The 57,671-nt window shown below is 47.0% G+C and carries 54 protein-coding genes (1 of these 54 running past the window's edge); 26 read left to right on the plus strand and 28 right to left on the minus strand.

Annotated elements, in window-relative coordinates; translation table 11 throughout:
* Positions 1-100 precede the first annotated feature (100 nt).
* Positions 101-1,171: an alkaline phosphatase D family protein gene (locus tag ACM64D_RS04000; protein ID WP_415061891.1), complete on the minus strand. Its 1,071-nt coding sequence runs from the start codon at positions 1,169-1,171 to the stop codon at positions 101-103.
* Between the two features lie 108 nt (positions 1,172-1,279).
* Here ACM64D_RS04000 and ACM64D_RS04005 point away from each other — a divergent pair, with 108 nt between their 5' ends.
* A complete protein-coding gene (locus ACM64D_RS04005) occupies positions 1,280-1,858 on the plus strand; it encodes a hypothetical protein (RefSeq protein ID WP_415061892.1) in 579 nt (192 codons plus the stop codon).
* Between the two features lie 37 nt (positions 1,859-1,895).
* Here ACM64D_RS04005 and ACM64D_RS04010 read toward each other — a convergent pair whose 3' ends face one another.
* The 3 genes from ACM64D_RS04010 to ACM64D_RS04020 form a co-directional block, all read right to left on the minus strand.
* Positions 1,896-3,062 carry a bifunctional 2-methylcitrate synthase/citrate synthase gene (locus ACM64D_RS04010; RefSeq protein WP_415061893.1) on the minus strand — a complete coding sequence of 389 codons (1,167 nt, stop codon included), beginning with the start codon at positions 3,060-3,062 and terminating at the stop codon, positions 1,896-1,898.
* Between the two features lie 233 nt (positions 3,063-3,295).
* Entirely contained in the window at positions 3,296-3,811 is a 516-nt protein-coding gene (locus ACM64D_RS04015; RefSeq protein WP_415061894.1) for a hypothetical protein, read from the minus strand.
* Positions 3,808-4,557 (minus strand): hypothetical protein, encoded by a 750-nt coding sequence (locus ACM64D_RS04020; RefSeq protein ID WP_415061895.1) that lies wholly within the window; start codon positions 4,555-4,557, stop codon positions 3,808-3,810. The genes ACM64D_RS04015 and ACM64D_RS04020 overlap by 4 nt, the downstream gene beginning before the upstream one ends.
* Positions 4,558-4,768: 211 nt before the next feature.
* Here ACM64D_RS04020 and ACM64D_RS04025 point away from each other — a divergent pair, with 211 nt between their 5' ends.
* A complete protein-coding gene (locus ACM64D_RS04025; protein ID WP_415061896.1) occupies positions 4,769-5,692 on the plus strand; it encodes a universal stress protein in 924 nt (307 codons plus the stop codon).
* Here the strand turns inward: ACM64D_RS04025 and ACM64D_RS04030 are convergent.
* The 5 genes from ACM64D_RS04030 to ACM64D_RS04050 all read right to left on the minus strand — a co-directional run bounded on the left by ACM64D_RS04030 (position 5,689) and on the right by ACM64D_RS04050 (position 10,742).
* Positions 5,689-6,708, minus strand: coding sequence for a lipoate--protein ligase (locus ACM64D_RS04030; RefSeq protein WP_415061897.1), 1,020 nt, complete (start codon positions 6,706-6,708; stop codon positions 5,689-5,691). The two genes, ACM64D_RS04025 and ACM64D_RS04030, sit on opposite strands and share 4 nt — an antisense overlap.
* 84 nt (positions 6,709-6,792) lie before the next feature.
* Complete coding sequence (prpB, locus tag ACM64D_RS04035; protein ID WP_415061898.1) at positions 6,793-7,695, minus strand: methylisocitrate lyase; 903 nt, start codon at positions 7,693-7,695, stop codon at positions 6,793-6,795.
* 140 nt (positions 7,696-7,835) lie between these two features.
* Positions 7,836-9,344: an MmgE/PrpD family protein gene (locus ACM64D_RS04040; RefSeq protein WP_415061899.1), complete on the minus strand. Its 1,509-nt coding sequence runs from the start codon at positions 9,342-9,344 to the stop codon at positions 7,836-7,838.
* Between the two features lie 94 nt (positions 9,345-9,438).
* A complete protein-coding gene (locus tag ACM64D_RS04045; protein WP_415061900.1) occupies positions 9,439-9,972 on the minus strand; it encodes a DOMON-like domain-containing protein in 534 nt (177 codons plus the stop codon).
* Positions 9,969-10,742, minus strand: a complete 774-nt coding sequence (locus ACM64D_RS04050; RefSeq protein WP_415061901.1) for an acyl-[acyl-carrier-protein] thioesterase — start codon at positions 10,740-10,742, stop codon at positions 9,969-9,971. Before ACM64D_RS04050 ends, ACM64D_RS04045 begins: the two co-directional genes overlap by 4 nt.
* A 198-nt stretch (positions 10,743-10,940) precedes the next feature.
* Between ACM64D_RS04050 and ACM64D_RS04055 the strand changes: the two genes are divergently transcribed.
* Both ACM64D_RS04055 and ACM64D_RS04060 read left to right on the plus strand, forming a co-directional pair.
* Positions 10,941-11,219 (plus strand): helix-turn-helix domain-containing protein, encoded by a 279-nt coding sequence (locus ACM64D_RS04055; RefSeq protein WP_415061902.1) that lies wholly within the window; start codon positions 10,941-10,943, stop codon positions 11,217-11,219.
* A 132-nt stretch (positions 11,220-11,351) separates the two neighbouring features.
* Entirely contained in the window at positions 11,352-12,002 is a 651-nt protein-coding gene (locus tag ACM64D_RS04060; protein WP_415061903.1) for a hypothetical protein, read from the plus strand.
* Positions 12,003-12,005: 3 nt separating this feature from the next.
* Here ACM64D_RS04060 and ACM64D_RS04065 read toward each other — a convergent pair whose 3' ends face one another.
* The 5 genes from ACM64D_RS04065 to ACM64D_RS04085 all read right to left on the minus strand — a co-directional run bounded on the left by ACM64D_RS04065 (position 12,006) and on the right by ACM64D_RS04085 (position 21,406).
* Complete coding sequence (locus ACM64D_RS04065) at positions 12,006-14,819, minus strand: POTRA domain-containing protein (RefSeq protein ID WP_415061904.1); 2,814 nt, start codon at positions 14,817-14,819, stop codon at positions 12,006-12,008.
* Positions 14,819-18,787 carry a translocation/assembly module TamB domain-containing protein gene (locus ACM64D_RS04070; RefSeq protein WP_415061905.1) on the minus strand — a complete coding sequence of 1,323 codons (3,969 nt, stop codon included), beginning with the start codon at positions 18,785-18,787 and terminating at the stop codon, positions 14,819-14,821. Before ACM64D_RS04070 ends, ACM64D_RS04065 begins: the two co-directional genes overlap by 1 nt.
* Positions 18,784-19,836, minus strand: coding sequence for a hypothetical protein (locus ACM64D_RS04075; RefSeq protein ID WP_415061906.1), 1,053 nt, complete (start codon positions 19,834-19,836; stop codon positions 18,784-18,786). The genes ACM64D_RS04070 and ACM64D_RS04075 overlap by 4 nt, the downstream gene beginning before the upstream one ends.
* Before the next feature lie 77 nt (positions 19,837-19,913).
* Entirely contained in the window at positions 19,914-20,480 is a 567-nt protein-coding gene (gene efp, locus ACM64D_RS04080) for an elongation factor P (RefSeq protein ID WP_415061907.1), read from the minus strand.
* Positions 20,481-20,536: 56 nt separating this feature from the next.
* The gene (locus ACM64D_RS04085; protein WP_415061908.1) at positions 20,537-21,406 is read right to left on the minus strand and encodes a tetratricopeptide repeat protein; all 870 of its coding nucleotides are present in this window, start codon (positions 21,404-21,406) and stop codon (positions 20,537-20,539) included.
* Positions 21,407-21,481: 75 nt separating this feature from the next.
* On the opposite strand from ACM64D_RS04085, the gene ruvC reads away from it, so the two are divergent.
* From ruvC to lpxC, 5 genes are read left to right on the plus strand one after another with little or no spacing between them, the layout of a single operon-like run.
* Entirely contained in the window at positions 21,482-21,988 is a 507-nt protein-coding gene (gene ruvC / locus ACM64D_RS04090; RefSeq protein WP_415061909.1) for a crossover junction endodeoxyribonuclease RuvC, read from the plus strand.
* The gene (gene ruvA, locus ACM64D_RS04095; RefSeq protein WP_415061910.1) at positions 21,985-22,566 is read left to right on the plus strand and encodes a Holliday junction branch migration protein RuvA; all 582 of its coding nucleotides are present in this window, start codon (positions 21,985-21,987) and stop codon (positions 22,564-22,566) included. The genes ruvC and ruvA overlap by 4 nt, the downstream gene beginning before the upstream one ends.
* Positions 22,563-23,555 (plus strand): Holliday junction branch migration DNA helicase RuvB, encoded by a 993-nt coding sequence (gene ruvB, locus ACM64D_RS04100; RefSeq protein ID WP_415061911.1) that lies wholly within the window; start codon positions 22,563-22,565, stop codon positions 23,553-23,555. The genes ruvA and ruvB overlap by 4 nt, the downstream gene beginning before the upstream one ends.
* Positions 23,556-23,557: 2 nt before the next feature.
* Positions 23,558-24,562 carry an asparaginase gene (locus ACM64D_RS04105; protein WP_415061912.1) on the plus strand — a complete coding sequence of 335 codons (1,005 nt, stop codon included), beginning with the start codon at positions 23,558-23,560 and terminating at the stop codon, positions 24,560-24,562.
* A gap of 22 nt (positions 24,563-24,584) precedes the next feature.
* Positions 24,585-25,493 (plus strand): UDP-3-O-acyl-N-acetylglucosamine deacetylase, encoded by a 909-nt coding sequence (gene lpxC, locus ACM64D_RS04110; RefSeq protein ID WP_415061913.1) that lies wholly within the window; start codon positions 24,585-24,587, stop codon positions 25,491-25,493.
* Between the two features lies 1 nt (position 25,494).
* Here the strand turns inward: lpxC and ACM64D_RS04115 are convergent, their stop codons facing one another.
* Positions 25,495-27,159, minus strand: a complete 1,665-nt coding sequence (locus tag ACM64D_RS04115; protein ID WP_415061914.1) for a hypothetical protein — start codon at positions 27,157-27,159, stop codon at positions 25,495-25,497.
* Positions 27,160-27,492: 333 nt separating this feature from the next.
* On the opposite strand from ACM64D_RS04115, the gene ACM64D_RS04120 reads away from it, so the two are divergent.
* The 3 genes from ACM64D_RS04120 (at position 27,493) to ACM64D_RS04130 (ending at position 30,657) form a co-directional block, all read left to right on the plus strand.
* Positions 27,493-28,149, plus strand: a complete 657-nt coding sequence (locus ACM64D_RS04120; protein WP_415061915.1) for a hypothetical protein — start codon at positions 27,493-27,495, stop codon at positions 28,147-28,149.
* A 207-nt stretch (positions 28,150-28,356) separates the two neighbouring features.
* Entirely contained in the window at positions 28,357-29,463 is a 1,107-nt protein-coding gene (gene ald, locus ACM64D_RS04125; protein WP_415061916.1) for an alanine dehydrogenase, read from the plus strand.
* A 171-nt stretch (positions 29,464-29,634) separates the two neighbouring features.
* The gene (locus ACM64D_RS04130) at positions 29,635-30,657 is read left to right on the plus strand and encodes a PHB depolymerase family esterase (protein WP_415061917.1); all 1,023 of its coding nucleotides are present in this window, start codon (positions 29,635-29,637) and stop codon (positions 30,655-30,657) included.
* A gap of 5 nt (positions 30,658-30,662) precedes the next feature.
* Here ACM64D_RS04130 and ACM64D_RS04135 read toward each other — a convergent pair whose 3' ends face one another.
* The gene (locus ACM64D_RS04135; RefSeq protein ID WP_415061918.1) at positions 30,663-31,403 is read right to left on the minus strand and encodes a ComEC/Rec2 family competence protein; all 741 of its coding nucleotides are present in this window, start codon (positions 31,401-31,403) and stop codon (positions 30,663-30,665) included.
* On the minus strand, positions 31,400-32,230 hold the full coding sequence (locus tag ACM64D_RS04140; protein ID WP_415061919.1) for a ComEC/Rec2 family competence protein: 831 nt from the start codon (positions 32,228-32,230) through the stop codon (positions 31,400-31,402). Before ACM64D_RS04140 ends, ACM64D_RS04135 begins: the two co-directional genes overlap by 4 nt.
* Before the next feature lie 387 nt (positions 32,231-32,617).
* Between ACM64D_RS04140 and ACM64D_RS04145 the strand changes: the two genes are divergently transcribed.
* Genes ACM64D_RS04145 through ACM64D_RS04155 form a run of 3 tightly spaced genes read left to right on the plus strand, consistent with a single transcriptional unit; the run spans position 32,618 to position 35,747 of the window.
* A complete protein-coding gene (locus tag ACM64D_RS04145) occupies positions 32,618-33,145 on the plus strand; it encodes a tetratricopeptide repeat protein (RefSeq protein WP_415061920.1) in 528 nt (175 codons plus the stop codon).
* 26 nt (positions 33,146-33,171) lie between these two features.
* Positions 33,172-34,758, plus strand: a complete 1,587-nt coding sequence (locus ACM64D_RS04150) for a LysM peptidoglycan-binding domain-containing protein (RefSeq protein WP_415061921.1) — start codon at positions 33,172-33,174, stop codon at positions 34,756-34,758.
* Between the two features lie 41 nt (positions 34,759-34,799).
* The gene (locus ACM64D_RS04155) at positions 34,800-35,747 is read left to right on the plus strand and encodes a DNA-processing protein DprA (RefSeq protein ID WP_415061922.1); all 948 of its coding nucleotides are present in this window, start codon (positions 34,800-34,802) and stop codon (positions 35,745-35,747) included.
* 174 nt (positions 35,748-35,921) lie between these two features.
* On the opposite strand, the gene lptF is transcribed toward ACM64D_RS04155, so the two are convergent.
* Positions 35,922-37,025, minus strand: a complete 1,104-nt coding sequence (lptF, locus tag ACM64D_RS04160) for an LPS export ABC transporter permease LptF (RefSeq protein WP_415061923.1) — start codon at positions 37,023-37,025, stop codon at positions 35,922-35,924.
* Positions 37,026-37,140: 115 nt separating this feature from the next.
* Between lptF and ACM64D_RS04165 the strand changes: the two genes are divergently transcribed.
* The 3 genes from ACM64D_RS04165 to ACM64D_RS04175 all read left to right on the plus strand — a co-directional run bounded on the left by ACM64D_RS04165 (position 37,141) and on the right by ACM64D_RS04175 (position 39,374).
* On the plus strand, positions 37,141-38,172 hold the full coding sequence (locus ACM64D_RS04165) for a hypothetical protein (protein ID WP_415061924.1): 1,032 nt from the start codon (positions 37,141-37,143) through the stop codon (positions 38,170-38,172).
* Positions 38,173-38,241: 69 nt separating this feature from the next.
* The gene (trxA, locus tag ACM64D_RS04170) at positions 38,242-38,568 is read left to right on the plus strand and encodes a thioredoxin (protein WP_415061925.1); all 327 of its coding nucleotides are present in this window, start codon (positions 38,242-38,244) and stop codon (positions 38,566-38,568) included.
* 128 nt (positions 38,569-38,696) lie between these two features.
* Complete coding sequence (locus ACM64D_RS04175; protein WP_415061926.1) at positions 38,697-39,374, plus strand: hypothetical protein; 678 nt, start codon at positions 38,697-38,699, stop codon at positions 39,372-39,374.
* Between the two features lie 37 nt (positions 39,375-39,411).
* On the opposite strand, the gene ACM64D_RS04180 is transcribed toward ACM64D_RS04175, so the two are convergent.
* From ACM64D_RS04180 to mreC, 7 genes are all read right to left on the minus strand, one after another.
* A complete protein-coding gene (locus ACM64D_RS04180) occupies positions 39,412-40,062 on the minus strand; it encodes an iron-containing redox enzyme family protein (RefSeq protein ID WP_415061927.1) in 651 nt (216 codons plus the stop codon).
* 32 nt (positions 40,063-40,094) lie between these two features.
* On the minus strand, positions 40,095-40,775 hold the full coding sequence (locus ACM64D_RS04185) for a hypothetical protein (protein WP_415061928.1): 681 nt from the start codon (positions 40,773-40,775) through the stop codon (positions 40,095-40,097).
* Between the two features lie 194 nt (positions 40,776-40,969).
* Positions 40,970-41,689, minus strand: a complete 720-nt coding sequence (locus tag ACM64D_RS04190; protein WP_415061929.1) for a lytic transglycosylase domain-containing protein — start codon at positions 41,687-41,689, stop codon at positions 40,970-40,972.
* Positions 41,690-41,893: 204 nt separating this feature from the next.
* Positions 41,894-43,018, minus strand: a complete 1,125-nt coding sequence (gene rodA / locus ACM64D_RS04195; protein ID WP_415061930.1) for a rod shape-determining protein RodA — start codon at positions 43,016-43,018, stop codon at positions 41,894-41,896.
* A gap of 2 nt (positions 43,019-43,020) precedes the next feature.
* A complete protein-coding gene (mrdA, locus tag ACM64D_RS04200; protein ID WP_415061931.1) occupies positions 43,021-45,006 on the minus strand; it encodes a penicillin-binding protein 2 in 1,986 nt (661 codons plus the stop codon).
* Entirely contained in the window at positions 45,003-45,539 is a 537-nt protein-coding gene (locus ACM64D_RS04205) for a hypothetical protein (protein ID WP_415061932.1), read from the minus strand. Before ACM64D_RS04205 ends, mrdA begins: the two co-directional genes overlap by 4 nt.
* A complete protein-coding gene (mreC, locus tag ACM64D_RS04210) occupies positions 45,536-46,441 on the minus strand; it encodes a rod shape-determining protein MreC (RefSeq protein ID WP_415061933.1) in 906 nt (301 codons plus the stop codon). Before mreC ends, ACM64D_RS04205 begins: the two co-directional genes overlap by 4 nt.
* Before the next feature lie 203 nt (positions 46,442-46,644).
* Between mreC and ACM64D_RS04215 the strand changes: the two genes are divergently transcribed.
* From ACM64D_RS04215 to ACM64D_RS04225, 3 genes are all read left to right on the plus strand, one after another.
* Positions 46,645-47,682, plus strand: coding sequence for a SurA N-terminal domain-containing protein (locus ACM64D_RS04215; protein ID WP_415061934.1), 1,038 nt, complete (start codon positions 46,645-46,647; stop codon positions 47,680-47,682).
* Positions 47,682-48,296: a hypothetical protein gene (locus ACM64D_RS04220; RefSeq protein ID WP_415061935.1), complete on the plus strand. Its 615-nt coding sequence runs from the start codon at positions 47,682-47,684 to the stop codon at positions 48,294-48,296. Before ACM64D_RS04215 ends, ACM64D_RS04220 begins: the two co-directional genes overlap by 1 nt.
* Positions 48,297-48,442: 146 nt before the next feature.
* Positions 48,443-49,522 (plus strand): endonuclease/exonuclease/phosphatase family protein, encoded by a 1,080-nt coding sequence (locus ACM64D_RS04225; RefSeq protein WP_415061936.1) that lies wholly within the window; start codon positions 48,443-48,445, stop codon positions 49,520-49,522.
* Between the two features lie 3 nt (positions 49,523-49,525).
* Here the strand turns inward: ACM64D_RS04225 and ACM64D_RS04230 are convergent, their stop codons facing one another.
* Complete coding sequence (locus tag ACM64D_RS04230) at positions 49,526-49,930, minus strand: cytidine deaminase (RefSeq protein WP_415061937.1); 405 nt, start codon at positions 49,928-49,930, stop codon at positions 49,526-49,528.
* Positions 49,927-50,487, minus strand: coding sequence for a Maf family protein (locus ACM64D_RS04235; RefSeq protein WP_415061938.1), 561 nt, complete (start codon positions 50,485-50,487; stop codon positions 49,927-49,929). The genes ACM64D_RS04230 and ACM64D_RS04235 overlap by 4 nt, the downstream gene beginning before the upstream one ends.
* Positions 50,488-50,601: 114 nt before the next feature.
* Between ACM64D_RS04235 and folE2 the strand changes: the two genes are divergently transcribed.
* The 5 genes from folE2 (at position 50,602) to ACM64D_RS04260 (ending at position 57,246) form a co-directional block, all read left to right on the plus strand.
* Entirely contained in the window at positions 50,602-51,513 is a 912-nt protein-coding gene (gene folE2, locus ACM64D_RS04240; protein ID WP_415061939.1) for a GTP cyclohydrolase FolE2, read from the plus strand.
* A gap of 111 nt (positions 51,514-51,624) precedes the next feature.
* Entirely contained in the window at positions 51,625-52,128 is a 504-nt protein-coding gene (locus ACM64D_RS04245; protein ID WP_415061940.1) for a Fur family transcriptional regulator, read from the plus strand.
* Positions 52,129-52,206: 78 nt separating this feature from the next.
* Entirely contained in the window at positions 52,207-53,481 is a 1,275-nt protein-coding gene (locus ACM64D_RS04250; RefSeq protein WP_415061941.1) for a hypothetical protein, read from the plus strand.
* 93 nt (positions 53,482-53,574) lie between these two features.
* The gene (gene uvrA / locus ACM64D_RS04255) at positions 53,575-56,175 is read left to right on the plus strand and encodes an excinuclease ABC subunit UvrA (protein ID WP_415061942.1); all 2,601 of its coding nucleotides are present in this window, start codon (positions 53,575-53,577) and stop codon (positions 56,173-56,175) included.
* Positions 56,176-56,214: 39 nt separating this feature from the next.
* Positions 56,215-57,246: a DUF475 domain-containing protein gene (locus ACM64D_RS04260; RefSeq protein ID WP_415061943.1), complete on the plus strand. Its 1,032-nt coding sequence runs from the start codon at positions 56,215-56,217 to the stop codon at positions 57,244-57,246.
* On the opposite strand, the gene ACM64D_RS04265 is transcribed toward ACM64D_RS04260, so the two are convergent.
* On the minus strand, positions 57,188-57,671 hold the 3' portion of the coding sequence (locus ACM64D_RS04265; RefSeq protein ID WP_415061944.1) for a DMT family transporter. Its footprint extends 410 nt past the window's final position; only the last 484 of its 894 coding nucleotides appear in the window; the start codon falls outside the window, past its right edge; its stop codon occupies positions 57,188-57,190. The genes ACM64D_RS04260 and ACM64D_RS04265 overlap by 59 nt on opposite strands.

Genomic DNA, 57,671 nt, shown 5'->3' on the forward strand with positions numbered 1-57,671 from the left:
TCATTCCTGAATACAAGAAACAAGGTCAGAGGTCCGAACCTCGCCCAAATCAGAGCGAGGTCTTAGGTTCGTATACACAGTCAGAGGGATCAGTTTTGGATCACTTCAGTTTAATGTCGACAGAATTTGCCACGTCATTGTTAAAACCGCGAACTTGGACGTGAATCATTTTCTTGGCCCAATCAATCGTTGCGAGGCCGAAATTTTCTTTGCTGTAGATGGGGCCAAGATAGTGGCTGTCTGTATCTGTATAGGAATTGGCGCGATTGATAGAACTCGCGGTAATATCATAGAGAGGACCATAACCTTTAAGGTCCACCTTGGCGATCGTAGCCAGATGGCGATCCCCGCTGAGGACGATCACATTTTTTGCTCGGGTCTTTTTTATCAAATCAAAAAAACGCTGGCGCTCGCGAGGAAAGTTGTCCCATTTTTCGTACTTAGGCTCATTGGCGACAAGTTGAATGCTGCTGACCACGAAGCGAACGTCCGCGGGGCGCTTCAGTTGTTCTTCCAGCCATTGCCACTGGGATTCTCCTAAGATGGTGCCTTCGTTCTGAGGTTCGTAGTCATAGGCTTTTCCCTCGTAGCCAGGACGCTCTTTCAAGGGACTGCGATAGTAGCGTGTATCCAGCATGATGATCTGGACGGATTTCTTCTTAGGCCCAATGATCTTTGCGTGATAGATCCCACCTTGCTCTAGGGGGATGCTGTTGCGTACGTAAGTCCAATAGTTGAGGAAGTCGCGGCGGGCACTATCTTTTCCTGACCAATCAGCTCCACCATCTCGTTGTCCGAAATCGTGATCGTCCCAGGTTGCCATAAAAGGGATTTTTTCGCGAACAGCTCGATAGTCTGCAATCAAATCCAATTTACGATACTGATCTGCGATGGGTTGTTGGGACGGATGACTGGCATAGACGTTGTCCCCCATAAATAAAAAAAGATCGGGTTGAGCCGCGGCGATATCTTTCCAAAGGGGCTCCGGTTGATCTTGATTGGCGCAAGAGCTAAAGGCGACTTTTGTTAACGTGGCCGAATAGTCGATGCCTCGAGAGGGGAAGGTGGACACATAGGTTGTAACCGGAAGCCCTGTTTTCGGAGTCTCGGCATTTTTCGGAGTTTGGGCGCAAGCCACGAGCAGCAATGCTAATAACAAGGTTTTCTTCATAGAGCCTCTCTTTAAAATCTTTCTTATTTCATTCGACCTCAATGGCTTTGGCAAACTTTTTCGATCTCATTTTGAAACACGGCACGGGCCTTGTATTAAAGGAAAGTTATGAATAAGAAAATGCAGTGGTTTACCAGAATAAGTGCAGTTTGTTTTGTGGGGTTGGCGATTTTAGCGACTGAACTCTCATTAGTGGGACTTCAGCACCGCAATCTCACAACGAGACAGCCAATAAGCGGCGTCCCTGTTCAAAGGCTCGGCAAGCGATTTGAGTTTCAAAGGAACATGCAAGCCGCAAAAAAGTGGGCCGAGAGGTTGGATACGCAAGCCTTGGATCTTTTGCAGGTTTCGTCGATGGGACGCTTTGAAAGATGGAGCAAGGACATTGATGTGGATGGGATGAAGAGACATTATACTCAAGACATGATGGCTCATTTAAAAGCCATGACCACGGTGTTTAAAATGCGTCGGGAAAATGGTGGTTTTAAGAAGCTTCGTGAATTTGAATTTCAAAGCATGATCAGAAAGAGCGACTATTTACTCGCTCTTCCGGCCACGAAATCCAGTTTTGAATTTGTCAGTTCAGATCAGCGCCAAGCTCAAGTGATCCATGAGTTGGTAGCTCAGTACAACAAAGAGCGGGTGCTCTTTGATCAGAAGGTTATCACGGTTGCCAAGAATAAATAAAAAAAAGGGGCTTTTAAAAAGCCCCTTTTTCATTCATCTATTTGCGCTCGCTGATTGGAGTCACTTTTCTTTGTGCGGAACCTACGTACTCGCTCAAAGGACGGATGATACGGTTGTTCGCCGCTTGTTCCATGATGTGTGCAGACCAGCCCGTTGTACGAGCCATCACGAAGATCGGAGTAAAGAAGTCGATCTCAAAACCCATCATATAGTAAGCAGGGCCAGCAGGGAAATCGAGGTTCGGATAGATTTTTTTCTTATCTACCATAACTTTTTCCAATGAATTGTACATCTGCATCCATTTTTGATCGCCGATCACATCAGCCATCACCTGCGCATACTTTTTCATGGTTGGAACGCGAGAGTCCCCTGACTTGTAAACACGGTGACCAAAGCCCATGACTTTTTTCTTTTGCGCCAAAGCATCAATCATCCATTGTTCTGCTTTCGCCGGGTCTGCGATTTCCATCATCATGTGCATGACTTGTTCATTCGCTCCACCGTGAAGAGGTCCCTTCAGGGCGCCGATACCTGCGACAGTGGCAGAGTAAAGATCCGATTGAGTGGAAGTCACAACACGCGCTGTGAACGTCGAAGCGTTGAAGCTGTGTTCTGCATAAAGGATCAAAGAAACATCAAAAGCCTTTACAACTTCTTTTTGTGGCACTTTTCCAAAACACATGTGGAAGAAGTTTTCTGCGATAGATAGATCCGCCTTCGGAGGAATGAAATCCAAACCTTTTTTGAAGCGGTAGTCAGCAGCGACCATTGTTGGAATTTTTGCCAACAACTGAATCGCTTTATCCATATCTGTTGCAGGGGAGGAATCCCAAATTCGAGCATCTTCACAGCCTTGGAAAGAAACGGCCGTGCGGATGGAATCCATAGGATGACATTTTTGTGGAAGAGCTTTGATGACATTCAACAATGTCGTTGAAATCTCACGATAGCCACGCTCTTTTTTCGTGAAGTCCGCAAGCTGAGAAGCATTGGGAAGTTCGCCATTGTATAGAAGGTAAGCCACTTCTTCAAATGAGCAGTTTTCTGCCAAATCCTGAACAGGGTAACCGCGATAGATCAATGAATTCGTGTCCGGATTCACCTTAGAGACAGAGGACGTATCAATAACGGCTCCCTCAAGACCTTTTTTAACGTTCATCTTCTCCGGTTCTGGAACGTAATCTGGATTGATATACTCTGCCATCTGTCCTCCTCTTAAGGTACGCCGTACCTTTTTGCATTGCGATGCGTAATATGTCTATAAAGTAATGGCTCAAGCTAGCCTGGCCCCCCGGAGGCGGTCAACTTTTTAAGCGAATCCCGCTTTGCGCCACCACCTGAAACAAGCGGTTCTGACTGACAAAGCCAAGTTGCCCACTCAGCTTAGGCTGCAAGATAAGAGTTTCGTCGACCCCGAGGGATTACGTAGGGAATTTATTAATGAGATTTGGGAGCTGTGGCTGGAACTCTGCTATTTACGTCGTACATGCCAATGGCCTCTACAAGACGGTAAGTTTTGTTATATCGAATAAGAGTTCCTGATTTTACATCCTTATAGATGGTTATCTCGGTCTGAGAATGGCCATCACCTTTTGGAACAACCTCTTCTTTAAATTCAACTTTTTGGAAGCGAGTTTTTGCTCCCTCTAGAGTGATTTCATTCTCACCCTCCGCAGGTATCCATATATATCCCATAAGGGTTTTGGAATCTTTACTAAAGTTTGCGGAAATTCTTTGGGCCTGGGTTTCTTGATCGTAGTAATTCAATGTATAATAGCCATCTTTTTCACTTCGATCATTTGAATAACCCAAAATATCGGTAAACTCTTTCTCGGACGTTTTTCCAACAGCCAAAGAGCGCAAATTTTCTAACGACACTCTATTTGTCTTTTGGACGGAGGGGGACGCGCAGCCAACAATTAACGAAAGAGAGATAAGCATAAATAATTTCATTTTTTATTCCCTTTCAGTTTGAGTTTTTCTCCATACTTTTTACTAAACCAACCATAGGCATTGGGGGTTATCGTTTTTAGTTTATCAGGGGAAAAGATAAAATACTCCATATTATTCGCATAATCCTCTTCTGGAGAAATTTTACCGTCTTCTTCCACGTAACCTGTTTTACGGCCATAGTAGTATAGATTTCCGTCGGTCTCCATTTCCAACGCCCAGCCAGCAGCTCGACGATAGTCCTGCCGCTCTCGTTCTGGTAAATCCACATAGACCTGATGAATTAGCTCATGCGCCATAATACGCTGGGTGCCTATCTTACTAGAAAAGGCCGTATCGTATAATACAATCATCCTACCTCCATTGCTTGCTGGATTAGGGTGATCCTTCGATTTCCTCATACGGTAGATACCTGTTATATTATTACTCAAGAGTTCTTCAGGGAGCCCCTCCAGAGCCTCGATCACTTGCTCTTTATCTGCATCACTCCATCTATTTACTGCTTCAACGTTGTGAGGCCAATGTGGTGGGCGTCCATCTCGCACCATTTTTAAGAAGTAGTCAGCCCCCAGTGATCTCTTCCGGCAGTGAGCCGTAACTTGAGTCGCTCGAATGAAGGTTCCATCTGATCGGGTGTAGCTATTCCTAAAATGGGATCTGACATGATACTCATCCGCAGAGCAAGTAACAGCATGAGCCGATGCAGGGAGGTAGTGTAGGGAAATCAAAAAAAGGTACTTAAGTGACATAAACAACTTTCTATCAACATATCGTCAAAAATACAAAAGCAGAAGTCGCTAGTGGTCACTTGACGCAATACGAATTAAAAGAACTGTCAAAATCGCCAGCTAAATACTTTCGCTCTATTTCTTTGCGCTATTTGTAGTCTAGCAAAAGCCTCCTATTCTCATTGCTGGCGTGGGCTCTCTTCGAGAAGCTCATTTGTGGCAAGGGGGTTTCATGGCACAAAAAAACTTTCTGTTGTTGGACGATGCAGGAAATACGACGGAGAAAGGGCGCCGCAGATCGCGTCTGTTGCGAAAGTTGGCTGGTGACTATGCAGAGCAATGGAATAGCGACGTCGAATATCTGTATATCGAAGAAATGAACTTTCGAGCCAACTCACAAAAAAAGATTAAACAACTGGCGGATAAAAGAAAAGAACACGAGCTTCAATTAGCCGAGGAGCTGTCGGCCTTGCCTGTTCACGTGCATATTGATGTGGTCGCAGGAGCTCCCTTAGAGGTGATTTTAGAACGCATGGAAAGTTCTCCTCGTCCTGAAATGATTGTCATGGGTACGCAAGGGCTGCGCGGACTCAAAAAACTTTTTCTAGGAAGTGTTTCCGAGGAGGTTCTTAGAAACGCGGAGGTTCCGGTAATGGTTTTAGGTCCCGAGGCCCAGGAATTGGAGTTTAAAACCAACTTTAAAAAGAAAATGCCCATTTTGGTTTTAACGGATCTGAGGGTGTCCAGCCGACGTGCTGAAAAAACCGCGATACAATTCGCCAAGAAGTTGGGTGTGAAGGTTTTGCTTTTCCATTCTGTCGGGGATCAGATTCGTCGCATGCAGGAAAACGTCTATATGACGGGTTACGTCCCATTTTCTTTTGATAAGGTGATTGAAGAGATGAAGGCCGACGCGAAAAAATCCATGGATAAACGAAAAGCCGAGTTCGAGCGCCAGGGAGTTTCGGTTGTTGCGGATCTGATACTCGAGTCTGAGTATCTGGAGGACTCTTTGAAGAAAGAAGCCCGCAAAGGCTTCCAGCTCATTGTCATGGGAACGCACAGTCGCAATAAAGTTGTAAAGGCGTTTTTAGGGAGTACGGCTCGTAAAGCCATTCTTTCCTCACCCGTTCCTGTGGTCGTCGTGCGCTCTTAGATCTCAATCTGTCGACAAAGCCACTCTTCCAGTTCGCTGAGTCCGACAGCAATGTCAGAATATCTTTCACGCAGTGACGAGAAAACACTCTTTACGGTTTCGCTGCGATAGGTTTTGCCACGCAACTGATTGGTCATATCGTCAATCACTTGAGGATAAAGGCAGTCGGTGAAGATCTTAAGATCTTTGATAAGCCCCTCTTCGACTTGAAACTGAAAATCAAAGAAGCCCAGCGACAAATATTCATCCATCTTGTGATTGAACTCGAGAGTGTTGCCATAAAGCCAGTCCCAGGAACTCAAAGAGTCATACTGGGCTTTCAGCTCAGGGATTTGCTGAAGACTGGTCATCGTCAAAGATTCAATCTCGGCCTTCACATGATAAAACTTTTCAAAAGAAGCTACCATAGATTCGACGATATTGTCGTGCTGAATGCTTGCGACCACTTCGTTAAGGTTGGCCACGCGAGCGCGCACGGACTCTTTGCCCTTTGCTTGAAGCTTCTTCGGGTTGGGAGTCAAATAGTTGCCAAGGCGAGTAAGATCCGCATGCAAGAGCAAAGTCCCGTGATGGAAGGCGCGATCTTTTTTTTCACGATAGGCGCTGCCGCTAAATTTGCGGGGGCCATCGTGAAAGGGAATCAAAAGATCATTGCGTCCTGAAGCTTCGCCGGTGATGCCAAAACTTTTGAGTGCATCAAAAATAATCTGGACGTTGTTATCGCGTTTATAGGACTCTTTCGGAGACAAGAAAGTGAAGTTGGTGTTGCCCAAGTCATGAAAAACAGCGCCACCGCCGGTCGTGCGTCGAGCCAGATGCACCTGATCTGTTTTCATCTTCGCGAGATTGCACTCAGACCACGGATTTTGATTTCGTCCAATCACGACGGTTTCTTCATTTCTCCACAAAAATAAAACCTGTTGAGAAGGATCGAGATTATGAAAGATCCACTCTTCTGTTGCCAGATTGAGATGGGGATTGAAACTGTCAGAGAGAAAGACTTTAAGTTTTGCCACGGGGATATTCTATCCTTTTGAAAATCAAAAAAGACTCATTTACGGATTCACAAAAGAAGAGGGGAGGCCTGAAGCCTCCCGATCTTATTCGCGTACTTTAAAGTTAAAGATGCTCGAATCGAACGTGTTGTACTCATCATAACGAGTGAGCGCATACAAGTCCTTACGGTGTTGCATCTTATCCAAAAGTCCTTCTTGAGTGCCTTTGGCCTTGATCTCTGTCAAACCACTGACGGTGGCCCCCATCGCAAGACGGAAGGTGGTCACGGGATAGATCACGATGTTGTAACCCAGGTTTGAAAGCTCTTCATAAGTATAAAGGCGTCCTTTACCGAATTCAGTCATGTTCGCCAAAAGGGGAACATTCACGGCCTTACGGAAAGTTTCAAATTCTTTTTCGTTTTCCAACGCTTCAGTGAAAATGCAATCCGCACCGGCGTCGATATAGGCTTTCGCGCGATCAATCGCTTTATCTAAACCTTCCACCGCACGGGCATCCGTCCGAGCGATTAAAAGGAAGTTCTCATCTAATTTCTTTCCGCGAGCTGCCGCAGCGACTTTGCGAGTTGCTTCCTCGCGAGTCACAAGTCCCTTGCCATCCAAGTGCCCACAACGCTTCGGATTGATTTGGTCTTCAATATGGCAGCCTGCAAGTCCCATCTCGATCATCTCTTGAACCGTGCGAGTCGCACTCATCGGTTCACCGAAGCCGGTGTCAATATCAATGATCGTCGGAAGTTTCGTCGTGCGTGAAATTTGACGGCCGCGCAAAGCGACTTCCGTCAAAGACGTCAAACCGATGTCGGGATACCCCAAATCATTGGAAAGCACAGAACCGGAAATATAAACACCGTCAAAACCTTGTTTTTCAATCGCCATACTGACAAGCGGGGACCAAGAGCCCGGGAACTGAAGAAGTTTGCCGGTCTTTAAAGCGTCACGAAAGTTTTTGCGTTTTTGTGCGGGAGTGAGTTCGGGGAATAACATATATATCTCTCCGTTTTAGTTTGGGCGGCGGGGACGCAGAATCCCCACTCTTCATCCCCCGACGGCACGATGGCCGTCAGGAAGGCCTCTCTGGAAGGACAGATGTCTCGTCACCGAGAACAGCTGTCTAAAAAGAAGATCTAGAAGATCCCCTTAGTATCACGTTTATTATTAAGCAGTTTATCAATAGGAATCTGTACATTGAGTTGTTGAACTTGTTCAGCACTCAAATCAGCCAAATTCTCAGTCAAAGAGATGAAACGATTGCGCTCCTCTTTGGTGATAATTCCGTCAGTCAAAGTGTCAAATTTACGGATGTAATCCGCACGCTTGAACGGACGAGCTCCTGCAGGGTGAGCATCAGCTACGCCCAACTCATCAACCAGCTTTTCACCGTTTTTGAAAGTGATTTCAACACGGCCACCGAAACGCTTTTTGTCTGGATCTTGCTCATGGTACCAAGCGGTCCACTGTTTATCTTCCACAGTAGAAATCTTGTGCCACAAAGCCACAGTGTCAGCGCGTTTTGCGCGCTCTGGAGCGTAAGAGTTCACATGGTGCCAAGTGCCGTCTTGCAGAGCGACTGCAAAGATGTACATGATCGAGTGATCTAGAGTTTCACGTGAAGCATTTGGATCCATTTTTTGCGGATCGTTTGCGCCCGTACCGATCACATAGTGAGTGTGGTGAGACGTGTGGATCACGATATTTGCGATATCATCGAAGTTCGTGATTTTTTGTTTCATCTTGCGAGCCAAGTCGATCAACGCTTGAGATTGATACTCTGCAGAGTGTTCTTTCGTGTAAGTCTCAAGGATGGCGCGTTTTTCTTCACCCACTTCTGGAAGTGGAACTTCATATTTTCCGTTTTTGCCGGAAAGCATGTAGGCGATCACAGAGTCTTCACCTTCATAGATTGGTGACGGAGCACCTTCGCCGCGCATAACACGGTCTACAGCTTCCACCGCCAATTTACCTGCATGAGCAGGAGCGTAGGCTTTCCAAGAAGAGATTTCACCCTTGCGTGACTGACGAGTCGTGAAAGACACGTGAACTGCCTGTTGAATGGCTTGGAAGATCGTCTCTGTCGACAAACCAAGAAGTGTCCCGATACCAGCGGCTTGAGCCGGGCACAAGTGAGCGATATGGTCTTTTTTGAACTCATGCAAGCAGATCGCTTTCACAAGATCGACGTGGATTTCATAACCAGTGACAAGACCTTTCAAAAGATCTTTACCTGATTTGTTCATCTGTTGAGCCACAGCCAAAATTGGCGGAATGTTATCGCCAGGGTGAGAATAATCCGCAGCTAAGAAAGTGTCATGGAAGTCCAACTCACGAACCGCAGTTCCGTTGGCCCAAGCCGCCCACTCACAGTCAAATTTCTGATCGTTAGGCATACCGAAAACAGTGGCGCCACCATTGCGAGGATGAGCAATCGCCATGGCGCGAGCCGAAGCAACCGGGCGACGATTGGCTGCTGCGATGGCAACAGAGGCATTGTCGATGATACGGTTGATCACCATATCAAGAACGTCAGCTTTAATAGGAGCATTGTCAGAGGCAATTTCGGCCATTTTCCAAGCAAGTTGGTCTTTGCGATCAATCTTCTCTTTAGAAGGGTAAACGCGAACGAGATGTTTCTTCATGAAAGGTCCTTTCTGGATTGAAAAATACAAAACAACCCAACCTAAACTGGGCGGTCAAAAGGGTCAAGAATCCGGCGGAATGGAGGATATTCGCTCAGTGCGTCGCGAGAGGGTTCCAGCCCGCTTTATCATGGAAGTCGGCGGCAGAGCCGGGGTGGCGGAGGGCCCAATAGCTTTTTTCTCCGTTAGAGAACTCAATCACGGCCGTCAAACCATAAGATTTGATTTCCCAGGGAGAAGAATTTTGAATCTCGATTTGAAAGTGAGCTTCGTTGGCCTCGGTGCTTCGCTCCTTCAGACGCACGGTGATATTGGGAGAGGGAGTCATGCCATCGCGATAGCTGCCGAATGAATAGGCATTCCAGTTGCCATTGGGGGAGCAGTTGATCTCGAAATAGGGGTCATTTTTTTGATCACCCGAGGAAAGAAAGGCTTCCAGGCAGGTGGTTTTCCAAAGCCCATCCTCTCGAGTTTCAATCACCCCGGGGGAGGGCCAGACGACTTGAGCAAGAGGGCCGAGCAGCTTGAATTCAATCAGAAGAGTGTGGCTGGAAATTTGAAACAGCTCGGCCTGCACCTTAAAGGAGGCGGCGGTGCCCGTGTTGTTGAAGGCCAATAATGACGTCACTTCCGTTTCTCCCAATTCAGTAAAGCTGTGAAAAGTATTTTTCCATCGCTCGCTCGTACCCCGCGATAAGCCGTCTGTCCTTTTTCGGACGACTCCACATCAGGGGATTGGCAGCTCCGTTCAATAAGAACTTTATCGCCCAGATGGGTTTCTGCCAAAAAGTTAACGGAGTAGGATTTTAAAAGCAGAGTTTTATGCAACTCGTAGGGGATGGCGTCTAAAATCCACTGTGAGTATTTCGTGTTGTTGACGTGCAAGTTGATATCCAGGTCGGAATTTCGAACCCGGTATTTTGCCAAGCTATCGTAGTTCCCCGTTACGGGAATCTTCTCGGTGCTGACTCCGGTAGAGCGGGGATATGCGATTTGCCCCCAGGGGCGCAAGTTCTGCGCGGGAAGAATTTTTTTAGTTTGGCGATCCAAGGCCAGCCAACTGGTTGAGCAAAATCCGATTTCTTTTTTATCTTCGTTGATAAGGGCAAACTCGCGGGTAATGAAGGCACCTTCCGGTGGGCGCAACCATGTTTGAATTGTAATGTTCTGCCCAAATCGAGGCCATTCTCGCATTTCCAAGGTCTGCCGGGTGACGACCCAGTAAAGTCCTTCGGACTCCATTTCGCGAACTCCAAAACCCAAATGTTCCGCATGCATCCATGCGGTCTCCTGAAGGAGGTTGAGGGCGCCATAAAGTCCTAAATGTCCCTGAGGATTCACGAGCAGACTTGTAATTCTATAGCTTTCAGTCCAAGGAGCATTTGTTGGGTTATTCATGGAATCATGCTCCCACATTTTCTGCCGGAAAACATGAAATAACTCTTATCTCAAACGTAGAAATTGCAAAAAAACAGAAAGTAATTTACACCAAACAAGGTATAATATATTAGCTTATGAAGTTCTTGGTGATGTTTATAAATACTTGTCACCTTCCCGAGGTTGTGTTTATCCTTAAATATTATTAGGTGGATTCACATGAGACAAAAAAATATGTTAGCAGATTTCTTGAAGCAAAAACGTGTATTGGCGGGTCTTTCTCAAAGAGACGTAGCGGATAAATTGGGATACTCAACGCCTCAATTTATTTCTAACTGGGAAAGAGGAGTTTCTCATCCTCCCATTAATGCACTTAAAAAATTGGGTGAACTTTATAAGGTTTCAGCAGATGACCTTTTTGAAGTGACTTTGAATGCGACGATCAATGAGGTGACTCAAGATCTTCGCCGCAAATTTGCAAGCAGCAAAGCTCGCTAAGATTAATTTAGGATCAAGTTTGCAATCGTAATAGAATAAGGAAGCCCCTTTTTAAGGGGCTTTTTTTTTCGCGAGAGCTCATCGCTTTCATCCTTAAATTAGAGTTGTCGTCACTTTTTTAATGGAGGATCTTTGTCTATCCACTCTCTTGTGTCAGAATTCAGGTCTCTTTGTGAAGAGCTGTCCTCTTATATTGAGCAAGAGGGTTTGTCGGTACGGCCCTATAGCAGTGAGCATCTTCCTTATTTTCTTCAGCTCCCTCAGCAGACACAAGAGGAGGTGACGGATCAACTTCATGATTACTTGAGTATATGCAAAAACGTCTACAAGGACGGTCATCAGCTCAAAGAAACGTCGTTTTTTATCCATAAAGCCTTGGAATACTATCAGTTCGATCACGACCCCAAGCTTTTTGAGTATATTGAGCATCCTCGCCATATTGCAGAGTTTTATAACCTTCGGAACACCCAGTTTTTTAGGACTTTGAATTTCTTTGAGGTCACAAGTTACACCATCGAAGACATCTACTGTCGTAAATGGGTGGATCTTTATGAGCGAGACGAAGAAATCACGCAGATGATGTACGATAAAGTGATGGACTTGGTGCGCGGGCGATCCAAAGGAAATATTTTTGTGTCGCGGGAGCATGTGGTGAAAGAGCGTGTGTCCCTAGAACGATTGGAGTTGGAGATTCGCGGCTTGCATATTTCTACTCTTCACAAAAACGGAGAGTTGGTGGCTTTGGCTTCGGTCATTAATGGCCGAGCCAGATTTCTCGAGTGATCACTAAAAGGTTCCGATAGATAAATGGAACCGCCAAGGTTCTTCGTTGGGTCGAGCATCAAGCTTCCAAGCCCACTCCAGACTCAAAGGCCCCACGGGTGTATTGTAACGTATCCCGAAGCCCGCAGAATCACGATAGTTATCTCTAAATTCCAAACCTTGAATTTGTACAGCTCCGCCATCGTAAAACACCGCTCCTCCCAAGCTTCCGTAAACAGGGAAACGAAGTTCAGATTTGATCAGATACATAGTGGCGTCTGATTTTAAATAGTAAGTTCGATCACTCTCGCTAAGTCCCAAGTCTTGACGGTTCGGGAATACTTCTTGGGTTCCGGCTTCATAACCGCGAATGGTCGATTGGCCTCCCAGGGTGAAGCCTTTTTTATCCCAAGGAACTCCTCCGCGGGTTTTATCGCTTAGATTTTTTAAATAACCACCACGGACTTGATTCGCCCAAACGACGGGCTGCTTTTGTAGCTCTGCCACAGATGTGTAGTGCGTGAAGCTTAAAGTGCTGCGCCAGTATTCAATCGAGTAATCGTTAAGTTCGGTGCTGCCAATGAGAGGGGAGGAGTACTCCGCACTCCAGCGCGTGAAGTTTCCTCGCGTGGGGTTGAAGGGGTTGTCTCGGAAATCAAGATCCAACGTCGGTCCGGTGGTGGCAATGTCTTGGGTCACGGTCGGGTAAGGATATCGATCGTCGATACCGAAGTCTCGAATTGTCGCCAAAGACCAGATGTCCCAGGTGCCCAAAATATGCGACGTAAAATCTTTTTCTAAAGAGTACGTGGTGGAATTCACTTCTGAAACCTGTCGGATGTTATAATCAGTCACCGTTGTTGAACGGGTGATATTGATGCGTCCACGGACTCGGGAGCCGAAGATATATGGCTCTAAGTAACCCGCGACAATGCGGCTTTCGAGGTATTTGATATCGGCGACGTTGTAGTTTCCTTCCAGGCGCAAAGAAGCTCCGCGCCCGGTTCCCCAAAGATTGCGGTAAGCCACGCCAGTGTAGCCTCTTAACGTCAGTGTTCTTTCATTGGTGGCTCCCGCGCCCAGAGTGAAAAGACCGGGTTCTCTTTCGCTGACCTTGACCAGAACAGTCCGGTTGGCGACATTGGTTTTTTCTTCCAAAGTACGAATTTCCACAGAGCTAAAAAAACCAGTGCGTTGCAGGCGGGCGATGGACTCTTCGACCTTGTAAGGAGTCACAAGGTCACCTGCAGAAAATTCCAATTCTTTTTGGATAACGTAGTCTTTCGTGAAGTCATTTCCTTCAAGAATGATGGAGGCCACGCGAACCTGGGGACCTTCAAAAATCTTGAAATTCAACGAAGCCTTCGTGTTTGTCTCATCGTAGGTGACCAGATCCTCTTTCTCATTAAGAAGAAGCATTTCGATATAGCCGCGCTCACGGTAGAACTCTTTGAGGCGAGCGATGGCCTCTTCAATTTGTCCCAAGCGAAGGGCTCCGGCCTGCAGTCGCGTGACTTGAAGCAGTTGTGCGCTTGGGAAGTCTTTATTGCCCGTGAAATCGACAGATTCAATTTGAGTCAAGGGGCCTTCATCAAGGTTGATATAGAGAGTCACCTGATCTTTTTGTTTATTATACTGTGTGCGTGTGGAAAGAAGCTTGGCTTGCAGGTAGCCGTTGTTTTGCAGCTCCAGAATTAAATTCTTAAGGCCAATATCCAAATCTTCTTTGTTGAAATAGCCTTTATCGATCAGTTTAGAGCTGTGCTCTTGGATAAAGTCCACATAATAGCTTTCCTTCTTACTGAAACGCCCACTCACAGAGATCTTTTGAATCTTTATTTGGGGCCCTTCTTCAATTGAGAAAGTGATTTTTCGTTGGAAGGGTTCGCGTCCTTCGCTTTCATCCGTCTTAACTTCAACGCGGGCGTAACCTTTTGCTAGGTAGTAATTGCGAATTTTTTGCGCTAACTCTGAGCCGATGGCGGGATTTCCCGAATAGAAATTATCAAGATCCAAAGCCTCTTCGATATCACGAATTGCCAGGAAACGAACGCCTTGGAAGTCAAAGGTGTACTTTTCTGTTTTATCCAAACGATAGAGGAGGGTGACTTCGGATTCGTCGGTATTGTATTCGGTGGAGGGGCCGGTCAGATCGGCGCGAACATAGCGGTTCTTTTTCAGGAACTCGCGCGATTTTTTTTGAAGTTCGGCCAAGGAACCCTCGGTAAGGGGGTCGTTGACATAAGAACTGAGTTCTTTTGCGAGCTTTTTGTTTAAGTCATTGTTGGCACTTTGAATCAGAATATTTTTGATCTGAGTTTGTTTGTTTTCATTGACCTTGACGGCAATGCCAACGCGATCTTCAGTTTCTGGGGGCATTTCTATGTCGACGACAGTATTGAGAAATCCCTTGTCTTTGTAGGCTTGGCGAATCTTTTCGCCTCCTTCAATCAAGTCTTGTTGGTCAAAAACATCCCCCGCCTTGACGCCCAAAAGATTCTCGACCTCAGAATTCGAAAGATTTTTTACGCCAGAAAACTTCACGCTTGAAATGCGTCGTGTTTTAAGAAATTCCAGACGATAGGGGTTGCTGTTGCCGTCATCAAGAACCCGGATACTTTCGTATTGGGGTTTGAGCTGCAGATAGCGAATGACTTCGTCAACCTGTTCGAGACTCAATTTATCCTTTTCAATCTGCGGAAATCTTTTTAAAAGATCGGTCTGCATTTCGATCGGAAGATTCGAATATTTGAGTGCCTTCTTGGCCCAGGCGGGCGCTGACAGACTGAGTGCTGCCGTCAGCGTGAGCAGAGTTAAAAGAGGTGAAGACGTACGCATTATTTAAACTCCCTCTTAAACTCAAGATCCAAACCGAAAATACTTTGCGAGGCCGGTTGGGTTGTCTGAAGTGTGGTGTTCTCTTCAAGCCCGCGACTTTCAAAGGACCCGATCGCCGTGATATTGCTATTAATGAGGTACTCAAGTTTCAAGTCATAGGACTGCGTGTCTCCCACAGGTCGGCTTCCTGACACTTTCACGCGTTCAGAAAGGCGGCGACTGAGGGTGATTTTGGGGACACTGATATTGCGAGTGGAGTCGTACTGTGATGTCACCTGTAGATTCAGACCTAAAGTGCTTTCCAACTGTTTGCTGATGGGCTTTGCCAAAACCGCGCCCCCAATTTCAACACCCAACTGTTCGGCTTGTTGGCGCGATTGAAGATTTTGATCCATAGTAGAGGACGTCACCCCCAAGGCGATCAAAGAGATGATATCTTGTTCTGGCAGCGGAGGTACGCTGGCCAGACGGATGGTCATGCTTTTGGAAGGACCTTGTGCCAAGAGCGAAATATCGTAGTCGTCAATGCGGGATTGGGCGGTAATATATAAATTTGGATTGATTTCATTGGGGTCATGGAAATCGATCAAACCATTTTGAACCTCAAAAACTTTGTCTTTAAAGATCAATTTCGATTTCTTTTCGATATTGATTTTACCCAAAAGAACAGGATTTTCAGGAGGGCCTTTGACTTGCAGGTTTCCAGTCACAGCTCCATCCAACAAGGAATTGCGTACGACGATGTTACGATCCAAGATCACTTGCAGATCCAGAACGACCGGTACAAAGTGGCCTTCGCGAATGAACTTAGGAAGATAAACACTTTGTTTGATGCCCGCGACGCCCCCGGCATCCTCAGTGAATTCTTTTTCAACTAAGGCGCTGCTCACATGAAAGACGCCAGATAAGGTGAAGGGAAACCAACGGCCCGAAAAAAGTAAATCAGCATTGCCGCTGCTGCGGATCTTATCGGGCACATTGAAGGTCACGCCCTCAAGGCGAAGACGAATGGAAGTGGGGAGATCTTTAATTCCATTAATGAGAATTCCCCCATCGCCCGTCAAAGTTCCTCCCGCAATCTGGCCCCGAATGGAGTTGATAAGAACCTTACTTTGAGAAAAGACCACTTCGCTGGAAAGTCTTTCAATGGGGTGCGGGAACCCTTTGATTTTCACGAAAGCATTGGTGGTGTTTAAAGAGCCGAGGATTTCTGGTTTTCTGACGGTGCCGGAGATATTCGCCGAAAGGCTGACGGGACCCCCAAGATCTTCCAGGAAGGGAGTGAAGATTTGAAGCAGGCGCATGTCGGCCTGTAGATTCACGGCAAGATTGAGTCTTTCCGAAGTAAAGTTTTCCCCAGTGATTTTAAGATTATTGTGAGGTCCTGTGAGGTGGAAGTTCTTAAAGTTCACGACACCATTGTCGCTGGTCACTTCAATGGGGCCCTCGTTGGTAAAACTGAGGGCGCCGCGTTTTAAGGAGACGTTTTCGATTTGAAGTTTTCCGGAAGATTTAAAGAAGTCACCTCGATCTGAACGCAAATCCACAGAGGCGGTGAGTGAAGAGGTGTATTCGCTGGCCAGATTCGCGCCACCAATCAAACCAAGGATGGAAGAATAATTCCAGTTATTGGTTCTCATTTTTACTAGTAAGGGCGCTTTGCCACTTTCGAAAGGAAGTTGGAATTCTCCTTGAACCTTGTCTCCAAAAAGACTGAGTTGGGCGCCGAAGCTATAGCGGGTCAGGTTTAAAATAAAGTTGGAGTTAGGTACTTCCTGCTCTTCAAAAAAGGTATCGGTGATGGCGCCTTTGATTGTGACTCGAGGGGCGGTGACAGGATCTTTGAGTTCGGCTGCGAAATTAAGATTTCCGATGATGTTCGAATTGATTTTGCTGATGAAGTCAGATTCTTCAAGCTTCCAGTTTTTACCATCGGCATAGAGATTCATGATCTGGTCAGAGCCAATGCCCCCTTGAACGATCAAAGTAGAGTTGGCTTTTTGCAGACTGACTTTATCGGCGGTGATGTTGCCATTCTTGGCAGAGACATTGAAATTCAAAAGGTCGAAACTTTCAGCGCCGATAAGAACACCCTTAAACGCCGACTCCAAATTGTAATTCATTTTCCAGAAACTCAAAGGGCCGCTGACCCGCGCCTTGGCGGCTCCCAGTCCTTGAACGTCGAGGGGGAATTTGTAGATGCGGGAAAAGACCAGGGCGATGTCATTCAGATCAGCCGTGGGGGCGCTAAATTCTCCAGCCAGGGTTTCGTGATTCAGGTCCACTTTGAGTTGCCCCAGGTATTGGGTTTTATTCAAAGCTCCAGCGATGTCGTCAAAGAAAAGATTTCCAGAGCGATAGGTTAAAGTTGTAATTAAGTTTCCCAAAGCAAAGTCTTCAAAGATGAAATCTCGCGCATTCAACTTCATGTCGAAGATCGCGGCGTTGGAGTCTCCGGACGTGGAGCCTTCAATGCTTGTTGAACCCTGCAGCTTGAGCTTCGCCAGATTTTTGACATCCTTGAGATCCAGCTTCTTGGTTTTGAAATTGATTTTGAAACCCTTGGAAAAATCAATCACACCATCGCTGCTGCCATTGCTAGAACCTAAAGTCAGGGCGGCCGCATAACTCACAGATTCTGTGCTGACTTGAACTTGACCCCTGGCGCTCATGGCTTCGAGATCCAAGATGGCGGTGCCGTTTTTATTGTTTTCCGATTTTACCCAGATATCCCGTGCCGCCAGGGAGGCGTTGGAGCAAGTGACTTGGAACAGGGGATAAATATGTCCCTCGCAGGGAAGTTCGCCGTTCAGCTCCATTCCCACCGGAATGTTGGCAAGATCCAAGGTGTGAAAAAGCTTTTGTAGATCCAGATTAGGTACGGTGACCTTGGTTTTAAAGTCAAAACTTCCGTTCAGGGTCATTTGTGACTTGGTGACGATGGCTTCTCCTGCGGGGTGAAGAACCTTCATTTCTGACAGAGTGATGACTTTGTTTTTGTACTCTCCCTGAATGCGCGCGTCGCCAAGTTCAAATTTATCGACCATCAAGGCGCGAGTTTTGATGTCGGCATTTCCTTTTAAGTTTTGCAGGCCATCGAAACGGGCCTCCCCATCCATGTTGAGCTCGCCGGAGATTGTAGGAATGCTGATTTCCGGGCGTGCTCTTTTGAGTTCTTTATACAGATCATTCAAATTGATTCGTGCGGAAAGATCCAAAAGCCCCGAAGGTTTGATCATGACTTGGCTGATGCGAGTCAATTCCCCCCGGGCGAGAAGTTCGGACTCATCAAGACGCACTCCCAGTTGGATGATGCGCAAAGATTGACGAGTGAGATAAAGATGGGTGTCAAAAGAACCTTGGAAGTTGCCAAAATTTCCCAGTCCAATGCTGAGCAAGGGGACGCTGGCTTTGGCGGTAATATTTTTACCCATGTTTGTGAGTAAAAGGTCGCCGCTTTTTATTTCAGACTGAAGTTTAAGTTTTTCAGAAGTGACCTTGAGCTGGATATTTTGCAAAAACACTCGCTGCAGGGGAAGCTTTTCTGTTTGGGCGAAAATCAGGTCAATGGGGAGTTCTTTAGGAGGAGTATCCTTTTCGATAAAGGGATCAATATTTATTTCCACTTCCGGAGAATCAACCACGACCGCAGACAGCGTGACTCGGCCACTCAACAGGTGAAAAAAGTCGACGAAGACACGAATGCTGCCAATGCGAATCTCTTTAACAGCGTTACTAAGTTCGCCTTTAGTTTGCAGGCGCAGGCCCTCAAGAGCTAAAGAAGGTTTGAAAAGTTTAAGATGTAAACTTTCCGCCCGAATGCTGACGGGGAGGGATGTGTCCGAGTAGTCTTGGATCTGCTTTAAGGTCCACTTTTCAATTCGAGGTCCAAGAAACATCGAGCCCAAAAGCCAAAGCACCAGAAAGCCGGCCAAAGGAGTGATTAAAATCCAAAAGGCTCTTTTCATTGTCCGCTCCAAATACTTAACAAAGCGGAGGCGGCCCGGTAATGAGGGCGCGCGGCCATCAGGCCTTCGAGAACTTCAATGGCGGTATGTTTTTGTCCTAAGCCCCACAGAGCTTGAGCTCGCAAGTAAGCGGTGGCAAAGAAGGTCTCAGGTTCGTGAGCCAGAAGAACTTCCACTTTTGAAAGTTCGCTAAGGACTTCAACAAATCGACGGCACTTCAAAAGAATCTCCAGGCGAAGCCATAGCAGCGAGGTCGTTTCTTCTTCGCTGTATGACAAGAGCGACAGAGCGGCTTCATAGGCCTCAAGCATAAAGGCAGCAATGGCGAAGTCCATCGCCAATTCTGGGCGTTGCTCAGCATGTTCATGCATGGATTGCACAAGGGCTTGTAGTGCGTTTTCAACTGCGGGATCTTTAGGGGAAAAGTCTTCCGAAGTCTGCGCGCGTGCTTTCGGAGAACGACGCTGAAGAATCTCGAGCGCATAACGTTGTTTGTGCTCGCTCACTTCGCTGCGAATTTCAGAATCGCCGGGATAGAGCTTCTGCAAACGAGAAAGAAGATTTTTCTCTTGTTCATAAAGCTGCTGAGTGCGCAGCGTGATCAGTTGATCCAACAAAAGTCGTTTGTTGTTCAGATAGTCTTTATGAATTTTGTACTTTCGATTACTGCGCCACTCGCCCAGCTCTGTCATGGATTTATTCAAAGACTGCGCACGTGCCGCTTCGGCTTCGGCGTTGTCTTCTTGAATGCCCTCAATCAGTGCCTTTAAAGTTTTGTTATCCAGCTCTTTGCCGACCAGTCCGAGGGCTTCTAAAAAGTAGGGCCAAGGAATGGGAAAGTTTTCGTTGTCGATATAACGAAGAACAAAATGAACAAGTTTGAGAGGATGTTGGGACTGAATAAGAAAGCGGGCAAGAGAGTTTATGTTATCAAGAGTGAAGTGCTCTGGAGAAGACTCCAGACTTTGAATAACACGTTCGCCCACTTCATCGAGATCTTCGACTTCATTGAGTAAATTCTGAATTTCCAACTCAATATACGTGGACAAAAAAAGCCTCCGCGACCTAATCCCTCTTATTTTGCGATAAAATTGAGTGGTTGCGGAGACTTAATACGATGCGTCAACTACTTTTGGCTGACGCGCTCGACGTACTCACCAGACTCAGTGTCAATACGAAGCATATCGCCTTCGTTGATATGCAAAGGAACGTTCACAACAAGTCCTGTTTCCATTGTTGCAGGCTTGGTGGCTCCAGTGACGCGATCCCCTTTGATGCCTGGATCGGATTTTTCTACTTTGAGGTTGACGGCTTTTGGCACGTCACAAGCAACAGCTTTTTCGTTGTAGAACAAAATCACAACTTTAAGGTTCTCAGTGAGGTAGTACTTGGAATCACCCAAGTCATCTTCTGACATCGCGATTTGCTCAAAAGTTTCTTGAGACATGAAATTGTAGCCGCTGTCGTCTTTGTAAAGAAAACTCATTTCTTTGTTTTCGACGTTGGGAACTTCAAATTTCTCACCAGATTTGAAAGTTGATTCCAAGTTCTGGCCAGTCAGCATGTTTTTAAGTTTCGTGCGAGTGAATTGGTTGCCTTTTCCAGGCTTCACGTGTTGGAAATCCACGATCACGTAGGGTTTCCCCTCGATCATGATTTTAAGACCTTTTTTAAAATCCGACGTTTCGTACATTGTTTAAATCCTTCCTGAATACAGGAAGCTATATTCGCTCAAACAAATGTCGGCGGTCAACCTTGGGCTCGGTACTCGTCAATTTTGCGAAGCATCATCTCGAGCACTTCAATCTTCCGTTCGCGGATCAATTGTTCACGAGGTTGAAGAGGGCGCAGGGGAGTGGCTTCGTCAGAATCATTATAGCGAACCTGAAGGGTTTTCATGCGTCTTTGGATCTCAGGATGATCCCCAAACTCCAGGCGGGTGTCCTTTAGTAACGCATGAGCTTTTTCAAGGTCATTGCGTACAATAAAGGCATCAATGAGGGAGAGCATGCGCTCCATGGCCCTACTTGGGGTGGTTGGAAGCGGCTTCACCACAAGAGCCTCTTCCGGTTTGGGCGGCGCCGGAGGTGCCTTGTCGAGATGAACCTCAGGAAGTTTTGTCATCGCAAAAACCTCTTCATCGTATTCATCCGCAGTCAGGGATTCCAATTTCTGAACAGCTTTTTGGGCTGATTTCGAGTTGGGATTTAAAAATAAGACCATTTTGAAGGCTTTGAGAGCATCCTTCGGATTCTTGTTGGCGAGCTGCACCTCGGCCAGAAGCTGATGAGCCAAAATATTTTCTGGAGCCAGAGAAGTCGCTCTCTTCAAGGTTTCCAAGGCTTTTCCGAGATGTCCTAGGTCGCGCATCACCTTGGCGTAAGTAACGAGTCCGCCGACAAATTGCGGATGGCGTTGAACGCCCGCAGTCACTGTTTTTTGCGCCTCAGAAAGCATTCCCATTTCGCGATAAGCCTCTGCCAAAGGAGCAAAAACCTGAGAGTTGGGATCTTTCTCAAGAATCATTTGGTATTTTTCAACGGTGCTGGCGTCAATCTTCATTAAATTCGTATTTCCATTCCGTGAGCCGCTTGGCTCTAGTTTTTGCTCAAAGCGCATGATGGAAATTCTAAAGCAGATTCATTGACTAAGCAATAGGTTCAGCTTCAAATAGGAACGACAGATGGAGTTTTAATGTCCTTGACGATTCTTGGGGTGGACCCCGGTTCCCGCATTACAGGTTTTGGCGTCGTTCGTGTTGAGAACGGGCGGATTGAGCATATCAATCACGGAGTGATTTTGTTGAATGCGGAAGACGCTTTTCCATTGCGGATGAAAGAGCTAGGGTCAGCCTTTCGCGAGGTCATGGAAAAATACAAGCCTCATCAAGTGGTGATCGAAAAGATCTTTCTAGGAAAAAATGCCGACAGCGCTTTTAAGCTGGGCCATGCCCGGGGTGTGGTGATGTACGAAGCAGGGCTTGGCGGTTCGGATGTCTTTGAGTATGCAACACGAGTTGTAAAAAAAGGAGTGACGGGCAGCGGAGGCGCCTCCAAAGAAGATGTGCAGGCTATTTTAAAAGCTGTTTTAAATATCAAAGTGATCAATCGCATTGATGCCTCCGACGCTTTGGCGATGGCTTGTCATCATGCTTTTGAATTGAAGAAGAAATCTATTCTTGAGAGAGCGGTAAGTTTATGATCGGTTATTTGCGTGGAAAAATTATTGAAGTTTTAAGTGATGCCGCATTGCTTGACGTGCAAGGGGTGGGGTATGAAATTCACGCGTCCTCAAATACTCTAGGAGATTTGCAAGCCCTTTTAGGGAAGGACATCATTGTGTGGGTGCACACCCACGTTCGCGAAGATGCTTTACAGCTTTTTGGTTTTCACTCTAAAGAAGAAAAAAATCTGTTTCTATCCTTATTGAAGGTCAATGGTGTGGGCCCGAAAATGGCCTTGAGCATTTTGTCTGGTGGCCGTCCGGCACAAATTCAAGAGATGATCGAAGCCGGTAACGCGAAGGCCTTGTCAGGTCTTCCTAAGGTCGGCAAAAAAACCGCCGAACAGATCATTCTGACTTTGAAGGGGAAATTGGTTTCGATCGAAGAAACAATCAAAGGTCGTTCTGAAGCTCACACACAAATCACTTCCGCTTTGTTGAATTTAGGTTACAAATCTCAATTGGTCGATCAGTTCGTCGCGACGTTGCCGACAGAGATGTCCTTGGAAGAGGGTGTTCGTAAGGGACTGCAAACTCTTTCTGGGAGCTTATCATGAGTCGCATTTTAGAGGGCGATCCGATTGAAGGTGAAAAGAGTTGGGAAAATGAACTGCGTCCGCAAAAGTTCGCGGACTTTCCCGGTCAAGATGATGTGAAAGAAAAACTTAAGGTCTTTGTGGCGGCGGCAAAACACCGCGGTGAACCTTTGGATCATGTCTTGTTGTGTGGCCCTCCTGGATTGGGAAAAACGACTCTTTCGAAGATCATCGCCAATGATATGGGTGCTGAGATCAAAATGACGTCGGCACCCGCCATCGACAAAAAAGGTGACTTGGCGGCGGTTCTCACTTCGCTTAAGCCGAACTCAGTTTTGTTCATTGATGAGATTCATCGCTTGAGCCGTCATGTCGAAGAGTATCTCTATACGGCCATGGAAGATTATTATATCGACATCGTCACGGGTGAGGGGTTGGGGGCGCGTTCGATGAAGTTTCAGTTGGCACCTTTCACTTTGGTGGGAGCCACAACTCGCGCGGGTCTGCTCAATCCTCCATTTCGAGATCGATTTGGAATTGTTGAACGACTTCAGTTTTATGATAAGCATGCTCTTCAGCAGATTTTGATGAGATCCTCTGAAATTCTCAAAGTGAAAATGGACGAAGAGGGGGCGGAAGAAGTGGCTCGCCGTTCGCGGGGAACTCCTCGTGTTGCCAACAGGCTTTTGAAGCGAGTTCGGGATTATGCTCAAGTTAAAGGCAATGGGAACATCAATAAAGAAATCGCCGTTTATGCTCTGAACCAGTTAGGCGTGGATCAATTTGGTCTGGATCTAATGGATCGTCGTATTTTGAGCCTGATCCAAGAAAAGTATAACGGAGGCCCCGTTGGCATTGATACAATAGCTGCGGCCCTCAGTGAAGAGAGAGACACACTGGAAGAGGTCTATGAACCGTTCTTGATTCAAGAGGGCTTCATACAAAAAACTCAGCGAGGACGTGTCATCACTGAGTATGCGAAGAATTCAGTACTAAGTTCGGAGAGATAAATATGGCGTCTAGACAGCCTTTGGTTGTTGAGGTGTTGAGGGGTCCCGTCGTGGAAAGCCTTCATCAGGTAATGGCAGTGGTTGTAAATGAGATTGGCAATGTCACTCATTTTTGGGGGAATCCTCAATTTCTGACTCTGCCAAGAAGTGCGATTAAAATGCTCCAAGCTTTGCCGTTGATAGAATCCGGCGCTGCCGACAAGTATGGTTTGGAAGATAAACACATCGCTTTGGCTTGCGCGTCCCATCGCGGGGAAAAGGATCACCTGCAAGCGCTTCAGCAGTGGGCGGAAAAAGTTCAAATTAAAGAGTCGTCTTATATCTGTGGTCCTCATCTGCCTTTGGATGAAACGAGCTCTCATGAAATGATTCGTCGCGGGCAAAGCCCGACGGTTTTTTGTAATAACTGTGCCGGAAAACATTCAGCACTGATCACAACTTGTTTGCATCTGGGAGAAGACCCTGCCGGTTATGAAAAGTACGAACACAACGCTCAAAAACGACTGCGTAAAATTCTGACCGAGACGATGAGGGTCGACCACTCAAAGGTTGCTGCGGGCATTGATGGCTGTGGCATTCCCACTTACGCCGTTCCTTTGCAAGCAATGGCCACAGGGATGTCGACCTTTATTAATCCGAAAGAGACGCCCGCGCGGAAAGCCGCTTGCGAGCGTATTTTGCGAGCGGTAAAGGCCTTTCCGTTTTATGTGTCTGGCAGTGACAATTTCACCACAGCTGTGATTGAAAAGTCACAGGGACGCGCCATCGTCAAGGGTGGGGCCGAGGGGGTTTTTTGTGGAGTCTTGCCAGAAAAAAGAGTCGCCTTCGCAATCAAGGCCTCTGACGGAGCCGGGCGTGCGGCTCAGGTGGCCGCAGCTTCGTTATTACTCCAACTCGGTGGGCTTAATGAGGCAGAGTTTAAAGCGCTCGCGAAATACACGATGCCGTCAGTAACCAACTGGCGCGGAGACGTGGTCGGGCAGATGCGCATTGCGAAGGGGACTTAGTTGGAGTAAAGTCTAACTAAGTATGTTCTTACAGAAAACCATTCGTAAAAAAACTGTTGTCGATGGAATTGGGATTCACTCCGGGGATCCCTGCACTCTTACTTTTAGACCCGCGCCCCCTGACAGTGGTGTCTACTTCATTCGCACTGATTTGCCGGGGACTCCTTCTTTGAAGGTTTCTGCTAAGAACGTTCAAGCTACTTCACATCAAACGACCATCGGTGGTGGGGCATTTTCAGTAGCGACCATCGAACACTGTCTGTCAGCTTTGTCGGCTTTGCGTATAGATAATCTCTTTATCGAACTGAATGGACCTGAAATTCCCATTGGCGACGGCAGTGCCCGTGATTTTCTAAATGCCTTGTTGGCCGTGGGTATTGTTGAACAAGATCAGCCGCGAAAGTATTGTTACATCACAGAGCCGATCTATTTCAGTGAAGGCGAAAAACACGCCTATGTGGTTCCTTATCACGGCTTACGCCTCACGGTGACCATTGATTTTCCTCACTCTCGAATTGGCAAGCAGACGATTGATATCGACATCAACGAACAATCTTTCGGGCGTGATGTCGCCGGAGCGAGAACTTTTGGCTTTCTCAAAGACGTAGAAGCCTTAAAAGCACGCGGCCTTGCAAAAGGTGGCAGCCTAGAGAACTGCATCGTTCTTGATGGCGATAATGTCGTTAATCCTGAAGGGTTGCGCTGGGCCGACGAATTCGTTCGTCACAAGGCTTTGGACGCCTTAGGCGACCTCGTCACTTTAGAAATGCCACTGATGGGACACGTTGTTCTTTATAAAGCCGGTCACGATATTATGAATAAACTCGTCCGAAAAATCTGGGACTCTCCGACCAGTTACCGCCACGTCGAACTTGGCGCCGACGTTTCTGAAGAAGTTCAGCGTTATACAGGCTGGACCGTTCCCGTCTAAACTAACGCTGCGACTTTAAGTACCCCACGATGTCGATGTCGGGAGGAGTTTCAAGGCCCACTCCTGGCAGCGGTCCCGTGAGTTCTTCCAGGGACAAGTCCATGCGTACGTCATAACGGCGTTCAGGTTGATAGCGAAGCCACTTTTCTTGTTCATACCAGGCGCGTTTGTTTTGATCATCCGTACATGCCGCGATCTCTTGTTCGATGCGAGCTCCCCAGCGGTTTTCTATGCAGTGGTAAGGATCAAAGCTCATCGCAAACAATCTTTGGCGTGCGGCCTCAAGATTCATTTTTACGGTCAGACCATTTGTGGTGGTGTAAGAAAACTGACAGGCCTGAGCTTTTTGAGCGTAGATCGAAAATAGATCCGCCGCCAAGTTGCCACCGTTATAGCGAAGGGCAGGGTCTCTTTTTTTGTAGCGTTCAATATTGGACTTTGTTTGGGCCAGTAGATCTATGAAGGCCACCTTCAGACGGGCGTCTCGTGAAGGCGTGGCATAGGCCTCCCATTCGCCATCGGTGCCGTAGATATTTAAAGGCAGTCTTGCAGGATGAGGTTTTAAATAAATTCCAGATGTTCGAGCGGCCTCCACGGCGTCGACGCGGTCTTTAAGGCTCACGCAGATATCATCCGTTAATTGGGCCATGTCGTTCAGGGGATCAATATGCACTTCGCCTTGCATAAGGCTTAAGCGAACATAGTCATAGAAGTTGGTCTGCTGCCCTTGAACGGTAAACTTTCCCTTACTCCACGAACCCATCGGGTCTGGTTGAGTGCCATAGAACTGTTCGACTCCATATTGGGAGAGTTGGGAGTTTGTCGCAGCAATGATTTTTCCTCCGGCGTAGGAACCAGAAGAATCCAATTTCGCTTCAATCAAAGCCAAAGGACGGAAGTTTTTAAATCCAGCTCCTTGCGCGGGATTGCTGCGCACGAACTTGGGAGTGAACATTCCCATCGTCAAAGAATTGTCAGGGTGAGCGTCGATATAAAATATTCTTCCATCATCGGCGACTTTGTAGATGACCGCAACATGACCATTGGGATCATAGATCACGGTTCCGGGGCGAATGGCCGTGCGATTGATTTTGACGGGATAGAAGTCAGAAAATAGCTCCTGATCAAGATTTCCCATCATTCGGAACGAAGCTGAAAACGTCAGTCCGGGAACAACATCGTTAAGGACTTCCAGCGCATTGGGATACGTGTTTTTGAAAACACCTTTTTTGACGAAAACATCATAGCGTTTGGTGACATAGTTTCCTAAAGGCGAGTAGCGCACGTCTTTGACATTTTTGGGGTCTTCGCCGGGGCTCAGGTTGGGTTTCACCTCGCTAATGACAGAAAAAGGCAGACCATTTTTCCAGGCGAAGTATCCGCGAAGATAATAAGGAAGATCCGCGCAGTCGGCAAAGTACTTGAGGCCCCGTGGATCTGAAGTGTAATAGGGATTGGCGGTGCTTTGGAGGCAGGTATCAACCTTACCGCACTCCCGGCGCTCGACGGCCTCTCCTAAGCGAGAGACGAACTCTCCAAACTGTTTCTCATGAAGCTCGGTCCAAGATGGCTGGGTGATCCGCCATTGTGTTGCGGGCGTCGATTGGGCGTAAGAACTCAAACCGCCGCACATTAAGAATAGAAATGCTCCAATAAATAGCTTCATGTCGATCTCCGGAAGTACCAGTAAAAAAAGGAGTAAAGCAATTTCTTAGCCAGAAATTAAAAAATGGAAATATCGTAGTTTGGACCTGAGGTCGCTCTTCTAGGCGTTCGGTGTAATTTGTGCAGAATCGCTGTTCATGATTTTGACGATCTCTTTTGGGAGACTCGCCGGATCTCTGGCAGGCCTTTTTTCGGCTCTTTGGCGCGCTTGTTTAGAATATAGACATGGGCAACAGGGCGGGTCTATCATGTAAGTGGGCGAATTTACATGCATTTTATCGACTCACAAGGGGGTCGGTTCTTGCAGCAGAAGCATACGTACAAAGGAGAGAGTATGAAAAAGACATTTTTGGTAGTGATGGTAATGGCTAGTTCTGCTTTTGCTGGGAATGGGCAAGTGGGTTCTGTTGGACCCATGAGATCTGCAAGTTTGATCTCCTATGATCAGGGTGCCGCCACGATTCGAATTGTTGGTGAAGACGGCCAACTGTTAAAAAAGATTTTAGAGGACAGCCAAATTGAGATCAAAGAGGATGCTGCCGACACCAGCACGATTCGAAAAATCATTTGCGACTCATCGGGCTGCAGTCTCACGGTGAACGGAGATGTTCAAACCGCCGAAAACGTCGAGGAGTACTACTCGGATGATTATAACAAAAAATTGAAGTCTCTGAAGAACAATGAAGTTTTGCTTTCTGCCCCGATGATGGGTACGGAGCCTGGTGATCGTAATAACAACGACGGTCTCATGATTCGAGCCCTTCAATTAAGTCGTTTTGAGTCCCGGAACATTCAATTGCAGGTCGAGAAAAATGCGACTCCCGGTGCCGATCAGTGGTTGGTTCCTGTTTTAAAGATCTCACTCAGAATGAAGTCTTTTACTTTGCAGTGCTCTAGCGGAATAAATATCGCGACAGGTGTAAAGAACAGTCTTCATGAGAGCTGCTACCTTGAGACGGTCTTAGGAAAGGCCATTTCTTTCGCAAAATAAAGACAAAGACCCATTTAAAACTCATCCCAAGGCCGTTCCGTAAGGTACGGCCTTATTTTTGATAGCAACAGAGCGTTAATCCCGCCTCTTGACGCGCTGTAGATCCAAAAAAGAAACAGGCACCTTCGGGGTTTTTCTGGCATAGTTCCATGGTTGTTTGAAATTGAAAAAAACAATAGGGCGTTTGTGACCCTACAGGAGTGAGACATGATTATCGGTGTTCCTAAGGAGATTAAGATTTCTGAAAACCGTGTTGGTATCACAGAAGCTGGTGTTCGCCAGTACGTGAAAGAAGGCCACACAGTGATCGTAGAAAAAGATGCTGGCGTAGGTTCTGGCATCAGCAATGAACAGTATGAAAAAGCGGGTGCGAAGGTCATCGACACAAAAAAAGAAGTGTATGCGAAAGCAGACATGATTCAGAAAGTGAAAGAACCACTTCCTGATGAATATGAGTTGATGAAAGAAAATCAAATCCTTTACACCTACCTTCATTTGGCGGCGGAACCGAAGCTGACAAAAGTTCTTTGTGAACGCAAAGTAAAGGCGATTGCCTATGAAACCATCCAGTTGGATAACAACTCGTTGCCTCTTTTGACTCCTATGTCTGAAGTGGCAGGCCGTATGGCAACTCAAATCGGCGCCTTCTACCTGCAAAAAGATCATGGTGGAAAAGGGATTTTGATGGGTGGTGTGACGGGCGTAAAACCTGCGAAAGTGACGATCATCGGTGGTGGTGTTGTGGGAACGAACGCAGCGAAAATGGCCGTGGGCCTTGGCGCAAGCGTAACTATCCTTGATGTGAACACAGCTCGTTTGGAATACCTTGATGATATCTTCCAAGGTCGTTGTATGACATTGTACTCCAACGCTAAAAACATTGAAGAGTCTGTGAAGGACTCAGACCTTGTCATCGGTGGCGTATTGATCACCGGCCATAAGGCTCCAACTCTTGTCTCTAAAGAGATGATCTCTTCTATGAGCAAAGGCTCTGTTGTTGTAGACGTTGCCGTGGATCAAGGCGGTTGTATTGAGACATGTCGTCCAACATCTCACCAACAACCAACCTATGAAGTTGATGGCGTCATCCATTATTGCGTACCTAACATGCCTGGTGTGGTTCCTAGAACTTCTACTTATGCATTGACGAACGTCACTGCGAAGTACGGCTCTATGTTGGCGGCGATGGGTGTTGAAGATGCGATTGCAAAATCTCCCGCTCTCTTCAAAGGTTTGAACGTTTACGGTGGCCATGTTTGTTATGAACCTGTCGCCCGTGACCTTCACATGGAATACAAACCTTACAAAGGTTAATTCTTAACTCGATAGAGTAAAAACTTGAACCCGCATCTCGCAAGGATGCGGGTTTTTTTATTGGAACCCACGGTCTCGCGTGGGGAATAAAACAAAGACAAAAAAGAAACAGAGCTTGTGTTGACAAGTGTAGAGGGGCAACGAAAACTGGACCCACCATGTGGAGGAATCATGTTGAAGCATTTGGTGTTACTTCTTTCCTTTTCAACCTTCGTCGCCGTACATGCCTCTCAGGCACCGCAGGCCCCCAAAGAGCAGCAACCCACTCCTGCCAGTCCTCCCTTGGGTTCTTGGAATATCGATAAGTCAGCTGTGTCGATTTCTGGCGTGTCATCCGGGGCTTTCATGGCGGTCCAAATGGGCGTGGCCTACTCGCGTGAATTTATGGCCGTCGCCAGTGTGGCTGGCGGTATCTATTGGTGCTCAGAGGGCGACCCGCAAAAAGCAAAAAGCGTGTGCATGGGAAAACCTCAAGAAGTGGACTCTCAAGTACAGATAGCTAAGGCACGTGACTTGGCGTCTCAACAGAGCATTGATCCCGTGGGTGCGTTGTCGCGACAAAATATTTACATCTTTGCTAGTCCCAAAGACAGCGTCATCCATCCTGCAAACTCAGAAAAGCTGAGTGAGTTTTATGGTGCCTTCATTGCTCCGACAAAAATTAAAATTGAAACAAGTCTTGAATCGGCGCATGGATTTCCCACTTTGAATTCAGGCATTTCCTGCGGCATGGGTTTTTTGCCGTGGATTCTGAAATGCAACTTTGATTTGGCCGGGGAGATTCTTCAGTCCGCCTATGGCACTTTGCAGCCGCGTGGGGATTTTATACCCCAACATCTGATGAAGTATTCTCAGGCCGAATTTGGAGACGAGAAAACGCCTTTATTTAAAGACGCCTGGGTGTATGTTCCTGAGACTTGCGCCCAAGGGGCCCGCTGCCGTTTGCATGTGGCATTGCATGGCTGCCAGATGAACCCTGACTTTATTCAAGATAAGTTTGCGACGATCGCAGGATACAATGAGTGGGCTGAAACCAACGGTATTGTCGTTCTTTATCCTCAGTCCGCAAAGATTCCCAAAGATAATCCTTACGCTTGCTGGGATTGGTTTGGATTTACCGGTCCCGATTACATGACCAAGTCTGGCACGCAGATGAGTGCTCTCAAAAAAATGATTGAAAAAGTCATTCGCTAGATAAATTAAAATCGCGCCGACTGTTCAAGCCAGAGATTGCCCCAGTCCTCGGTTCTTATTAGCGGTATACGAGCCTGTTTGAGGCGATATTCTACGGCGCTGTGGGGATGGTGGTAGCGTCCCCATCGGGCCGAACTAATGCCTATTTTTAGATGAGGCAAAGCCTTTAAGAGTTCTGCTGAGGTGCTGGTTTGACTGCCGTGATGTCCAAGGATCAGAGTTTCGCTTTTTTGAACCCACCAGTTGTGAAGCCATTTTCTTTCTTCAGAGATCGGCGAGTCCCCTGGAAGAAGAATCTTTTGAAACGCCAGAACATGACTTTGGGTGTTGCTGCTTTTTTTATTCAGAGAGCTCCAGCGAAAAAGCTCCTTTGCGTGAGGTGGAAGTTTGCAGGAGGCGAAGGATTTGAGTAAGTGCATTTTCTTGGGCGAGGACTTTCCATGGGGAGCCACGGCTACGCAAAGACTTTTTTCCAGGGGCGAGCGTTTCCAAACAGCCAGGGCCCCGATGTGATCCCAGTCCCAATGACTGAAGAATGCGAAGTTGTCTTTGTCTTTGCATTGGGTGGAAATCTTTCTCCACGGAAAATATTCTCCGCCCATGTCAAAATGTAAACAGGCCGAGGCGGAAATCGCCGTCACCCACTGGCCCTGTCCGACATTCCAAACGACAACATAGCTTCTGGCGGGAACGTGATGTGTGATGCTCGCGCTGAAGGTGATCAGCGTAAAAATGAAAAGCCTCACTGGGAATCCCTCCCTTGCCAAAGACGGAGGCGCAGAAAATGAAAAATAATATGCCAGCTAAAGATCCACCCCCACAGAGTTCCTATTGTGGGGGTGACGCCTTTTTTTAGTTCGATAGGTTCAGAAAGAAGCGGCAGGACGCGAATGAAAAAGTCCATCGCAAAATCAAATACAAAGGTGAGAGAGTTCAATGCGGTCACAATAAATCCCAACGGCAAAAGAATGTACGACACGACCGGAGCTAAAAATAAATTATAGATGACACTGAGGGGGTGAAGGCTGCCAAGGCCCCACAGCGGGGCACTCATAAAAAGGAAGATTGATATCTGTGAGACGAAGGCGCGCACCCAGGAGCTTTGAATGCGCAGTAGGGAGGGCCAGCAAAGAGCTAAAGCGGCACACCAACTCATGAGAAAAGAGAGGGAGTTCCACCAAGCGGGAAATAGAGTCAGAACTCCAAAACCTGTGAGAGCGACAATAAGATCATTGGGAAAGGGAAGGGATTTTCGTAGCAAAAGAATTCGGACACCCAGTCCACAAAGAGCTCGCACGGCAGGAGCTTGCCAGCCCACCAAAAGAGAATAAATCCCCAAGAATAGAAATCTTAAATAGACTGGAATTTTTAAAATGCTTAAGAGTTCATCAATCAGAAGAAGATGCGAACCAGAGACGACAAAGATGTGAATCAAAGATGTTTTGCTCAAATCAATCTTCAATTCTTGATCTGTGATTTTTTCACCACAGACTAAAGATGCTAAAGAAGCGTGATGCTTTGCTCTTGTTGGAAGAATCTGTAAACACTTTTCGTGAAAATGCTCTGACATCATTGATGTGTTTTTCAGCAAAACATCGGAACTCGGAATGCTTAAGGTGAATGCAAGGAGGAGGAGAATGACCATATTTTTAGATACTTAGCAAATTTCATAACGCACCTAATTTCTAAAATACTCTGTCGCCAGGTCCGCGCGTCTTGTGAGGGCGGATTTTAAGATCTGAAATTTCGAAGATGAATTACAAGGCATTAATGTTTTAAAATATAATAAAAACAAATACTTAAGCTGTGTGCAAAATGTAAGCAAATCGCTGAAACCCTTGAAAATGAACAGGTCCAAGGTCTAGTATTACAATAACTCAACATTTTATGTGGATAACTCCTGCTTGTTTGCACTTCTCAATGCGTGTCATACTGGAAAAAGATTAAGAGGTGTCGAGAGATGAAGCAACTTAGACTATTAGCGGCAACGGTCCTTTTAAGTGTGCCTTTTGGTGTTTTAGCAAAGCCAACCCAGGCATCGAGTAAGTCCTCAGTGAAAGACTTAAATCAACAAGCTCTGCTTGTAGAGCTTACGGGGAAGGATCTTTCTAAAGAAAATGACATCGCCTTATATGCTGAAATGGTGAGCGCTTATCAGAATGATGATGAAATTGCTTTTAAGAGTCGTCTGCAAAGTTTGCTAACACGTTTTCCGCAAAGCTCCTATGCAGACAATGCGCTGTTTTTAGCGGGCCGTATGGCCGTGGATCACAATAATTTTGCAGAAGCGATCAAGTACTTTGCGCAAGTTGAAAAAGAGTATCCTCGCAGCAATAAGGTGGTCGCTGCAAAGTTTGCGAAAGCGATGACGTATAAAAAAATGAACCTTCCAGAGTTTGCCTTGCGAACTTTGAAAGAAGTCCGCGCGAAGTATCCGGGAAGCCCTGAATCCTTCCGCGCCGATGTTGAACTCAAGATGATTAAATAAGTACTCACTGCAAGGATGCAAGAGTGATGAACAAAAAGTTCTCTGTTATGTTAGCCCTTATTTTTTGTGCTCTCCTGGCTCAAGCGCAGGATGTGCCTCCGGATTCAAATTGGGAATCGGATCCTTTGGATGTTCTGGAGCCGCAGAAGCAAGAGGTGGTTGAACCAACAGTGCCGGAGTTTACGGAGATCCCAGAGCCTGGCAAAGAGGTTGTAAAGCCGGCTCCAAAACTGACGGAGCCCGCGTTGCTAGAGCCGACTCCGGTTGCGCCTCCGACGGTGCCGACGGAATCAGCCGCGACGGCAACGACTTATGGGGGGGATGATCCGGATTACTCGAAGGAATCTGAATTTCATCGAATTTATAAAACGTATAACGAAGAGCCCACACCTGTGGAGGCGTGGGAAAAAGCCGCAGGCACTCGCCAGTCTGAAGTGTATCAGGTTCAAAAAGGGGATACCTTGTCAGGTATTTCCGGCACGTTCTTTGGTGATCCGTTCTTTTGGCCAAAAGTTTGGTCTTTGAATCAAGGACAAATTCAAAATCCCCACGAAATTGAGCCGGGCCTGAGTGTGCAGTTCTTCCCAGGAAGTATGGAGGAAGCACCAACATTGGCGGTGGCGCCACAGGAAGAGAAAACTGAAAAGGCAGAGGGCAAGAAGACGGTCGACGTGCCTGTAGGTACGCTGCCACAAGCGAAGAAAAGAACACCTCTATTGAAGTCACTTCCTCAAAGTCTTCCGCAGTATCGTATGGGAGCCGTTCCGAAGTCGGGCATGGAGATTCAAATTGGAGTCGCAAAAACGCGTTTCCCAGTCGCCTTGGAGTATCTTGAATATTATATCAGTGATGCAAAAATGCAGGGCGTGGGGGTCGTCACGGCCACGGAAATGAATATGAAGACGGCCGGAGACTATCAGTATATCTATGTTCGCTTGGATGGTCCTGCGGGCAAAGAGTTCGTCGCACAAAAGAATGTATCGGAAATTCAAGATCCGTTGCATGAAAAACGCAAAGGTCACATGGTTGAGATTCAGGGTGAAATTGAAATCATTGAGCCCGTGAATGATCAAAAGAATGTGTATCGTGCGATCGTTAAGAAAGCCATTCAACCTGTAGAAGTGGGGTCCATCCTGACTCCGGGAAAACTTCCTATGATTGACCCCTCCATCGGGACGTTGAGTTCGGGCGTAGGTGCGAAGATCATGGGTGGGCAGTTTGATAAAAAACGCAGCCTCTTTGGTTCTAACAGTTTGGTGTTCCTGGATGCGGGAGTGAATCAGGGTCTTCAAGAGGGTCAGTCTTTGCCTATTTTTGCGGACGAACGAAATCGCAACAAAAAAAGCGAGGCCGTGATTAATGATCGAGTGATTGGTTCGGTAAAAATCGTGCGAGCCTCGTTGAACTTCGCCACAGGATATGTGACCAAAGCGACGGATGATATTTTGCTGGGTGACTATGTCGGTAAATCGGTGGTTCATGCTTTCCGAGAGCAACCGGCTGCTTCCAAGGTTGAAGCCCCCGCGGAAGATTTTGAAAAAGATTTCGAGAGCGCGCCTGCCGAGGCTCCCGCTCCGGATTCCGGATCGGACGATTCTGATTTAGATCTTTAGAAGAGACTCAAAAGGCCCCGCAGATTGCAGGGCCTTTGAGTATGAACGACTTATATTCCTTATCTCAATTAATCAAAAGCCATCCTCTCTATACAATTCAAAGAGACGAAATCCATCACCTCTATCGAACCTTAGGGCAGCAAAAGCAGCTTCATGCCGAAGGTCTTCTGTGTGAGTTGAAGGAAAGAATCCCCGAGCTGTTTGAAGCTCTTCAGAAAAACCATGTTCTCTTTAAAAAGCACTGTGAAGAAAGTCTGCAGTTGCGACTGCAGGGAGTGCAGTTGGTCTGTTATGGCGAAGAACTGTTTCCTTCGTCTTGCTATTGGATGGCGGATCCTCCTTTGACATTAAGCTATCTTGGAGCAACGGCCTGGTTGAATGAGCGAACCTTGTCGGTGGTGGGAAGTCGGGAGCCCTCTTTTGAGTCCGTGCAATGGATGGAAAAGGAATTCGCGCCGTTTTGTGAAAGCGAAAAACCTTGTGTGGTCAGTGGTGGGGCTCGTGGGGTGGATCAGAAGTCTCATTCGATCGCTCTGCGAAAAAACACGACGACGATCGTGGTGCTGCCGTCAGGTCTTCAATCCATGTATCCAGACAGTCTTAAAGAGTGGGTTGCTCCTATCTTGAATGGTGGAGGGTGCTTTCTGAGTGAGTATGCCTTTGCGCAAAAGATGCACAAGCATCTGTTTCATCATCGCAATCGTTTGATTGCGGCTTTAGGGCAGGCCAGCTTGCTGGTTGAGGCACGGCGACGAAGTGGGACGCTAATCACTGCGCAACAAGCCCTGCAGTTGGGAAGGCCGGTGTGGGTTGTGCCCGGGCATCCACAAGATCCGCACTTTTCTGGAAGTCTTGATTTGCTCATGGAGGGCGCGTTATTGATTCGCGATGCCCAAGATTTATCCATGTACTTTACTTCTGAGTTGCAGCATAAAAAGACGGATCCAGCAGGGGTAGTGATGTCAAAACAAGTGCCGCACTACCTATAGTGGCCCCTCTAAGTTGCCAAAATTCTTAAGAAAAAAATGAAATGATCTAAAAAAATCTTTTGCATGGTCGAGGGATTGCCCCTACCATTTGATTTAAGGGAGGGGCGATGTGGTCAAGGATGACCGTGGTAGTATGGATGCTACTGCATCGCTCTAATTTTTTAGTCGCCGCCCTTAGTTCCAATTTCTTCTTAAAGATTCCAAACCTAAAGCTCCAAAAATAAGATTCGGTGCCCAGATTGCGAGTGCTACAGGCATGGAGCCATTGCGAGCCATTCCTTCGGCTGCGACATAAAGAATCCAGTAAAAAATAATCAAACCGATGCAAACAATCATGCCTCCGGCTTTGGCTGCACGGCGATTTGTGGTGGTGCCCAGGCCAACTCCGATCAACGCAAAGACTAAGCAGAGGACGGCAATGGCCCAGCGCTTGTGAAGCTCCGTGCGCAGTGTGCGCTCCATTTCAGGATCCTTGATGTCCTCCTTAAGTCGATTGCGAACCTCCTCCAGGGTCAGAGATTGCGGAGATTTCGCTTTTTCCTCAAGGTTCAGAGGTTCGGAAAAATGCACGTCGTAGGTATCAAAGCTGATTTTAGTGTGAGTTTTGGCTTGGCGATGAATCTCTCCAGATTTTAAGCGCAGAAGGACCTCGTGTCCCGGGCGTTCCGGGTCAGGAATGATTTGTCCTTCCTTAGAGATAATGGTTAGCGGGACGTCTCCGGTTTTTTCGTCGTAGATAAAAACATTTTTTAAAAGCCCTTTATCGGAATTGACCTCGTTGGCGTAAACCACCATGTCGAAAAATCCTTCAGAGAAAGTACCTTCTTTAATAACCGCTCCCGCCTTGGTGTTGGCCAAGCGCGAGTAGAGAACTTCGAATTGGCGATTTCCCCACGGAGCGATGTTGAATGACATCTGCGCAGAAATGATTCCGACAAAAGTTGCTAAGATAACGGCGGGGAGTAGAAGAGTCCCCATGGGGAGCCCGGAGGCTTTAAGAGCGACAATCTCGGAGTCCTGACTGAGGCGTCCATAGGTGAGTAGGACTGAAAATAACAACGCCATTGGAAAGAGAATCGGGAGTAAAGATATGACGATATAGCCAATAATCTGGGCAATCGTCTTTAAGGTGACTCCGTGAACCAAAGCGAACTCCGTTAGGCGGAGAACTTGGAACATCAATATGATTGAGATGAAGACCAATAATCCCAAAATAAAGCTGGGAAGCATCTCAAAGAAGATATACTGGGCGGCTTTTTTTCCGTGAAAGATACTCAAAAACAAGTCTCCATGTGAGATTTAATTGTAGACTGTCCAAGGAGCAGAGTCATCGCGTCCATTGTCCAGTTGAAGCCTTATTGACCCTATAGATTCCTTATCCGACAATAATGTTATGAACAAGATTCTTTTGGTTTATGAGGATTACGCAGACTTGATGTCCGTAGAGGGAACTCTTAAAAAAGTGGGCTTCGACGTCATCGGTCTTTCGAGCGAATATTCAATGGCGGAACAGGTTTTGGCGTTCAATCCGGATCTTGTTGTTGGTGCGGGGCGTGGTGGTAAGGTCAGTTCCCTGGGAGTCGGGAAGCGTCTTAAAGAGATGCATCGCTGGCAAGGGAAAGCTGTGCTTATTTTTCCGGCAAATTTTAAGCCCAACCCGCAAGATCTTATTCGTATCCGGGTCGATATGATCTTGGAGTCTCCAGTTCCGCCGGTTCGTTTGGTTCAAGTTATTGGAAAGATCTTAGGGCATGACGAAGCGGTTTTGTTGGAGCGTTTAAATAAGGCGATGCACGTTGAGAGTCCCCAAAAGACGGCGTCCGGGGCTCCAGGGGGAGTGGGCGGAAAATACTCTCCCGAGGATGAAGCGATATACGTCAAGGGCTCTGTTGCGGGTGAAGGTGAGTCTGATGAGGCTTCTTTACGCTCTGAAAGAATTCATGAAAACTCTGAAGAGTTTCTCTTAAGTGATGAAGAACAACAGGAAAAACCTTCTTTCAGATTCGGAGATCGTGTTTCTGAAGCAACTAAAGAAGCGTCTCTTGCAGGAGACTCTTCCGAGGCTTTTCCTGATGTCGATTTAAAGTCTTTAGAACGAGAACTTTTAGGGGGAGGCGTTCCCGAAGTGGAGCGTGTGGAGGTTTCCCCTGTTGATGAACAAACGACCGTGGAGCCGGAACAACCCATGGATGAGATCGTAGCGCGGGCTCGCCAGGAGTTAGAAAAGTCCCAGGAAGGCTTGAAAGATCGAGTTGCCAAGTACAGCGCTCTGGTTTCAGATGTGAAAGTTTCTCCAAAAAGTACGCTGACTCGAGTTGAAACCCGTCGTCGGCAGCGCCAATTGGCAAGTGACTGGGATAGTCAAAATATCGAAGATTTGGACAAGTTACGCCAAGAGTTTACCAAGGCTCTGTTTAAAAAATAATTGCTACTCTGCCACCTTGACGATAGACGTATTGGCGTTCAAATTAAGAGAAGATTACGGAGGCCATTCATGGGCACATATACTAAGCCAGTCACTGACAGTTCCTTTGAAACAGAAGTATTGAATTCTTCAACACCCGTCCTAGTGGATTTCTGGGCAGAGTGGTGCGGACCTTGTCGTGCTTTGGCTCCTAAATTGGAAGAGGTCGCTCAAGAGTTGGGCGCGAAAGTTAAAATTGTAAAGGTCAACGTGGACGAGAACCCTGGCACTCCTGGAAAATACGGCATTCGTGGTATTCCAGCGATGTTGCTTTTCAAAGGTGGAAGTGAAATCGGTCAGTTGGTAGGGAATCATCCTAAAGATGCGATCTTGGATTTCCTCAATAAGAACGTTTAAGCCGCGTTTGTTTATTACAATTAAATTTTAGAAATGGGAGTTTTATCTAAACTCCCATTTTTTTTTGCCATTTATTTGGACATCGTTGTTGTCTTTGAAATAAGATACTCTTGTATTACAACAAGGTTGTGTTTATGTCATTAGAGGTTCATATCAGTCAGTCTTTGTCTCCTGTGGAGGACGAAAAATTTAAGTCTTTAGCTCAACGTCTGTCGATGCTCTTGGCGACAGAGGGGATCTATATCAAAGGTTACCTTGAGGGCCTCCCTTATTTCTCTCGGTTGACAGAAGAAAAGAAGAAGTCAGTTAATCAAAGTTTGAGTTTCTATTGTGAGCTCTGCCGTGAACAAATGAGTGAGGGGTACACCTTGAGTGATGGACCGTCATTTTTGTGGCGGGCTTTAGGGAAGTTGGGACTGATTCCGCGCTCGGATCTTTTTCAGCATTTTGATAAAGAGGCGGTGATCGAGATCTACTCGAATGAAAGTGTGCAACTTTTTAGAAATTTAAACTTCTTTAAGTATTGTTCCTACAGTCTGGAAGAGCTGCATGCCAAAGAGTGGTGGTTTAATTACGACCGTGATCCAAAGATCACAGAAATTATTTACGATTATGCGGCGAAGGTTTTTAGCGGCGAGTTGAAAGAAAACTTTATTCCCCAGGTTCCAGTGCATGTTGTGAAAGAGATCGACTCTCAAGATCGACTGGTTATGGAAGTGCAGTTTGGAGTGATGGGCCCTTTATTCAAGAATAAAAGGCCGGTCGCGGTGATCGTGACGGAGATTCCCCGAGTTCTTGATAACTAGGGGATATCCTAGAAATCCACCGATGGAAAAGCGGCTTTTAAGCCGCTTTTGTTTTTTTGTCAGTCGCCATTGCTAAGGCCTGTTGGCAGATGTCCCAATACAAAGAATAAGTCAGTTTCAGATTTTCCTGAATCAACTTTTGTTGCTCCAAAGGCAGCTTTTGAACTCTTTCGATCGCATCGCGAACGTGTTCGATGTCTGCGTCAGAGTGTACTTTAAGGAAGCTGATGGATTTAGGACCATGGATCTTTTCAATTTTCTCAGCGAGCTTGGGGCCATAGTCGCAAGCCAGGCTTTCTAAGAAAAGGATGTAGCCAAAGAAGGCCAAAGGGTGGACGTGTTCAATCCAGTAGTATTGCGTTTGGTAAAAGGCTTGGGTGCTGGCGAACTCTGGGAAATCGGCGATGTTGCGACCAAAGGCCTTCATGTCAGCAACAGGAAGATTCTCGTGACCTTTTTCTTCTGCGCAGTGTTTTAGAAATCTGTAGTGCATGGAGTTGTCTTCCACAGGAATATTAGCGCCGGTTAAAGCCAGCAGGCGAGTGGAGTGACGGATGTAGTAGCAGGCTTGAGCTAACCAAGCCGCATAGAAGTCTTTGTTTTCCCAGGGAGCTTCCTCCATAAGAAATTTCCCGGTTTTTTCAACGTAGGTATTGAGTGAATCAAAGATGGTTGGATTGTTTTTCATAGTATTTTCTCCTTATAGGATTGGTTATTTTTTTAGGATGCTTTTCTGTTTGGTACTTCGTAGGTAAAGGGCTGGGCTCCGGTTTCGATACGAGAATGCCAAAGGCCTTCAACATATTGAGCCGTCGTGCTGTTTTTGAATTTGCGCTGAGTTTGTTTGGGGAAGATCACCACGGCGCAGGGGTAGTTCATTTTGAGAATGGGCTCTTGCACTTCAATGGCCTCAAGATTTTTGCAAACCTGCAGAACTTTCACATCAGTGCGCGGAGTTCCCATGATGATGTCCGCGGGGGATTGATCCATCAACTTCAAACCCAAGCCAATCAAAACCTCTGTCCAGAGAATGGGAGAATGATTCTTTCGCCAATTCGGCAGAACATTCAGATACTCGATGCTGATGAGTCGAGGCTGGCGATCGCGCAGAAGTTTTTGAGGTGTTTCGGGCGAAAGGGCTTTGATATAGTGATGATCTAAAGACGAGTTGAGGCGCAGATCAAACATGGTCATCGTGGAGAGGCCTACAACTTCGTTGTTATAGGTGATTGCGCCGATCAGATCGTTTCTAAAAAAATCATCAGGATCTAACTTTCCTCCGGCGCTTTCCACAACTTCAGTGAAAGAGATCTTCCATGTTTCATAAACCTGGTTGAACTTATCAAGATGCGCGTCCGCGACGAAATGAGGACTGAAAAGATAATATTTGAAGCCCAACATGGCGACCTCCGTAAAAGCCAGAAGCTTTTCGGAGAAAAAGTGAGAAGATAAATAGAAAAATTGATTTAACTAAAAGATTTAATGTTTAGGGCCTTTGGGGAAGTATTTTCAGAATACTGAGCTTTTATTCGATTTGTTGAAGGTGTAAATTTTTTTTGAAGACGGACGAAGAGGAGGCAAGATCTCCTCTTCGTTTAGTTAGATGCGACGACCATATTTGAATTGTCTGAGATCTTTGCGTAAAGAGCCTTATAGTTTTTCATGACGCGAGTATTGTACTCCGCAGGCTTAAGGTTTTTCGCAAGAAGGCGGCGGACGTTGCGTGGACCCATATTGTACGCGCTTACGTACTTAAGGGCAGTGCCATTAAATTTACCGCGCAAGTAGTTCATGTAGGCCAAACCGATGCGGATGTTCGCAGAAGGATTTTCCAAGGTCTTCTTGCCATTCCATGAAAGACCATATTTTTTTGCAATCCACTCGGCAGTGTCGGGTTTGATTTGCATAAGGCCAATCTCACCAAAGCGACCCAAAGCTAAGGGGTTGAACTTGCTTTCTGTTTTAATCACCGCCAGTACGAAGACGGGATCTAGATGATACTTTGTACTTTCGGCGATCACGGTGCGAGTGATATTGCGAGCCTGAGCTTTCCATTTAGGAGCCAAAGAGTTTTGAACCTTCTTATGGATCATCTCGTTCATAGAACGTTTGCCTTCAAAGCGTTGAGCATCGCTTCCGCGATAGTGAACTCCTAGAAGTTCTTTAGCGTGAGCGACGCGAGCCGCTTCGTTCACACTTTCGATAGAGGGAACTGCAGGCTTGTTCCAGCTAAAGAAATCGAAGTTATTGTAAAGAACCGACGTGAGCGTTGCGGTAGCAATGGCGAGTCCGATTTTGAGATGTTTCGTTTTCATATCCGCGACCTCCTGTTGCTAAGAGGTAAGTTCAAGGGTCGTGCCGAAAACTTAAGTGTGCGGAATGAAAGAGTTCTTATAATGAATCACCCCCTAAAGCCAACTCTTTGGAGCTGGCTTTAGGGGGTGTCAACCAATGTATAGACAATGTCTGATAAGTAGTTAGTCGAATTAAGACGTCTTCTTAATTTGAGACGATCAATTCTAGAACAGATATCTGCGGTAAGCGACGCTCGAAATAATTCCTAGGCCGGCCATGGTGGTCAACATGCTGGAGCCGCCATAAGAAAGCAGAGGAAGGGGGACTCCGACGATAGGTAAGAGACCGATCACCATGCCGATATTGACGAACATATGCCAGAAAACATAACACAGAACTCCCACGGTCAAGAGAGCTCCAAACTTATCCCGTGCATTGGTGGCGATGCGAATGCCCGTGATAAAAAGAAAACAGAATAAACCAATCACGGCGATTGAACCGACAAATCCATGCTCTTCGCTTAGAACAGAATAGATAAAGTCAGTATGCCGTTCGGGAAGAAATTCCAGTTGAGACTGAGTACCCTTCATGAACCCCTTGCCAAAGAAGCGTCCTGAACCCACCGCAATCTTAGATTGAATGCTGTTGTACCCCGTTCCGCGAGGGTCACTTGTCGGAGAGAGAAAGGTGAGGATACGATTTTTTTGGTAGTCATGAAGAACGAACTTCCATGCCACAGGAAGGGCAATGATTCCGAGAACAATCGCCGAAGCTATAATAATTCTTTTAACTTTAGCAAAGATGACCATCGAGCCTCCGATGGCCGCCAACATCATGGCAGTCCCTAAGTCAGGCTGTTCGACGACGAAAACAAAGGGGATTCCGAGCACAATCAGGGGAGTGAACATCTCCTTAAAACCCATGCCCGAGCCCAGAGTGTTTCGAGTGGAAAGAATCTTGGCCATCAACATGATCAGTGCCAGCTTCATTGTCTCTGAAGGTTGGTACCTAAAGAATCCCAGGTCGATCCAACGTTGAGCTCCGAGGGCGACCTTCCCGAAGAAGGTCACGTAGATGATGGCACCCAGGTTGAGGACGTAGATGACCAGGGCAATGCGACTGACAATGGAGTAGTCCAGCAGAGTCACGACTAAAAACACCGTCCAACCCACGATAAGCCACATAATTTGAGAAATAAATAATGAAGCGACGTCCGTGGATGTCGGGCCGTGAGTGGCGCTGTAAAGATTGATCAAGCCAATCACGTTCAAGGCTAGAATCACGATAATAAGGTTGATATCTAATTTTTTGAAGAGAGTTCTTTCTTCAACATGGAGGGAAGTAAACACTCTTATTCTCCTTCAACAGTTTCTGGGGCCGCAGGAGCTGTCGCTCTTTTGACCCCTTTGGCTTTCAAGGCCGCTTCAATAACTTCAGGATGATATTTTTCAAAGTAAGCTTGAACGATATCGCGCACGATCGGTGCCGCCCCAGTGCTTCCATGGCAGGCGTGTTCGGCCAAAGCCGCAACCGTGATTTCAGGATTGTCTGCGGGAGCAAATGCCACAAACCAGCCGTGGTGGCGCATATGGATCGGGCGACTTTCACATTTTGCATAAATTTGATCCGCAGAAAAGCCCATGACCTGAGCGGTTCCGGTTTTGCCGGCCATTTGAACGCCTGGAATTTTCCAGTGTTTGGCGGTTCCTCGGTCTCCGTTGGCCACGCGGCGCATGCCCTCTTTGACAACCTTAAAGGTTTCTGAGGAAATGTGCACCCCGTTGGGTTGAGTCTGTTGAAGATCGCGCACAACTTGAGGGAAGTTTTCACGCAAGACCTTCCCATCCTGGTCGATCACTTTACGAAGTAAGAAAGGTTTCACAACTTTTCCCTCAGTGCCGATCGCATTATAGGCAATCGCCATAGAAAGTGGCGTCACGTTCACAAAGCCCTGTCCGATCGCGGTGCTTAAGTTTTCTCCGGGTTGCCACTCTTCACCGACGGTGGCCTTCTTCCACGCTGAGTTTGGCATGGTTCCAGAAACTTCACGAGCCAGTTCAATGCCGGTTTTCTGACCGATACCAAGAAGATTGATATAGTCATACATTTTATCGACTCCCAAGGCGATCCCCATCTTATAGAAGAAGACGTTGGAGGATCTTTCCAGGGCATCGTAGACCGTGATATTACCATGTCCCCCTTTTAAGTGGTCATGGTAAGGTCTTCGGCCAAAGTAGAAAACGCCCGGCGCGCTTACGATGGTCGTTGGCGTGATCACTTTCTCTTGCAGAGCCGCGACGGCCACCAAAGGTTTGAAGGTGGAGCCTGGCGAGTTGTGATCTTGAATGATTTTATTGCGCAATGGTTTGAACGGATCATTGATCAGTTTAGACCAGGTTTGCGCCGAGATCCCCGTTGAAAACTCATTGGGATCAAAAGACGGGGTGCTGACCCACGCTAAGATTTCCCCGTTGGTTTTCATAGCGACAACGGCACCAATGCGATTGAGGCTCATGAAGGACTTGAAGGCAGCTTCTTGGATCTCGCGATCAATGGTCAGAACAGCGTTATTCCCGTGGATGGGAATCTGGTCTTTAATTTGCTCGCCGTAAATGTTGGGAGTTTGCGTGACCGCCTCACGCCCATGGGCATCGACTTGAATGAAGCTGACGCCATCGGCTCCGCGGATGTCTTTTTCCAAAGTCTCTTCAAGACCACTTTTTCCGATAATGTCACCTTGCTCAAAGCGCAAAGTGCCTTTGTAGGTCTCATTAAGCACGGGAAGCTGTCTTTTGGAGATCTCACCCACATAACCAAAAAGTTGAGCGCCGTCCTCTTTCAAAGGATAGTAACGGATGATGGATTCACGGATTTCCAATCCTGGCGTATCAAGGCGCATGCGTTTAAGGCGGAAAACCTCTTCGCGACTTAAATTCTCTTTCAGACGAATTTGTGCGAAGGGGCCGTTTTGGCGGCGGCTCTTGGTCACCTTTAAGACGACTTTGTCTGGCTCCATACCCAAGACAGGGCCGACGGCTTTAGCAAGCTCATCAAGGTTTTCAATATATTGAGGCGTCAAAATAGCTTCGAAACCAGGCAGGTTTTCAACCAAAACCTTGCCATCGCGATCAAGCATCAGGCCGCGCGGAGCCGTGATTTTATTTTGCTTAATACGGTTTTTCTCTGAGAACTCACGAAGTTCGTTTCCAGAAATAACCTGAAGATACCATAGACGCATAGTGAAGATCGAGAGTGTGAAGGCAATGGTGAGATAGAATATTCTATATCGGCCTTGATACTCTTTTGCCTCGTCGGGATTGCTGACGTAAGTACTCATAACTCCAATCCTCCAGGCTCGTGCATAAGTTCATCCTGAGTGATCTTGTCGATTTTCGCCAAAGCCCAATACATGGGGAAAGCGAAAGAGGGTGTTAAAACGATCTGAACGAGGCGATCAACAATTTCAAAACTCGCAGGATTTTTTTCTATCACCAGGGACGTTGATAGATAGATCAGGTGATAGGCCACAGCCGAGAATGTACACATGATAGTATAATATCCTGAGCCACTCCAAAAGACGCGAGTTTTGATGCCATAGACTAAGGTAAAGAGGATCAATAAACTGATCCACATCATTTTCAAGGGCATCGCGGTGAAGGTCAGCAAAATGAAGCCCATGGCATAGATCGTAAAGATCGCCGGGAAAGGTTTACGATAAAGAGTCACATATACGACAAGGTTCAACCACAGCAGGGGGGAAGGGACGTTTCCAAAAAGCTGGAACCAAAATGTCGTTTGCAAACCCGCCACCAAAATAAGGACGGCGAATAAAACGAGAAAATTTAAGATAACATTCCAACGGATCTTCACGGACGTTTCTCCTCAGGCTTTTTGGGCGCTGGGGTTGCTTCAGGAGTCGCGACCTCCGGGGTGGCAGGGGTCTTTTCAACCGTCGCCTGAGGCGCGTATTTATCGCCGAAATCTTCGTTAGCTGCTTGAAGAACGATGAAAACCTCTTCGACCTTGTAAGGATCCACAACGGGGCGCAGATCCACCTTCAAAGAAACGCTGAAGGTCTTTTTCTCCACGGATTCTACCACGGCGACAGGGAAACCCTTCGGGAAGATATTATCAAGACCGCCGGTGACGACCAAGTCTCCTTCTTTAACGTCTTCGGTTTTTTCCACATACTTCAAGGAAAGTGTGCTGCCGTATTGGCTTTTGCCTTCGACAATGCCGTGAGCACGGGTTCTTTGTACGATCCCATCCACAACCGCATAACGATCTGTGATCAGCATAACGTGGGCGGTGAAGGGTTCGGGTTTGAAGATATAACCCAGTACGCCGCCGGTCGTGATCACGGCTTGTCCCGCTTTGAGGCCGTCATTCGTGCCCTTATTGATAGTGACTGTGCTGTGATCAATGACAAGATCGCGTCCGATGACCTGTGCGGCCATAAGATTCATCTTGGTTTGATCTTTAAATGCCAGCAGTCCGCGCAGGCGATCATTCTCGATCAGCAACTCACTCATTTTTTCCAAGCGAGCCTGAAGCTCATTGTTGTGACTTTGAAGTGCTTCGCTTTGCTTTTTGATGTTAATGAGATCCAGGTACATGGCTGTCGTACCCTTGACCCCGTGGCTAAATCCATAAAAGGTTTCAGACACGGCGCTACCCAAAAGAGTGAAAGGTTTTGAGAGCCAGTGGGACTCTTGGGGTCTTTGCTGCATGTTGATGGAAATGAGCGGCAAAGCCAAAACAATCCCGATCATGATTAATTTTTTGAGATCAAAGTTGAAAAAATTCAAAAGTCACCTTCCGTCGTCGTGGCATATTCAAACGCTAGTCAAAAGACTCAGAGAATTCAACAATTTCCCCTTGAAAAAATGCAAAATTCGTTGGGTAATGGTACCGCTTAGTTGATCTACACTCTGGCTTGGCTAGAGTCTCCGCATGTTTTAGGAAGGAAAAGTTTATGAGCGACAATATGGCTGAAAAGTTGAAAAGAAAGCTCTCCACGAAGAGCGTAACTGCGATCATTCTTTTTGGTGCGATCATTCTGGTTTTCGTATTTTTTGGTTTGCCCGGACGCTTGGGTGCAGGGTTTGGATCTGTGGCTCGCGTGAACAATAGTTTGATCTCTTTGGCGGACTTCCAACAGGAAGAAAATCGCATTCAACAATACTATCAAAATCTCTTTGGCAGTCAGATGGATTTTAGCTCTCAGCGTCAACTTTTGCGCCAGCAAGCACTTGAAAACTTGATCCGCATGGAGCTTGTTTCTCAGGCTGCTCAGAAAAATGGCATTTTGACGACGGACGCTGAAGTTCGTGACTTCATCGTAAAAGATATTCCATTTTTTCAACAAAACGGTCAGTTCCAACGTGAATTTTACAGCCGCTACTTAGAATCGACTCGTTCAAACCCGGGGGATTTTGAAAATAAGGTTCGTAAAGACATTGCCAATGTGCGCACTCGTCAGATGTTTGAAATTGTCGCGGGTCCGACGGCCGTTGAACTGAAGAAGTTGCAAGATCTGAAGGCTCAAAAAATCAATGTTCTTTTTGTGAAGATTGACCAAGAGGCGGCATCGAAGGCTCTCAGCAAAGAGAAAGCGGATGCGGCGATTAAAGCTCTGGACGAAGCTTTGCTTAAAGGTGACGAAGCGGCGGTGAATGCTCAGCTTAAAGATCTGAAGGCAACCTGGGAAGAAACCGGTTTGGTTGAGTTGGGCTCTGAAAACTTCCCGAAAATCACAAGTCCTGTGGCGACAGAGGCCATTTTCGAACTTAAGAAAACAGAGCCTTTGTTGAAGCGCCTGGTTCGCGATGGGAATACAAAATACATTTTGAAACTGAAAGAATCTAAGGTTGAAGAAGTGAAAGCTTTAGAGCCCATGTCTGCTGAAATGATGCAGAAGCGCCGTGGGGACGGGATGTTTGAAGCGTGGGTGAATCAGTTCCGCGCAAAATCCAACGTAACTATGAACGCCCAAGCTCTGCAATTGAAATAATGTTGCAGTTTGTTCGAGAGATCCCGATTTCTATAGTTATTGAAGCAGCCCCGTCTCAACGACGGGGTTTCTTATTTCATTTAGCGGCGGGATTTTCCAAGGACGTGGACCCGCTTTCGGGTATGACCGTGAACCTGATGGCGGTCGATCAGTGGCTTTCTGATCTTAAAGTGAATCTTGAAAAAGCTGCGTTTATTTCCTTTGCGGAAGTGATGGCGGTGGCGCGGTTGACTCTTCTGGAAAGAGCCAACAAAGAGGCGGCCACTCTTCAAAGTCTTTCCTTTCGTGAAGAACGGGGGTGGGCTTTTTCTTGGAACTCTGAGGATTCAGAGGACGTCTTGAATTTTTCCTATGCTCATTATCTAGAGTCTTTTCCTAAAAACGAAAAATTTGATCTTTTAAAAGTGGTCTTTCATTGGCGTCGTTTACAAAACGGTGAAGAAGATTTTCAGCACGAAGGCTTTAAGCTGCTGAAAGAGTTGTCCCTTAAAGAATCCGTGGATCTTCATGAAAGCCTCCATGATTGTGTTGGTCATCGCTTGGCCTCGGGAAGTTTTTTGCAAAAAGTGGAGATTCTGCATCTCGGGGCTGGGTACTCGGTCAGCGTTCCCTAGTTGTGGGGGGAGCCCCTTTTTGTCTTCGGGCTTGTGGGTGCAAAGAAATTAGACAGAACAGACGCCTCTAAACGAATATACCGAGGGCCTTCCTTGCATGGGAATTGAAAGCTTTGGGACTAGGACTTAGTCCACGAGGATACCCCATGACTATTGCAAAAATCTTAGTGCTTGGAACATTGTTTTTCTCCATCACAGGGCGGGCTGAAATGTATTGGCAGGCGGATCCTCGGCCACCACGCTTTTGCCTGCAAAACTTCAATGCTTATGGCCCTATCTATGCTTCAAAAGTGGAAGAACGCACGGAGCGTATGACGGGACTTCTGCAAGGGATTCCCAAATGTGAAGTGGTTCACCTCCAAGAGGTGTGGAACGACTCTCATATTGATCAGATCGAAAAGTCTTTGTCTCGACAGTACAACATCAGTTCACCCAATCGGGACGCCAAAATTGGTGTCATGTCGCTTTTTATGGGGGACATCAAGGGACGCCAAACGGTGGATTTCGCCGTCAATAACGAAGGGGGAATCCTTGATGCCGTTCGCGGGGCTTTTAACGTCAAGAAGGCCTATCATGTCGTGCGGGCGAGTTTCTATGAAATGGCCGAAGATTTTTTCTTCATGAACACGCATCTTCATCCGACGTCTCAGGCGGTGCGATTGACTCAAGCTTTGGATCTTTTGCAGTGGCGTTTGAAAAACCAAGACGAAAAGCTGATTTTGTCAGGGGACTTTAATGCCGACATCGACAGCGTCGAAAGAAAATTCTTGATGCTGACGTTGGGGGCTCGCGATGCGATGGAAGAGTCTTTGGGAGGCTCTTATCCACAATGGTATTGCACTTACTGTGCGGGAAATCCCTTGGGATGGATGCTTTCGAATCACACGTTTGATTATATTTTCTTTTCAAATGTGGGGAAGTCCGAGACGTCGCTGAAGGTTTTGGATGGACAGGTGAACATGCGCGGGACGCCAAGAAAACCCTTGTCCGATCACTATGGAGTGCGAGTTGAGTTTTCCGTAGAATCAGAAAAGTCAGCCGTGGCCGCAGAGGTTTTGGAGACTCGTCGCCGGCAGGCTCTCGAGGTGTTCGCGGTGGCCGAGCATATCTTGAAGCAACAAAAAGAGACAGAGTTTCAGCCTTACCTCCGTTTGTTGCAAGATCTCTCAAATCAACTGAAAAGTCGCTCGGGAGCCTTCAACACTTACTTTGAAAAGTTCCACTAAGAACTAATCAAGATGCTTTGGCGTAAAGGCTTCTGGGAAAATCTCCGGGAATTTGAAGCTCTTCATTTTTCCCTGAAGATTGGCGGTATGGATGATGGTTTGCTCGTTGGCAAATTCCGCAATCACCTGACGGCAGAAACCACAAGGGGGCCAAGGTTTTTCAGCGTCACTGACGACTAAAACTTCCTTGATCTGTTTACTTGAGCCCTCACTCACGGCCTTAAAGATCGCCACGCGCTCTGCACAGACGGTGCCGCCATAAGAGGCGTTTTCGACGTTGCATCCCGAATATATTTTCCCGTCACTCATTAGAACGGCGGCCCCAATAAGGGCTCCAGAGTAGGGGGCATGGGCCCGTTTTTGAACATCGCAAGCGGCTTGAAAGAGTTTTGTTTGAAGTTCTGTCATAGATTCAAATTCTCTAATATTTTACTAAGGGCAATCAAGGGTAAACCTTGAATGGCAGTGAAATCTTGGCTTTCAATTTTATCAAAAAGCATAATGCCATGTTTTTCAATTTTATAGCTTCCGGCGCAGTCCGTGGGCATATCCAGTTGCACATACCGCTCCACTTGGGCCTGAGAAAGAGTTTTCATATGCATGCGCGTGATGTCGGTGTAGGGGATGGCTCTTTCGCCATCAAAGACACAGATGGCCGTGATCAACTCATGTGTCTTACCCTGCATGGACAGGATCTGACGAACGGCATTTTCCGGGGTATGAGCTTTTCCGAGGATCTTTCCCTCAAAGGCCACTAACTGATCCCCCCCGATAACGACGCGGCCGGGGCCAGCAAGGCTTGCCGCCTTTAAATAAGCCAACTTTTCCGCCAAGGCCTTTGGAGAAAGGCTCGGATCCTTCTCTTTGTCTTCATCAATGAGGGGGGCTTGGGCGGTGAACTTGTAAGCCAATCGAGAAAGAAGCTCTTGGCGATACTTTGAGGTGCTAGCAAGAATTAATTCCATATAGGAAGAACTTAGAGGGACAGCCTTACTTTTGGTAGCAGCAGCGCGCCATACATGGCTGTGGCTTTCCGCCCTTCCCAAATAGGGGATTATGGGGTAAGAGTGCGGCTCTATATGAGTAAAAAATCGCTGCCAGATGTTGCCAAAGAAATTCACTCTGAAAGATTCGCGCCGATCGACTGGGTGGGAATGGGGTCTATTGAGCTGCCGGTTTTGTTAAAGCAAGCCGACGGGGTCTACCGTATTCCAGCTCGTGTTGATGCCAAGGTCAGTCTGGATAAGAAACCCTCTCGAGGCATCCATATGTCTCGTTTGTATTTGATCACTCAAGAAGTTTTGTCGAAAAATGAGATGTCTTTAGGGCTTCTTGGGGACGCGACGGCAGAGTTCTTAAAAACTCACGAGGACCTTTCTTCTGAAGCGATGGTGCAGGTGCAGTTTGAGGCCCCATTGATTCGTAAGGCCCTCAAAAGTGCCAATCAAGCTTGGCGTTCTTACCCGGTGGTTCTGTCTTCGTTTAATCACGAGGGTGCTAAAAAGTATTTCGTGGAAGTGGTCGTTACCTATTCCAGCACCTGCCCGGCGTCGGCAGCGCTGTCCCGACAGTTGATTCAAGATGGATTCAAACAACAATTCCAAAATCAGTCATTGGATTTTGATGTGATTCACTCGTGGTTGGGAACTCCTCAGGGGATTATCGCGACTCCTCATGCGCAAAGAAGTTTTGCGCGAGTGAAGGTCGAAGTCGGCCCTGCCTATCAGTATGGGGACTTGATTGATATCGTTGAAGAGGCTCTTCAGACAGCCGTTCAAGGGGCTGTGAAAAGGGAAGATGAGCAGGAGTTTGCTCTACGAAATGGTCAAAACCTCATGTTTTGTGAGGATGCGGCTCGCCGGGTGAAAGAGGCTTTAGACAATCAGGCTGAGATTTTGGACTTTGTCGCTGAGTTCAGTCATGTAGAGAGTTTACACCCTCATAATGCCGTTTCGCATATTTCTAAGGGCAAAAATCTTCGTAGTTTCTAAGGGTTGTCTTTGGCCCTGAAAACCTGCCAATTAAAAACCAATTGATAATGGTTCTTAATTATTTGGACTTACCCAGGGCCTTCCCATATAAAATGAGCCTTTGAGGTGACTATGGGTAAAGATTCAGTTCCATTTCTGCCAAGGCAACACGATGAAGATATCGTGGTCCATACAGATGAGTTTGACGAAGCTGAATTAAAGCGAATCATTCGCACCTTGAATCTTAAAGTCACCAGCCAACGCATGGCTATTTTAAAAGCTTTGCACGATGGACGTCGTCACGTCACAGCTCAAGAGCTTTATGAGAAGTTGAACAAAGATCATCCAGATATTGGTTTTGCCACGGTCTATCGTTTTCTTCGCACGTTGACAGAGGGAACTTTTGTGACGGAGGTCCGTATGGGCGGGCTGCCAGCTCGTTACGAGCTGACCCCGAAAGGGCATCATGACCACTTAACTTGCGTGAAGTGCGGAAAGATCTGCGAGTTTGAAAACCGAGCCATCGAGAGCCTGCAAGAAAAAGTCGCCAATCAGTTTGGCTTTAAGTTAACCCACCATATTTTAGAACTTTATGGAGTGTGTCCTTCCTGTCAGGTGAAGTCCTCTGAAGGGTAGTCTAGACCTTGGTGGAAGACTCTTGAGGGGCTTGCGATACTTCTAAAGTCTCGTTTTTAAACGACCGATAAGCCGAACATGAATGCAACTTTGAAAAAGGGAAGTCTTTTGCTTCTCGCTGTATTTTGTTTTGGTTTTAAAGGCGGGGACATCGTCGAGCTTGAAGGCTATTTCAATGCCCGGTACTCTGCCAATTTTCTGAAGTCGACTCAAAACGTAAAATTTGTCATGCCTCCTGGGACACAGGCTCGCATTGAAGAGACCAAAGCATTCAGCTCTGGAAATCACGGTTTAAAAGTACAGATTCTTTCAGGCCCTCAAAAGGGTCAGTCGGCCTGGGTCTACTATAAAAGTTCGGACCCTGGTATGAAGCTCTTTGCTTCCGAGCAAGATATGAAAAAAGAGCAGCCGACAACTCAAGTGGAGCAGGCATCTCACGTGCGCACGACGCGTAAGACGGAGGCGTTAAGAGCGCCAGCGGCGGAAACTGCAGAAAAAGTTGTCGAACATATTGCTCAAGGAAATCGTGCTGTTCAAAAACATGGAAAGCCAGGTGGCCCCTGTGAGGGGTGTGAGGTGGCAAATCTTCATGCGCGAGACGTGGCTCCAACAGGGTCTGCGCCTCCCTCATCGGCAAAGTGGACTCCTATGACGAGTGGTTCTGATAAGCCTGTCATAAATCCTCCGACGCGAACACAGAACCCCTTCGGAATTCGGTCGATTCGCTGCGGAACCAAGCCGGGGAACTACGACGTGTGTTCTTTTGGGGATGATCCGACTCCAGGGAAGTTCCGTTTCTTTAATAAAGGCCCCAATCGAATTGTGTCGACAGGAGAGTCGCGCAGCCGTGAGTGGTCTTTCAATTTTGAGGGCGGCGCTCGTCAAGATCTTGGCATCGCGATCAGTGATATGCCAAACGGCACGATCAGTCAGATTCAAGAAAGTTATATCATGCTTTTCCCGCGTGTGGCTTTGCCCCATATTCGCACCGAGGGAAATCGTCAAATTGTGACCTTACCTAATGGGGAAACGGTGACTTACAATGCTCAGACCAAGGAAGTTATTGGGGGCGTTTTCAGTGAAGACGGGCCTTTGACTCCGGGAGGACGGGACCTCAATCCTGCCAAGGTTTCCTATAAGGGAAATGGTGTGATGCTGCGAATAGATCGTCGTGGGGAGGAGCCTCGCTTAGGGGGCGGTCAAGCCACAATTTCAAAGCAAGGGCGCTCTTGTAAGGTTCCCGTGAAAGACCTCTGGCCAGATCAATCTGAAAAATCACCAGTCCACTTCAAATACTTCTCAGACTCAGATTTTGACGCCTACCTCAAGAGAAAATGTGGTTTCGGACTTTAAAAATCAAACCGTTTAAAAAGTGAAGCGCTGCATTTCAAAAAGGTACGGCGTACCTCTTGCCGGCGCGGGTGCCTCATCTTAGAATGAGGGCTTATGTCACAAGCTGAAGATGGAATCATTGTAAAGGGCGCCAAAGAACACAATCTGAAGAATGTGAGTGTGACTATTCCCAGGAATAAGATCACCGTGTTCACAGGCCTCAGTGGCAGTGGAAAGTCTTCTTTGGCTTTTGATACTGTCTACGCGGAAGGCCAGCGTCGTTATGTGGAAAGCCTTTCGGCTTATGCCCGAAACTTTTTAGAACAGCTTAAAAAACCGGAAGTGGATTCGATCACGGGTCTTTCTCCAGCAATCGCGATCGATCAAAAATCGGTGAGCACCAACCCTCGTTCGACGGTGGGAACGGTGACTGAAATTTATGATTATCTGCGTTTGCTCTTTGCAAAGCTCGGTGTGCCCGAGTGCCCCACGCACCATATCCCGGTGACCAGTCAGACTCCTCAGCAAATCATTGATGATGTTTTGAAGAAAAGCATGGGGACCAAGTTCTATGTTTTGGCGCCCATGGCCTCGGGGAAAAAAGGAGAGTTCCTGGCCGAGTTTCAGCGTTGGGCGAAGAAGGGTTTTGTCAAAGCCAAGGTCGATGGGAAAATGATTGATCTGGATAAGGCGACGAAGCTGGCAAAAACGAAAACCCACGATATTGATCTGGTGATTGATCAGTTGATTTTGAAAGACACTTTGAAACATCGTCTTTCTGAAAGCATCAATACGGCGCTCTCCATGGCGAACGGGCGAGTGCTTATTGAAACCTTGGATGGGGAGCGTACGTCGTACTCTCTTCATTCCGCCTGTCCTGAATGTGGTTACAGTTTTCCTGAAATTGAACCCCGTCTTTTTAGTTTTAACAATCCACGAGGGGCCTGTCCGACTTGCCATGGTTTGGGCACGATAGATCTGGTTGAAGAAGAGCAGTTTTCAGACTCTGAGGTCGGCGGTAAAAAGTTAGATAAAGTCGTTTACAAGTATAAAGGTAAAAAAACATCTGACGATGACGATGATGAAGGCGAAGAAATGGTCTTATCGGATTGCCCCGATTGCCATGGTTCGCGTTTGAAGCCGGAAGCTTTGAATATTCGTCTGGGTGGAAAAACCATCGCCGAACTCTCAGATCTCAGTACCGTGGAATTGCGAGACTGGATTTCCCAGCTTCAATGGAAATCCAAGGATCAGTTGATTGCGGAAAAAATCGTGAAACAAATCGTTTCTCGTTTGGATTATTTGATTCGAGTGGGGACAGGGTATCTGTCGCTCAGTCGTCCCTCACGAACCTTGTCAGGGGGGGAGGCGCAACGGATTCGTTTGGCGACTCAGGTGGGATCCTCTTTGATTGGTGTTCTTTACGTCATGGATGAGCCCAGTATCGGCTTGCATCCTCGGGATCATCATCGCTTGCTTGATATCATTGGCGAGCTCAAAGATCGTGGCAACACGATCTTGCTTGTCGAACACGATGAGGACACGATTCGTTATGCGGATTTTGTCGTCGATCTGGGGCCGCGTGCCGGGGTTTTAGGCGGCGAGATGATGGCGCAGGGAACTCCTGAAGAGCTGGCCAACAATCCGCGTTCTTTGACGGGAAAGTATCTCAAAGGCGAAATGCGAATTCCCGTTCCTCAAGAGCGTCGCAAAGGGAACGGTGAATTTTTACGTCTGAAGGGGGCGACCGGAAATAATCTTCAGAACGTGGATCTGCAAATTCCGTTAGGAACCTTTTGTGCGGTGACGGGGGTTTCTGGTTCTGGCAAGAGCACCCTGATCATTGATACTCTTTATAAGATTTTGGCGCAGCATTTTTACAAAGCATTGGCGATGCCTTCGCCGTTTAAAAAGATTGAGGGTCTTGAGAAGATCGACAAGGTCATCGATATCAATCAAAGGCCTATTGGCAGGACTCCGCGTTCAACGCCAGCGACTTATGTGGGGTTGTTCCCGATGATTCGGGATTTGTTTGCGAATTTGCCGGATTCCAAATTGCGAGGTTATGAGCCTGGTCGTTTTAGTTTTAACGTCAAAGGTGGACGCTGTGAAACGTGTATGGGACATGGACAGATTCGCGTCGAGATGCACTTTTTAAGCGATGTCTTTGTGACGTGTGATACCTGTCAGGGGCGTCGTTATAATCGCGAAACTTTGAATATTAAATACAAAAGCAAATCCATTTCTGACGTGCTGGAGATGAGTGTCGGGGAGGCGTTAGAGTTCTTCCGCAACCACACTCAGATCTATCGGAAGCTGGAAACTCTTCACCGGGTCGGCTTGGACTATATGACTTTAGGGCAAAGTTCGACCACTTTATCGGGGGGGGAAGCTCAACGTGTGAAGCTGTCAAAAGAGCTTTCTCGTAGAGGAACTGGCAAGACGCTCTATATCTTAGATGAACCAACGACGGGACTTCATTTCGATGATGTGCGCAAACTGGTAGAGTTGATTCAGGAGTTGGCAGATCAGGGAAACACGGTATTAGTCATTGAACATAATATGGAAGTCGTGAAAGCGGCGGATCATGTTATTGATTTAGGCCCGGACGGAGGAAAAGGCGGCGGATGGATCGTCGCCGTCGGAACTCCCGAACAGGTTGCTAAGGTTTCGGGCAGCGAAACCGGAAAATTCCTCAAAGCCGTTCTTAAATAAGTCCTTGATTCTTAACTTAGAATCGGGGACTTTTTGATCATGAAATACTTTACAGGCTCCTTCGTTTTCACGTTTTTTGGTCTTATTGCATCTTATTTTGTGGGTCACTACTACGGTGGCACGGTTCAGGCGGGGCTGGGGGCCTTGTTTATCGCCGTCATTTTGGCGGTGTTGGAGATCTCTCTTTCTTTTGATAATGCGATTGTGAATGCCGTGGTTTTGAAAGAGATGACACCTGTTTGGCGTCATCGTTTTTTAACTTGGGGTATGTTGATCGCGGTTTTCGGAATGCGTTTGATTTTCCCATTGTTGATCGTGACTTTTGTTGCTCACGTCAGTCCATGGGAAGCCTTAGTTATGGCGGCCACCAAGCCGGATGATTATGCGAAACTTATGCTGTCGGCGCATCTTGAAGTGGCCGCTTTCGGCGGAAGCTTTCTTTTGATGGTGGCTCTTAAGTATTTCTATGACGAAAGCAAAGAGTTGCATTGGATTCCGTTCATTGAAAAGCCCACAGTCTATTTAGGCAGCAAGGTTGAAGCCATTGAGGTGGCGTTGAGTTTGATTATCCTCGCCATTATTTCAAGCTTCCTTCCTCCTGAGGAAGCCTTGCCTTTCTTGAAAGCGGGGATGGCGGGTTTGATTACTTACGTGATCGTGGATGGGATCGGTTCTTGGTTGGAAGCCTCGGACGAGACGATGAAGGATGTTCACAGAGCCAGTGCCGGAATGTTTTTGTATCTTGAAGTCCTCGATGCGTCGTTCAGCTTTGACGGAGTTGTGGGGGCCTTTGCTATCACCCACAATCTATTTATCATCATGATCGGCCTCAGTATCGGCGCCTTCTTCGTGCGAAGTCTGACTATTATGTTTGTGGAGCAAGAGGCCCTGACGAAGTTCACGTTCTTGGAGCATGGAGCCTTCTATGCGATTGGAATTTTGGCGATGATTATGTTAGCGGATCCGTTCCTGCATATCCCAGAGTGGGTGACGGGTCTTAGTGGTGGAATTGTTATTCTGATTTCTTTCCTGTGGTCTTTGTGGCAGGGTCAAAAAGAATCTGCAAGATAGAAGCAAGCATAATCAGAGCGGCGCCGGAAAGTTGAAAGAGACTCAGGCGCTCGCTGAGAAGTAAAAAACCGAAAAAGGCCGCAAAGGGAGACTCTAGAAGAAATAGCATGCTGGCAGCGCTATCGGAGAGGATTTTTTGCGTCCGAATCTGCAAGTAAAAGGCAATAATACTTGAACCCAGACCCAAACAAAGAACACCGGCCCAAGCCTGCCAATCCGAGGTGCTGGTCGTGATGGAATCTTGAGTCCAAAGTAAAGGCAACAGGGCGATAAGACACCAAAAGGATTGGAAGTTGTTGAAGCGAAATGCATTGCCCACGCGGCTTGAGATTTTTCCGATATAGATAATATGAAAGGCTGCAAAAAGCGAACAGCCCATCGTCCAAAGGTCGCCAGTATTCACATCTTGAAGATTGGCATCCATC

Source organism: Bdellovibrio sp., from assembly GCF_047637665.1.
In the GTDB taxonomy this organism is placed as follows: Bacteria; Bdellovibrionota; Bdellovibrionia; order Bdellovibrionales; family Bdellovibrionaceae; genus Bdellovibrio.

Coding starts and splice junctions, on each gene's coding strand:
- trxA (WP_415061925.1), top strand. CDS start 38,242: ATGGGCACATATACTAAGCCAGTCACTGACAGTTCCTTTGAAACAGAA.
- ACM64D_RS04070 (WP_415061905.1), bottom strand. CDS start 18,787: ATGAAAAGAGCCTTTTGGATTTTAATCACTCCTTTGGCCGGCTTTCTG.
- ACM64D_RS04115 (WP_415061914.1), bottom strand. CDS start 27,159: ATGAAGCTATTTATTGGAGCATTTCTATTCTTAATGTGCGGCGGTTTG.
- ACM64D_RS04150 (WP_415061921.1), top strand. CDS start 33,172: ATGAACAAAAAGTTCTCTGTTATGTTAGCCCTTATTTTTTGTGCTCTC.
- folE2 (WP_415061939.1), top strand. CDS start 50,602: ATGAGTAAAAAATCGCTGCCAGATGTTGCCAAAGAAATTCACTCTGAA.
- uvrA (WP_415061942.1), top strand. CDS start 53,575: ATGTCACAAGCTGAAGATGGAATCATTGTAAAGGGCGCCAAAGAACAC.
- ACM64D_RS04155 (WP_415061922.1), top strand. CDS start 34,800: ATGAACGACTTATATTCCTTATCTCAATTAATCAAAAGCCATCCTCTC.
- ACM64D_RS04140 (WP_415061919.1), bottom strand. CDS start 32,230: ATGATGTCAGAGCATTTTCACGAAAAGTGTTTACAGATTCTTCCAACA.
- ruvC (WP_415061909.1), top strand. CDS start 21,482: ATGTCCTTGACGATTCTTGGGGTGGACCCCGGTTCCCGCATTACAGGT.
- ACM64D_RS04225 (WP_415061936.1), top strand. CDS start 48,443: ATGACTATTGCAAAAATCTTAGTGCTTGGAACATTGTTTTTCTCCATC.
- ACM64D_RS04020 (WP_415061895.1), bottom strand. CDS start 4,557: ATGTCACTTAAGTACCTTTTTTTGATTTCCCTACACTACCTCCCTGCA.
- ruvA (WP_415061910.1), top strand. CDS start 21,985: ATGATCGGTTATTTGCGTGGAAAAATTATTGAAGTTTTAAGTGATGCC.
- ACM64D_RS04190 (WP_415061929.1), bottom strand. CDS start 41,689: ATGAAAACGAAACATCTCAAAATCGGACTCGCCATTGCTACCGCAACG.
- ACM64D_RS04215 (WP_415061934.1), top strand. CDS start 46,645: ATGAGCGACAATATGGCTGAAAAGTTGAAAAGAAAGCTCTCCACGAAG.
- mrdA (WP_415061931.1), bottom strand. CDS start 45,006: ATGAGTACTTACGTCAGCAATCCCGACGAGGCAAAAGAGTATCAAGGC.
- ACM64D_RS04105 (WP_415061912.1), top strand. CDS start 23,558: ATGGCGTCTAGACAGCCTTTGGTTGTTGAGGTGTTGAGGGGTCCCGTC.
- ACM64D_RS04245 (WP_415061940.1), top strand. CDS start 51,625: ATGGGTAAAGATTCAGTTCCATTTCTGCCAAGGCAACACGATGAAGAT.
- ACM64D_RS04085 (WP_415061908.1), bottom strand. CDS start 21,406: ATGCGCTTTGAGCAAAAACTAGAGCCAAGCGGCTCACGGAATGGAAAT.
- ruvB (WP_415061911.1), top strand. CDS start 22,563: ATGAGTCGCATTTTAGAGGGCGATCCGATTGAAGGTGAAAAGAGTTGG.
- ACM64D_RS04005 (WP_415061892.1), top strand. CDS start 1,280: ATGAATAAGAAAATGCAGTGGTTTACCAGAATAAGTGCAGTTTGTTTT.
- ACM64D_RS04250 (WP_415061941.1), top strand. CDS start 52,207: ATGAATGCAACTTTGAAAAAGGGAAGTCTTTTGCTTCTCGCTGTATTT.
- ACM64D_RS04015 (WP_415061894.1), bottom strand. CDS start 3,811: ATGAAATTATTTATGCTTATCTCTCTTTCGTTAATTGTTGGCTGCGCG.
- ACM64D_RS04055 (WP_415061902.1), top strand. CDS start 10,941: ATGAGACAAAAAAATATGTTAGCAGATTTCTTGAAGCAAAAACGTGTA.
- ACM64D_RS04220 (WP_415061935.1), top strand. CDS start 47,682: ATGTTGCAGTTTGTTCGAGAGATCCCGATTTCTATAGTTATTGAAGCA.
- ACM64D_RS04120 (WP_415061915.1), top strand. CDS start 27,493: ATGAAAAAGACATTTTTGGTAGTGATGGTAATGGCTAGTTCTGCTTTT.
- ald (WP_415061916.1), top strand. CDS start 28,357: ATGATTATCGGTGTTCCTAAGGAGATTAAGATTTCTGAAAACCGTGTT.
- ACM64D_RS04260 (WP_415061943.1), top strand. CDS start 56,215: ATGAAATACTTTACAGGCTCCTTCGTTTTCACGTTTTTTGGTCTTATT.
- ACM64D_RS04040 (WP_415061899.1), bottom strand. CDS start 9,344: ATGAAGAAACATCTCGTTCGCGTTTACCCTTCTAAAGAGAAGATTGAT.
- ACM64D_RS04180 (WP_415061927.1), bottom strand. CDS start 40,062: ATGAAAAACAATCCAACCATCTTTGATTCACTCAATACCTACGTTGAA.
- ACM64D_RS04065 (WP_415061904.1), bottom strand. CDS start 14,819: ATGCGTACGTCTTCACCTCTTTTAACTCTGCTCACGCTGACGGCAGCA.
- ACM64D_RS04230 (WP_415061937.1), bottom strand. CDS start 49,930: ATGACAGAACTTCAAACAAAACTCTTTCAAGCCGCTTGCGATGTTCAA.
- lpxC (WP_415061913.1), top strand. CDS start 24,585: ATGTTCTTACAGAAAACCATTCGTAAAAAAACTGTTGTCGATGGAATT.
- ACM64D_RS04130 (WP_415061917.1), top strand. CDS start 29,635: ATGTTGAAGCATTTGGTGTTACTTCTTTCCTTTTCAACCTTCGTCGCC.
- ACM64D_RS04185 (WP_415061928.1), bottom strand. CDS start 40,775: ATGTTGGGCTTCAAATATTATCTTTTCAGTCCTCATTTCGTCGCGGAC.
- prpB (WP_415061898.1), bottom strand. CDS start 7,695: ATGTTATTCCCCGAACTCACTCCCGCACAAAAACGCAAAAACTTTCGT.
- ACM64D_RS04235 (WP_415061938.1), bottom strand. CDS start 50,487: ATGGAATTAATTCTTGCTAGCACCTCAAAGTATCGCCAAGAGCTTCTT.
- ACM64D_RS04145 (WP_415061920.1), top strand. CDS start 32,618: ATGAAGCAACTTAGACTATTAGCGGCAACGGTCCTTTTAAGTGTGCCT.
- ACM64D_RS04000 (WP_415061891.1), bottom strand. CDS start 1,171: ATGAAGAAAACCTTGTTATTAGCATTGCTGCTCGTGGCTTGCGCCCAA.
- ACM64D_RS04165 (WP_415061924.1), top strand. CDS start 37,141: ATGAACAAGATTCTTTTGGTTTATGAGGATTACGCAGACTTGATGTCC.
- ACM64D_RS04025 (WP_415061896.1), top strand. CDS start 4,769: ATGGCACAAAAAAACTTTCTGTTGTTGGACGATGCAGGAAATACGACG.
- ACM64D_RS04010 (WP_415061893.1), bottom strand. CDS start 3,062: ATGGCAGAGTATATCAATCCAGATTACGTTCCAGAACCGGAGAAGATG.
- efp (WP_415061907.1), bottom strand. CDS start 20,480: ATGTACGAAACGTCGGATTTTAAAAAAGGTCTTAAAATCATGATCGAG.
- ACM64D_RS04050 (WP_415061901.1), bottom strand. CDS start 10,742: ATGAATAACCCAACAAATGCTCCTTGGACTGAAAGCTATAGAATTACA.
- mreC (WP_415061933.1), bottom strand. CDS start 46,441: ATGATCGGGATTGTTTTGGCTTTGCCGCTCATTTCCATCAACATGCAG.